We start from the raw sequence: 56,684 nt of genomic DNA, 5'->3' as shown, positions 1-56,684 counted from the left end.
CAACGCAAACGGGCCGGCGATGGAGCCGGCCAGCACGCCCCAGGCGAACCCTTCCGCCCCGAGTTGCGGATAGTGGGCTCCGATCAGACCGCCGATGATGATCCCGGCCGAATAAACCAGCGGAGCCATCGCCGGCAGAGCGTGGAGGTTCTGCGCCTGCAACGCGGCCGACAGCAAGCCTCCGATCACGTGGAAAAACTGAGCCGGCAAGATAATCCGCGTCAGCCGAACGAGGGTATCGACATCGCCGTCACTGCTGAACCCCGGGGCAACCAGAGTTGCCAGCGGACGGGCGAATATCATCAGCAGACCGATGCCAACGGTCCCGACCACGACGATGAAGTTCGCGATCACGCTGAAGAGATTCCCAGCCGCGTTCGTGGTCGCCGCGCTCCAGATGCGCGAGAAAGATCGGGATGAACACGATCGACAGTGCGCCGGCCGCCAGCAGGTAGTTGAGGAAATCGGGCAACGTGAAGCTTGCAAAATAGAGATCGGCCATGCGGCTCGCACCCAGGGTGCGGCCGATGATCTGCTCGCGGACCAGCCCCATCACGCGGCTCAGGAAGATCGAGCTGGCCCAGATGATGGAGGCGATGCCGATGACGCGCGCCTGACCCGCGCGGTCCTGTTGTTCGGCCAAGCGCCAATCTCCTGCAAAAAGCCGACAAAATCCACGATTGCCGCGCTGAGCGAGCGGCCATGCGTTGAAAGCCCACCTTGGGAGAGCCGGTCTGTTCTCCGCTTGACGCAGATCAATGAGGCCTGGTGTCCCGGAGTTACCGTGTTTTTGAAATCCAACTGCCCGGACGACAGAAAGCGACTATGCCGACTTTCCGGCTGACCCTCGTCTCGCCTGAAAGTCTGTTGTTTTCTGATCGAGTCGACCAGGCTGACCTGCCCGGCGTCGAGGGTGATTTTGGTGTGCTTTCCGGCCATGCGGCGATCGTCGCAATGCTCAGACCGGGGATTGTGACCGTGATGGCTGGCAATACCATCAGGAAATTTGTGGCTTTGGGAGGGCTGGCCGAATTTTCCGGAGAGGAGCTCACGATCCTTGCGGAGTCGGCTTCCCCCGTTGAAGAGTTTGACCTGGCCGAATTTCACTCGATGATCGAGGAGTTGCAGCAAAGTCTGGAGAAACAGCCGGTCGGCACTGAACTCGATCGAGCCATTGCGTTGCTCGACCACTACAAGTCTATCCGTACGAGCCTGGCGGCTGCGACCGCCTTCTAACAGCGTGCAAAATCCGGGTGGAATCAAAAATGACAACCTTCGACAAACGCGAACAAGGCTTCGAAGCCAAATTCATCCATGATGAAGAGCTGAGATTCAAGGTTGTTGCGAGGTGCAACAAGATGCTTGGCAACTGGACCGCGGGGCAGCTCGGCCTGACTGGAGATGCTGCGGCCGCCTATGCGAATGAGCTCGTCACGGCCAACCTCGCGAGCCAGACCAGCGACGATACCTTGCGCAAGGTGGCGAACGACCTTGCACCCAAAGGCATTTCAAAGCAGCAAATCGCCGGGAAGATGGACGAGTTTTTTCACTTTGCGCTGGCACAGATCGAATCGGGCAATTGATCGGAGTGCCGTCGTCAGTTTCTGGAGAAGTAAAGCGTCGTCCCAGTCGCCAATTGGCTGGCCCGGTTCGGCTCCCAGGAGATTTGCGTGACGATATCGAACAGGCGGTCATTGTCCATACGTGCGCTGGTGATACGAGGCTTTGACTGGACGGCGATGCCTGGTTCGGAATGATGGCAGGGGCGCGAAATGCCCGAGCGCTCGGCAAACCAAGAGGGGAAGGATGACGAGGGTCACGAGTTTCGTAACCTAGCGAGCGGTCAAGGCAGTCTGGCAGACGTACCAGATCGGCGACGTCCAGGCGCGCTCCTGTACCGTCGCGGGCACGCCCTCGAGCAACGGCAGCTTGGCGCGCACGGCGTCATAGGTGCTCAGCGCGGGGTCGGAATCTGCGGGACACGTGCGTAATACAGCGCGTACTGCGCGGGATCGAACTCGGCGTCCACCCAGCTCCCGGTCAATTGTGGGCTGCCCGCCGAATTTTTGTAGTCGCCGTTTTCAGAGCGACGGTATTCGCGACACGCGGCAGCTTGCCGTCGAGCGGAATCTTTCGATTGCCCGACCATGCGATGTCGACGATCTTCTCCTGTGGCGCGCCGTCTGCGCCGATCCAGCCTTTGATGGTCTGGATAGAAAGCGAAGACTCCGGTTGCAAAAATTGCGAAGCTCACAAAGCGCTCCGAAGGCTCACTCCGCCAAAAGGCCCTCAAGCTTGGAATCCGGCTCGGTCACCAGCGCTAGAAGGCGGCATCATGACGCTCTTCAATAGAGTGTCTTGGGAGCGTCCAACCATCAGGATTGCTTCCATGCGGCCATCGGCGAGATGTTCTGCCACGATGAATTCCGGCAGCTCGGCGATGCCGATGCCATCCAGTGGGTACGCAATGCTGTCGCTTGATAACCAGTCCTGTTGGGCAAGGTGTTTCAGAATGTCGATGGGCATTCCACGGAGGTGCACTCGGAAATCATTGATTGAATCCCCGTCGCAGCGACCCGTGGGCTCGACCTGTGGTCGGACGAACGTCACGTCGATCAACGCTCAACGAACAGAAATAATTGATTTGGTGTCGAGAGGCCCTTGTCAGGTTCCGCAAAACTCGTCTTGATGCAGGTAATCGGATTTATCGATAACTTACGGAAATTTTGGAGCCGGGCAGCGAGAGCGTCGGCCGCCGGCGGAAATATTCAAGTTGCAGAAGCTTTTCGCAATGCGAATTGATGCCGCCGCCGACGGCATACGAATTTCGACGCCGAGGCGCTGACCAGACATGGAATTGGGATCGGGGGACCAACGATGCGGCAAACCATCCTATCCGTTGTGCTGGAAGTGAATCCGGAAAGTGCCGAAAAGCTTTCGCTCATCGTTGAAAAGCTGAAGCAGGAAGAGGAGAATCCCGGCCAGGGCATGGCTCAGTCCTACGATGGCCTGAAGACCGGCGTGCCGCTGCTTCATTTCATGTCGATGTCGGTGTTTCTCAGCGCGGACTACGATCCAATCTTTTTCATTGAGGTGAATTTCGATGGCGAGCGCGGCCCTTTTTGGGCTCAATTTGAAGCCAGGCTAGGCCCGTATCTCCGGCCGATGATACGCTGCTGCAAACGCCCGGGAGACCGCGACGGCGTGCTCTACGACGCCGTTACGGCCGACCAATCGCGATATCCGATCGCCCCTTACCTCGAAAGGCGGACGCTGACGCCGAGCGCTTTTCATCAAGGCAATCGGGGGCTGGGGAGAGACCGGATATTGCGGGAAGGCGAACTCTTCCTGGCTACCCAGGGCTGAGTTCGCAGCGGCCGACGCGGCAGCGGCCAACCCGTACCGCGGGGTTCCCGCGCAGCAAATCCACCAGAAACTGCGCGAAGCGATGCTGTCGCAATTTCCGTGGCTCGGTACGCCCGCTCCGGTGAGGGTCTCCTGGGCCGACTGGATGATGGATATGGCGCGGCTGCTTGTCTTCGTTCTTGTGGCGCTGTTTTGTCTTTCGATTCCGGGATTAGCGTTCGCGCCGATCACACCGCCGCATCGGTTTTATGGCCTGCTCGCAGTCGCGATCGTGGTCGTGGGTGTCTGGCTCTGGCGCATCGCGGCACCGCTGACGGGCAAGGGCGCTCCGGCTCCTTCGGGCGGACTGACACCCGACAGTCTTTCGACTCAAAACAAGGTCACATCGCTGGCCAATCCGGCCGGCTTGGCCTTTTGGGTTCTGGTGACGTTGGTGCTGTATCTTTTTGTCGCAACCTGCGCCTTGTCGCTGTTTGCCGTTGCCGTCACAGGCCTCGACTTCAGCGCGCTCTGGGGGCCGACTTTCGGCGTCGTCAGGCTTGGTCTCGTCAGTGTTGTCTTCACAATGTTGGCGATCGTGCTTTGGCTCCGCCTGCTCGAACGGCACGATTCGTCCCAGGATGCTCCTCCAATCGATCAGCGCGAATTGCGACAGATGACGCATCGCGAGGACTGGATTCCGCAAAATCACATGGGAAGTCTTGTGCTGGTCAAACCCGGCGTGCTCCGCATGGCGCTGTTTCGGGCGGGGCATCTGGGCTTGGGCCTGCTCATCAGGGTGGCGGCGACCGACGGTTATCTCGGCAGCATGCGCACGATTCACTTCGCCCATTGGGCCTTCCTGAACAACGGCAGCCGCCTGCTGTTCTTCAGCAATTTCGATCACGGCTGGGACAGCTATCTAGACGATTTTATCGAGAAGGCGCATGGCGGCCTGAGCCTGTCTTGGGGCAGCGGGGTGGGCTTTCCACCAACCCGCTTTCTGGTGCTCGATGGCGCCAGCCACGGCCGTCACTTCAAAGCCTGGGCGCGGCACTCCATGGCGGTCAGCCGATTCTGGTTCAGCGCCTACAAGGACCTCACGGTCGATCAGATCGAGCGTAATACCCGCATCGCCGACGGCCTGCGGAAAACCTCGTTGAAACTACAAGAGGCAATGGCATGGGCGCTGGATCTGTGACGAATTCGAGCAACACGGCACCGAGCTGGAAGCTCGCATCCCCGCATGACGTGCAGACGCAGGGCATCGTTGTCAGCGGCTTTGGTTCGCTGCCTGCCGCGCAGGCGCTGTTTCTGGAGTTCGGCACGAAGCCAGCTGCCGGCGGCGCAGCTCAGGGGCCAGCCGGCTCCTGGCTGCAGGCGTTGATGGGCATTGCGCCGATCACCGATGCGGACGAGGCCGACAAGCGCGCGGCATGCATCGCATTCACGTGGACGGGCTTGCAAAAGCTGGGACTTCCAGAGGCCGGACTGGCGAGTTTCTCGGCACCGTTCAGCGAGGGTATGTATCAGGAAGACCGGTTACGCCGCCTGGGCGACAAGATTAATGACACCTGGCAAGCGACCGTCATCGATGGCGGGCCATTGTGGAGCGCCAACATTCCAGCGCGGAAGAACCTTGTGGCGCAACCGAAGGGAAGTCCGCTCGGCAATGTCGGTGGCAGCCCCGAGAGCGAAGAGCGCCAGGTAAAAACCGCAACCACAGTGCACGTGTTGTTGCTGCTGTATGATACCGATGAGACCGCCGTCACCGCGTGGGCCAGCGCGGTCGAACAGGCGCTGGCTCCCTGGAGCGTCAGGGTCGTACACCGGCTGTTGCTTGACCTCCGATTAGATCAGGACAATGTCGGCCGGGAGCATTTCGGTTTCGCGGACGGAATATCCCAGCCGCTGCCTTACGAAAAAGTTGGCTCCGGCGACGCAACGGTTCTGGTCGATAGCCGGCCAGCGCCGCAGGACTATTGGAACGGCGTCCCGCTAGGCGACATCCTGATCGGTCACAACGACCTGCATAACGAGAAGAGCCCGGGGCCGGTCATACCTGACAGCGAAGACGGAAAGGGGCGCGCCGCGGGCCTTACGGCCGCAGGGGCGCCAGAGGGACTACTGAATTTCGGCCTCAACGGCAGCTACATGGTGGTCCGCGAGCTTCGACAAAACGTTGCGGCGTTCTGGAAATCCCTCAAGGACGAGGCCGAAAGGATCTCGCGGCAAGATCCGTCCGCAAAGCCTGTCTCTGACTTGTGGCTGGCCGAGCGGGTGATCGGCCGAAGTATCGACGGCCATTTGCTTTGCCCCGACGGCAAGGTCTTGCCGGCGGACCAGTTCAATTTTCCGCGAAACGATTTCCTGTTCAAGAAAACCGATCCGCAAGGGTTTGGCTGCCCGCTCGGCTCGCATGTCCGCCGGGCCAACCCGCGTGACAGCCTGGCAAAGGATATGGCGTCGGTTCAGACCTTGCTCGATGCCGCCAATAATCACCGGATACTCCGGCGCGGTCGCAAATACGGCAGCACGATCCAACAGCGCGACCAGGACGACCATGCAGAGCGCGGGCTGCTGTTCATGTGCCTGAACTCCGACATCGCTCGGCAATTCGAATTCATCCAGCAGCGATGGCTTCTCAATCGTAACTTCTCGACACTATTCGACGAAACCGACCCGTTGATCGGCCCAAAGGGCCCTTTCACTGTCAATGAACAGCCATTGCGGAAGATCGTGGACGTCGAAACCTACATCCAGTGCGCCGGGGGCGACTATTTCTTTTTGCCCAGCATTCCGGCACTCAACTATCTGGCCACGATATGAACACGACAGCCTCCCCGAACGTTCTGCGTCCCGCCGCGACCGGATTGAAGGCCGCGATCGTGGCCTGGATCGTCGAGCAGTTGCCGCTTGTGTTCCGGATCCTGCGTACCGTTCGTCCTATACTGCGGATAGGCAATAACTTTGTCGTCACGCGCTATGACGACGTGCGCGAAACATTCCTCAACGATGCGGCGTTCCGCGTTCCCTATGCGGGGAAGCTCGACGTCATCATGGGGCACCAGCCGTTCTTTCTGAGCATGGACGATACGCCGGAATATCGCCGGGACACCGGCGCGATGCGAAAGGTAGTGCAGGCTGCCGACATTCCGCAGCGTCTCGTTCCCGAGGTGGAGCGGCTCGGTGAAATGATCGTTACCGAATCGAACGGGAGTCTGGAAGTCGTCGACGCGCTGGTCCGGCGCATTACATTCGAACTGTACGCCGCCTATTTCGGCGTGACGGATCCGCCCGGCGGAGACCTGCGCGTCTCGGCGACCCGGCTGTTCGAATTCCAGTTCGCCGATGGAGGCAACGATCCTTCGCTGCGAACAGAGGTCGATGTGATGGCGCCATCGTTGCGCGACCATATCCAGAATCTGATGGACGCGCGGCGGACTTCCGGGATCGGTCAGGACGACGTGCTTGGCCGCTGCTTGGTCATGCAGGCACAAGGCGTCCCCGGTTTCAGCGATGACCAGATTCGCAGTTCGCTGATGGGTTTCATCGTGGGAGGCCCGCCACAGCCGCCGATGGTGGTGCCTCAGGCGCTTGAGCAATTGCTGCGTCGTCCAGACGCGTTGGAGGGGGCACAGCAGGCGGCGCGCGCCGGCGACGACAAACTGCTCGCCGGTTACGTTTTCGAGGCGATGCGCTTTGATCCGCTTGCACCATTCCTGACCCGCACGGCCATCAAGATCGCATCCATCGCGAAGGGGACTTCGCGCTCAACCGATGTGCCCGAAGGCGCCAGCCTGTACATCGCGTTCAGTTCAGCCATGATGGATGAGCGACGGCTGACCGATCCGCAGACATTCAACCCGCGGCGGTTACCCCATGAATACGTCCATTTCGGCTACGGGCTGCATCAATGTTTCGGTATCCACATGAACAACGCGCTGCTGCCGCTGATGCTGAAAGCGCTCCTGAAGCGGAAAAATCTGCGTCGGGCCCAGGGCTCCAGGGGGAAGTTGCGCAAGCGCGGTGCGTTTTCCGATACGCTCTACGTCAACTATGATTGATCGGGGCAATGAGGCGATCCTGCATTGTCGCCGTGGCTCCGCGATGATTACCGCCCCTCACGCATCTCCGCCTGCTCCAGCCAGAACGGCATGTCCATGTCGCGATACATTGTCATCGCGATCGTGAGGTGGTCGTGGGCTTGATCCCGTTTGCCGGTGCGCAGGTTGACGTTGCCGAGACCGAGGTGACAGTGGGCGACGAGGGGGGGCATGCCGAGCCCCTCGGCGATGGCCAGCGCCTGGCGATAGTGAGTCTCGCCGCGCTCGGCATGGAACTGATCGGGGTGGACCGCGACGTCGCCGAGCAGGAGCAGCGCATGCGCCGCGAACCCGGGTTGGGACGAACAGAATTCGAGCGAGCGGTCGCCGAGACGCCTCGCCTCGTCGCGCAGGCCGAGCAGCAGACAGGCGCGCCCCAGCGCGTAATAGAACAAGTTGAGATTCGCCAGCCAGTCCGTTCGCCGCCAGACGATCGAGGAGCGGCTCGCTTTCCCTGATCCGCTTTAATGCTTCGTCCACCTCGCCGAGCTGCGCCAGCGGCCAGGCGGAGTAGGCAATGCCCCAGGCGAGGTGGAAGGAGAAGCTTCCGGTCCGGGCCACCGCGACCCAGCGCTCAATCCGTGAGAGCGCCTGGGCCCAGTCGCCCTTGAGAAGATGGAGCACACCTGCGGTGAAGAGGGCCATGCTGACGGTAAAGGCATGCTTGGTGAGCTCTGCAATACCGATCGCCTCGGCTTCGTACCCGGCCGCTTCGGCAAATCGACCGCGCTCGGCGAGGCTCATGATCAAGCAACCCCGATCCCACACCGAGGGGGGGCCACCAAGTCCGAAAGTCTCGTGGATCCAGTCGGCAGGCAACGCGGCGAGGTTGCCGGTGGCCAGTTCAATCACCCGATCATATTCACCTCGGGCGTAATGCACCTGCACCAGAAGGCTCGTGGCAACGATGCGAGTCCTCAAGGCGCCCAGCGGCCTCCAACGCGCGGGAGCCGGTCGCGCGCGCCTCGTTCAGCTCGCCGCCTAACGAGTGAGCGACCGTCATGAACCCTAAGACTCGGCTACGCCGGCGGTCGTCGTTCAGCCGCTCGGCGAGGGCCTCGGCTTCGCGCAGGCACTCCAACATCCGCTGGCCTCTGCCGAGTTCGAGCAGCACCGGACGCAACTCGAGACGGAGATCGCAACCCTGCTCCAGCGTGAACTGGCTCTCCGGCAGCGCTTCGAGGAGGATCCGCGCTCGCTCAAAGGAGCTGACGGCCTCCCGGTTGGCCGAGCGCGCGCGTGCGAGCCGACCTGCCTTGAGCCAATGGACGATCGCCTCGCTCGCACGCCCGGCCTCGGTGAAATGATGGGCGACGACCTCAGGCAGGGTTTCGGCCAGCGCCGCGAACCGCTCGACCAGCACTTTGGCGATGTTCGCATGCAACTGCCGCCGCCGGCTCTTGAGCATCGTGACATAGGCTGCGTCCTGCACCAGTGCGTGCTTGAACGAGTAGGTCGCCTCCGGCGGCGTTCCACGCCGGGAGATCAGGCCGGAGGCCGTCAACCGCTCCAATGCCGCCTCAAGGCTTTCCGGACTCAAGGACGCCACCGCTTCAATCAGCTCGTGGGAGAACTCCCGTCCGATGGCGGCGCCGATCTGCGCCACATCCCTCACCGAGGCAAGCCGATCGAGACGGGCCACCAGCGAGGCCTGCAACGAGGTCGGAATGGAGAGCGGCGGTAGCGGTCCGTCGTGCACGTAGGCGTCCGTTGTCTCACGCAACAGCCCGCTCTCGAGCAGCGTGCTGGTCAGCTCCTCGATGAATAGCGGCACGCCATCTGTGTGCGAAACGATCTGTTCGACGATCGCGCTAGGCAACGCCTTTTCCTTGGTGATGCTCCGAATGATGCCGGCGCTGTCGCGACGGCCAAGGCGGCTCAAGGGCAGCATCGTGACATGCGGCTGGCCGACCCAGGTCGGCTGGAACTCCGGACGGAACGTGGCGACCAGCAGCACGGCAATGTTAGCGACGCGGGCAACCAATCGGTCGACCAGGTCGAGCGATGTCGGATCGATCCAGTGAACGTCCTCGATCACGATCAGGACTGGGCTCTGGGCGGCCATGCCGTCGAGCTGGTCGAGAATTGAGGTGAGGGTCATCTCTCGCTTCTGTGCCGGACTGACCGCCAACGCTGGGTAGCGCTCGTCTGCCGGCAGCCCCAGCAGCTCGGCAAAGAGCGCAACATCGCGAGCCAGATCTGTCGCCGACCGCTTGAGCAAAACCTTGAGCTTGTCGAGCTTTGCTCCGGCGCCACTGCCGGGCTCGAATCCCGCGGCCTGCTCAAGCTGCGCAATGAACGGGTAGAGCGGGCTGTGCGTATGGTGGGGCGAGCAGAAATAGCGAAGGCGGGCATGCTGCTCGCCCTCAAGTCTGGCCAGCAGGCTTTCAGCGATACGCGACTTGCCGATGCACGGGTTCGCCCGAGAGCAGGACGACCCGACCCTCGCCGACCTTGGCTTGATCCCAACGGCGCTGTAGCAGCTCAATCTCCTCTTGCCGGCCCATGAGCGGGGACAGCGCGCCGGTGCGCCGCGCCTCGAACCGGCTGACGCCGGCCGTTTCGCCGCGCACCTGCCACGCCTCCACCGCTTGCGGCGACCCCTTCACCTCGAGCGCGCGGCAGTCGAACATCCGCCCCACCAGCCGCCGCGTGCTGGCGGCGATCACCACCTCGCCGGGCGGTGCCAGGGCCTGCAGCTGCACCGCCAGATTTGGCGCCTCGCCGATCGCGACGCGCTGCTGAGTGTCGCCGGTCGCTGGCCGCTCGCCGACGACGACGACCCCCGTGGCAATGCCAACGCTCGCCCGAACGTCGAAAGATGCTTTCAGCGCGCCGACCGCATCGAGGGTGGCAAAGCCCGCGCGCACGGCCTGTTCAGCGTCATGCTCGCGAGCAGCGGGGTAGCCGAAATAGACGTGCGCCCCATCGCTCAGATACTGGGCGACATATCCGTCGAATCGCGACACCGCATCGGCGACCGCCTTGTGGAAGACGGCAATCAGATCGTGCATGTCCTCAGGGTCAAGGCGTGCCGAAAGCGACACCGAGCCGACAATATTGCAGACCATGATCGTCAGCTGTCGCCGCTCGGGGCTTCCGGAACGTACTGCTACCGCAGACACTCCCGGATCGCCGTCAGTTGCGGGGTTTTCGGCACTCCGTTCTTCGTGATCTCTCCTCATATCGCCAACGGGCGGCGCCACGATCGACGGCCGGCCGGGTTGCGGCAGCGTGGGCTCGGCGATTTTGACAGGTGGCGATCTGCTCGGCGGCTCCGTCGCCCGAAGCTTGGCGGCGAGCGACCTGGTTGCCGAATCCGGTTCCGCATTCAGCTCATGCTTGAGCAGTGCAACGAGGTCCTGGTAGTGCTTGAGCGCTTCGGCATTGCGTCCCGTGGCGGCCAGTGCCTGTACGATCAACCGATGGGCGTCCTCGCGCATGTTGTTGAGCGCGACGGCACGCTGACCGGCTTTCAGCGCGAGTTCGGCGCGGCCGGCGGCCAGCTCCTGCTCACCGAGCCCCATGATGGCGCCAAGGGCAAGCTCCAGTAGCCTCTCGCGTTCACCAGTGAGCCATTCGTTCCAGCCCTCCTCACTCACGGTAACGTCGTCGATGAGCCGGCCCCGGTAGAGATCGGCTGCCGCACTTAGCGCATCGCGGCTGCCCTCACCGACGAGTATCTCGAACCGGCTGACATCGCATAGGACGGCTGCCGCATTGAGCCACACGACCTCGCCGTCGCTCCGTAGGGCGTCTTCGCCGAGCACTTTGCGCAGCCGGAAGAGGGCCTGGCGCAGGTTCTGCTTGGCCTGCGCGTCGAAGTGGGACCCCCAAAACATGGCCGACAGCTTCTCACGCGACTGCGGCCGGGGCGCGGTGCAGGCCAGGTAGGCCAACAAGCCCGCAAGTTTCTTGCTCGGCAGGTCGACAACGCCGTCTGGTCCGGTCAGCTCGAAGCCTCCCAGCAACGAAAGACCAAACTTCGCGGACGGCGCGCCGTCCATTGGCGCACGTGGGATCTGCACGGTGATGGTCCTCCGGGAGGGGCATCCTACGCATTATCACGGTCCGCCAAAGAAATATAACGCCGCTGTCACGGCGGACTGACGCTGGCGACGACGGTGACAGGCTTCAATTGGTGTCACGCAACGATGTGCCGGGACATCCCGGCCGCAAAATCGGAGTACCACCATGCGCGCCTATACACAGCTTGAATCGGGCGGCGATCATCTGCGCCTCGGTGCGATCTTCAGCCTGCCTGCTACGTGGTGGCAGCGAGCCTGTTTCAGGGCAGAGTTGCGCGCGGATCTCAGAGACAAGCCCGATTTTCTCCGCGATATCGGCATCGGCCTGCGCGAAGCGCAAGCCGAAACGTCGCGGTTTTTCTGGGAACCTTCGCTACTGAAGCACCCGATAGTCCGAGATCGCAAACTGATTGCCGCGGCGGACGTGGGCTCGACCAGGAGCGTTAGTATCGATGTCTCCGAGATACAGCATAAGACCAAAAATCATCGGGCGGAGCATTTTCGTCCTTCCGATGCCGGTTGATCGGACGAACCACCCCGATCGCGAACGTGCATCTTTCAAGATTTCTCACACTCAGAGGAAACTAATGTCCGCCACTACCACCCACACCGTGAAACCGCGCCGCGACACGTCACAGCACATCACGCCGGACTTCATCGGATTCTACAAGAAGCGCGCCCACGAATTGCGCGCGGAATATTATCGCGACATGTGGCGGGCGATATGGGTGTCGCTGACCAGGATCGGTCGGCGGCGGTCGCCCGCCTAACCCTGCGCGCTGCCAACCTTGGAGGTTATCATGCTGGCTCCTGCTACCGCTGCCATCGCAAGCGTCTTCGCCCGCGTATTTCCCGCCTCACCAATCCGGACGGAAGCTCTCATACGCGGCATCGCGTTTCGGTTTCGAAGATGGCGCGAAGATCGGCAGACCTGGGCAGCGCTCGGGCATCTCGATGACGATCAATTGAAGGAATTCGGAATTTATCCGCGGCCGCCGGAGCTTACTAAACGAAGATTTCCCTGACCGCTCGATGACCGCACGGTGCAGCAGTGGAGGAATTTGCGGCTGAGCGCCTTTGAGACATTTGCGGCACCAAACCACAAATACGAGGAGCGAGCGTGTATCATCAACAGCGCGATTTCATTCGACCGGACGAGAGTCCGACCGAACCTCCGCTCGCTATAAATTATCGTCCCGCAGCAAGACATAAAGCCATTTTTTCGGCCTTCCTGAATGCTCTTCACGAATCAAGGCGCCTTCAGGCTCGTCGAACGTGCACCAATATGAACACTTGATTGCGCACACCAAAGAACGGATCCCGCGCGCATTGAACCGGAACTCCAGAGGACGGGAAAAGCTCGTCCATGGCAGTCCGGCTCAAGCAAAGTTGGGCCGGCTTCCTGCTCCATCTGAGACGGGCTGGCTCGTGGCCGTAGCCGTGGGATTTATTATAGTGCACATCGTCGCCGGAACGATCTGGCTGCGTGCTTCCGCGAATGAGACCGCAGCTTCGCGACGCGAACCAACATCCTCGCTGTACGATTAGCGAAGTACGAAAATCCAACCGCTTGCACAATATGGCAAGCAACCTGCTGTTCATTCTCTACGGGATGCTTGGGCATACTTATCCCATGTTCTTTCTGCACCTGCCGCTCCTTCCGATCAAGCTAGTCGAGCTGAATCGAACTCGACGTCGTTTTGCTACAACTGATCGGTCGCGAAAGGCGTCCAATTCCCTGCCTGATTATTGTCACCCAGTGACTCGCCGGCCGGACGTCAAAATGAAAAGCAGCGACTCTTCCAGCAACGCTTCGACGATTGTCCTTCTGCGAGCCACGCTGGACGAGGTGTTCAGCGACCATCGGTTCTTTGTCCGCAAATCATTGTCCCCTTGCCAGATTGCCCAATATATCTTGACCCGAATCCTGCAAGGTGAGCGCGACGTCGGTCGGCTCAAGACTGTGACTCTTGAGAAATGCAATCGTGATTACCGCGTTCACGAACATCCAACAGCGCGCGGGAAGTGTGGGACCGTTAATGCGGATTTGGCACTCGATCCCAGCGATTTAACGTTACCGCCAGCTGCTTGGGGCACGTTCAATTAATAATATCATTCTGCTGTTCGTCTGCCTCCTTCTCGGCATGGGTCTTCGCATCGCTTGACGGCTGCCGGAATTGTCTCGATCGCGTCGACAGCAGCGATCTTGGGATCGAATTTATGACGGAATTCAATCTGAGGAATTCTGACAAGCGCTCAGTGTCAATTGATCCGAAGGGAACGGAGGGAGGGGGCCGCATTTCATGCGTCTGGTCGCACAGGCGGACATCCTACTTGAGGGTTTTCGTCTCGGCGTCGCGGAACAGCTTGGCATTGGCCCTGAAGACTGAGCGCCAACCGAGTTGCCAGGCTATCGGCATTCGGCGACGGATTTTCCTCCGGATTGCTTGCTCGCTCGAATGAGGCAGAGCTGGAGTCTTAGTTCGGGTGCACATATCTCGCTGTAAAAAAGGAAAGCTGGCGCATACGATTCGAACGTGTGACCTTTGGCCTTGGGAGGGCAGGGCTTCACGCGTCGCCTGAAAATCTGCGCTGATCAATAGGGACATTTGACCTGCCGGGGGCAGACTGCATATTTCGTTTGAAGAAGGGATCTGCCGGAACGGCCAGAGGTCGGCATCAACCACCGTCGGTTGGATGCAAGGGCTGACTTCGGCGAGTTGATCGGCCCCGCGACTTCTGCAGCGGCGTGGCGTCGCCTCACGCGCACGTCACCGCCCGCGGCCGGGCCACCTGCGATCGGCGTTCTAGGCAGATCGAATGAGAAGCGTGCAGGTTCGTTGCGCGACATGCCCGCTTCGCGGCCGGTTGAGAAGGCCGCGCGTTTATCAAGCATTGCACGTGCCTTAGGCGGTTTGGTTCGCCGGGCGGCGGATTTTTGCGCAGCGCTGGACCGGGGGGAGAGGGCCTCGCCGAACAATCGGTCAAAAACCACAAATTTTAGTTCCAAATTCGGCTGACTTTAATCTGGCACGCCTTCTGCATGACCGTTTTGACCGATTCGCCGGCTGTTCCAAGAGAAGGGGAATATCGATGCATCCGAAATTTGACCGCCGCCACTTTCTAAAGAGTACGGCGGCAGCCGCGGTTGCTGCAGGTTACACGCAGATCAATCCTGATTTCTTTATCTCCGCGGCTCATGCGCAGGCCGGCAAGATCATGACCTTTCTGTCGGCCGAGAACATCACCGGCAACTGGGATCCGACCGCTCACACGACGCTTTCGCAGAAGAACATCGAAGGTTTCGTGATGGGCTTTCTCACCCGCACACCGATGAAGCTCGATAACCCGGGCGAGGTCGTCTACGAGCTCGCAACCGACATCAAGCTGCTCGATCCCAATCGCCTACAGATCAAGCTGCGCCAGGGCATCGTGTTTCACGATGGCAAGCCGTTCAAGGCGGAGGACGTCAAGGCCACCTTCGAATACGGATCCAAGTCGGATCGCCCGGCGCAATGGTATCCCGGCCCCAGCGAAACACTGAAGATCGAGACGCCCGACGACTATACTGTCGTCGTCGACACGTCGAAGGGCGGTTATCCGGCGCACCTTTTCATGTTCCTCGCGGCTTTCCTGCCGATCATGTCGGCGAAGGATATCGCGGGTGGGCCCGGCGGCGTGCTATCGCAGCGGCTCAACGGCACGGGTCCGTTCAAGTTCGTTGAGCAGCGCGGCAACGATACTGTGATGCAGGCCTTCGATGGCTACTTCAAGGGCAAGCCGGCCATCGCGGGGATCAACTTCACCTTCACCGGCGACTCCACGACCCGCATGCTCTCGCTGATGAACGGTCAGGCCTCGATAGTCGAGCGGCTGGAGCCCGAGCAGGTCGATACCGTGAAGGGAAATCCGAACATCCACATCAACCGAGTCGTGTCGGTCGAGAACAAGTATCTCTGGTTCCGCTGCTCAAAGCCGCCCTTCAACGATCCCCGCATCCGGCTTGCCGCCTGCCATGCCATCAATCGGGATCTCATCCTCGAAGTGCTGGGTTCGGCCGGCCACACGTCCTCGAATTTTGTCTCTCCGGTGAAGTTCGGTTATATCGATCTCGACAACTATCCGAAGTTCGATCCGCAGAAGTGCCAGGCCTTGCTCGCCGAGGCGGGCTTTCCGAACGGCAAGGGATTGCCGCCGCTCGAATATATCACATCGGTGGGCTTCTATCCCAAAACCAAGGAATACGGCGAAATCATCACCGCGATGCTCAACGAGCAGGGCTTCAATGTCAGCCTGACCGTGCTCGAGCCCGCGGCCTGGAATGAGCGGCTGTACCATCGTCCGGGCGGTGGTCCCGGCCACATGGTGGATTGCGGATGGTCGACCGGTTCGCCCGAGCCCGATCTGATCCTGCGCACGCATTTTCACTCCTCCTCGCATCGCATTTGCGGCATCGAAGATCCCGCCATCGATGCGAGCCTCGACAAGGAGCGCAGCGCTGCCACGCTCGAGGAGCGGAAGAAGATCCTCCAGACCGAGACGATGCCGTTGCTGGCCTCGAAGATGCCGGCCCTGGCGCTCTTCACCTCCGTGATGATTCACGCGATGCAGAAGGACTTCGAAGGCCTCTATATCTATCCGGATGGATCGATGGACGCTTCCAAGCCAGTCGCCTGACCATTGATGGCCGCCGCGTGCCGCGCTCGGGCGGCCCGCGGTTCGCTGCGCTTCCTAGGGAGCTCTGAGCATGTTCGTGCTGAATTTCCTGATGCGTCGTCTGGCTCAGGGCGTCCTGATCATATTTCTCGTCTCGCTGCTGATCTTCACGCTCCTGAGGATCGTGCCGGGCGATCCCGTGCGCTTGATGGCGGGCGGAATGGCACCCGAAGCGCTGATCGAGAAGATCGCGACCGATATGGGCTTGCGCGATCCGATCGTCGTTCAATTCGGGCGGTATATAGGGGGCGTCGTGCGCGGCGATCTCGGCCAGTCCTTTGTGCGACCCGCCAACGGAGCCGCGACGGGGGGCTCGAATTTCAACGACACCACGCGCGGCGAACGGGCGAAGGTCCTCAGCCTGATCCTGGAAGCCCTGCCCATGACGCTGCAGCTCGCAGCGGTGACGCTTGTGATCGCGCTGGCCTTCTCCGCGGTCGTCGGAATTGCCGGCGGCCTCGCGGTCGGACGCTGGCCGGACAAGCTCGCGTTCTACATCTCCTCGATCTTCATCTCGCTGCCCAACTTCTGGCTGGGGATCGTTCTCGCTCTGTTGTTCTCGGTCAAGCTCGGTTGGCTGCCGGCGATCGGCTACAACGGATTTGCGTACACGATACTCCCGGCGATCGTGCTCGCAGTCGAGCTGTCGCCGGTTCTGATACGGACGCTCGTCAGCTCCGTGTCGGCGCAGATGACGGAACCTTACGTCGCGGTGGGACATGTGCGGGGCCTTGGCCGCGGACGCATCATCGCCAACCATGCGCTCCGCAATGCCTCGGTGCCGCTGCTCAATCTGCTCGGAATTCAGTTCTCGAGCCTGCTCGGCGGAGTGATCATTGTCGAATACATCTTCGACTATCCGGGGCTTGGCCTCTTGACCATCAATGCGGTGCTCCAGCGCGACTTTCCGCTGATCCAGGGGATCGCCATCGTCACCAGCGCCATTTTCGTGCTGATCAACATCGCCGTCGATCTCGTCGCCACCACCATGGATCCAAGGCTCGAATATTAAGGCTCGAATATTGATGTCCGTCGCTACCGCCGCCGGTGCGCCGATCGCGCGCAAACCGGCCCAACGCTCCGTCGCCCGGCGCATCTTCGACCGGGCGGCTTCCACGCCGGGGTTTCGCGTCGGCCTCGGAATCTTCATCGTGCTCGCGCTTGCGACCGCGTGCTATCCGGAATTGAGCGGCCTTGATCCGACCAAGATGGATGTCAAGGCCCGCCTTCTGCCGCCACTCTTTCTGGGCAGCAACTGGAGCTGGGTCCATCCACTCGGCACCGATCAGATCGGCCGCGATATGCTGGTGCGCTCACTGGTCGGTCTGCGCTACTCGGTTCTGATCGGCGTTGCCTCCGTCATCGTCATGCTGGCGATCGGGTGTGCGCTCGGCACGATTGCAGGCTATTTCGGCGGGCGTACGGACGCCGTCATCATGCGGCTGACCGATGCCCAGCTCTCGATCCCGATGATCATTCTCGCGATTTCCGTCCTGGGCGTCTCCAGGCCCACAATTCCAGCGATCATCCTGGTGCTTGGGATTTCCAACTGGCCGGTCTATGCGCGCATCATGCGCAGCATCGTGATGACGGAGCGACAGCGCGAATATGTACGCGCTGCAAAGATCGGCGGTTCGACCGACCTTCGGATCATCCTGACCCTGCTGCTTCCCTTGCTACTGCCGCCGGTCCTGTTCACATCGGTCCTGGATGTGGCGCGCATGATGATCTTCGAGTCGACGCTCGGCTTTCTCGGGCTCGGGGTGCAGCCGCCGACGCCGACATTCGGCAACATCATCGCGGATGGACGCAAATACCTCCTCAACGCCTGGTGGATCGCCACCATGCCGGGTTTGTTCCTAGGTCTAACGCTGACCAGCATCAACCTGATCGGCGCATCGCTGGAGCGAGCGCGCAATGCAGTCCATGGAGGACTGGAAGGATGACGCGACCGCTTCTTTCACTCACGAATGTCACGGTCGCGGCCGGTCGCGCTGCGACGGCAAAGCCCGTGCTGGATGCCGTTTCACTGAGCCTGGCGCCGCGCGAGATTGTCGGTGTGGTCGGTGCCAGCGGCTCCGGCAAGACCGTCCTGTCCAAGGCCGTGGTCAATTGGCTGGAGCCGCCGCTGACGATGCGGTCCGGCGAGGTGCTATTCGAGGGGCGCGACATCTATGCGCTGCGCGGCGCGGACATGCGCATTCTGCGCCAGCGCATATCCTATGTCGGCGCCAATCCGATGGGGGCGCTCGATCCCACTTTGCCGGTCGGCGCCCAGATTGTCGAGAAGATGCGAGCGGTCGTGCCGGGCACATCGCGGCGGACGGCCGAACGCCGCATCATCGAGCTGCTGGATGCCGTGCGCATTCCTTCCGCGCGAAATCGCTTTCATGATTATCCCGCACAGTTCTCGGGCGGCATGATGCAGCGCGCGCTGATCGTCGATGCCCTCGTGACCAACCCCGTGCTCCTGGTCGCCGACAACGTCACCCAGCCGCTGGACGTCACCGTGGCGGCGCAGGTAATCCGGCTGATGAAGGAATTGACAACGACTTTCGACACCGCCGTCCTGTTCGTCTCATCCTCGCTGCCGGTTGCGCGCGAAGCCTGCTCGCGGATCCTCGTGATGGACGAGGGTCGCATCGTCGAGGAGCAGTCAACCGATGATCTGGTTGAGCGGCCTGTCTATCCCTATACGCGCGAGCTGATACGGCAGACTCCGAAGATATGGGGCGAAACCGTCTCGACGTCTCGTCATGACGACCAGCGCGAAGTGGTTCTCAGCCTGCGCGACGCTTCGCAGAGCTACAAGGTCAGAAAGAAGACCGGGTTTGGCGGCGTCAATCTCGTTCGCGCCGTTCGCAACGTCGCCTTCGATATCCGCCGCGGTGACAGCTTCGCGATCGTGGGTGAGTCCGGTTGCGGAAAATCGACCTTGATGCGGCTTCTGTGCAGGCTCGAGCTGCCGAGCTCGGGGCAGATTCTCTGCGCTGGCCGGGATATCGCGACACTCAAGGGCCGCTCGCTACTCGAGTTCCGCGGCAAGCTCCAGATGGTCCTGCAGGATCCCTTCGGTTCGCTGCCGCCGCGGACCGCGGTCGGAAAGATGCTGGAGGGGCCGCTGCGGACGCACGGGTGGCGCGACGAGGCCAGGATCCGCGAGCGCGTTCTGAAGGTGATGGGAGAAGTGGGCCTGCCGACCGAACTTTACGAGCAGCTTCCACTGGGGTTGAGCGCGGGACAACGGCAGCGCATCAATGTCGCCCGCGCGCTGGTGCTCGAGCCGGAAATCCTGATCATGGACGAAACGCTGTCGGCCCTCGACCAGGCCGAGCAGTTCAAGCTGCTCGATCTGTTCGAGAAGCTCCAGAAGGAATACGACCTGACCTACATCTTCATCTCGCATGATCTCGCGATGGTCAGGAAGGCCTGCAATCGGGTCGCCGTGATGTATCTCGGCGAAGTCTTCGAGCTCGCCGACAATGAGCGTCTGTTCTTCGACCCCGGCCATCCCTATACCAAGGCGCTTTTGAGTGCGATGCCGACGCTGGAGCCGCGTCGCTACCGGCCGGAGGAATGTCTGCTTGAGGGCGAGCCGCCGAGTCCGCTGGACATCCCCGCCGGCTGCAGCTTCCGCTCGCGCTGCCCGCAGGCCGTGGACAAGTGCAGTCGCCTTCAACCGAGCCTGACGGTGCGTGAGCGGCAGGATTTCGCCGCCTGTCATCTCGTCTTGCCGCCGACAGCGTCCGGAGGCATCGGTGGAGTGGGCACCACTGTCCCATGAGGCGAATCGTGAGAATGAATACGCGCCAGGAAACGGCCGCCAGTGCCGTGACAAGCGGGGAACGTCCATGAGCTTTACGGAGCATCGGCTCGAGCTGATCCGCGATTTGTTGCGGCAGAAGCAGCGGGTCCAGGTCAAGGATCTCGTCGACCAGCTCAAGGTCAGCCAGGAATCGATACGGCGCGACCTCAGGGAGCTTGAGACGCAGGGGTTTGCCCGGCGCGTCTATGGCGGGGCCGTGCTCGACCGGCAGGAGAGCGATCAGCCGTTCGCGGAGCGCCTGCGTGTCGGCGCGAGGGAGAAGGCGCGGATCGGCGAGGCGGCGGCAGCCCTGGTCAAGGACGGCATGAAGATATTCATCGACGAGGGAACAACGGCCCTTGCATGCCTGAAGCATCTCGAGATGCGCAAGGACCTCACGATCGTGAGCAATTCGCTGGCGGTCGCCGCCCACTTTTATTACGCGCCGACGCCGAGCGTTCGCGTGCTGGGCGGGCGGCTGCGACCCGATTATCAGGCGACGTTCGGTCCCGAGACGGTGGCGGCGATGAAGGAGCATTTCTTCGATCTGGCCCTTATCGCGATCAGCGCGGTTCATGCCGAGCGCGGCTTCATGGACTATGGCGAGGACGAGGCGATCATTCGCCGCCTCGCGCGTACGCAGGCAAGACGTTCGGTCATCCTCGCGGACAGCTCCAAGTTCGGCCGCCTCGGCTCGATCCACACGTTTGGCCTGCAAGACGTGCATGGCGTGGTCACGGGAGGCAGCTTGACCAAGGACTTTTCCGAGCAATTCCTCAAGTCTCACGTGGAAATCATCTATGCCTGACATCAACTCCGCGCGCGCTCCCATCAATCCATCCCGCCTTCAGGCGATGATGGACGAGCTTTCGTCGTTCGGCGGCGGCCCCGACGGATCCATGACGCGCTTGGCCCTCTCGAAGGAGGACGGTGCGGCTCGCGATTGGCTCGGCCGGTGGTTTGCCCGGAACGGATTCGCCCAGGCGGTCGATGGCATCGGCAATCAGTTCGGGAGCCTGTCACTCGCCGGCGCCAACGCGCCGGTGGTCATGGTCGGATCTCACATCGACAGCCAACCCAATGGCGGTCGCTTCGACGGCGCGCTCGGCGTCGTCTCGGCCTGCGAGGCGGTGCTTGCCGTGTCGGAAAGGCTGAAAGCCGAGAACAAGCTGCCGCTCTGCAACTTTCAGGTGGTGAACTGGACCAATGAGGAGGGCGCACGTTTCCAGCCGAGCTTGTTGGGAAGTTGCGTGTTCGCCGGGGCTCTCGAGCTCGAATGGGCACTCGACCGCAAAGATGGCGATGGCGTGAGCGTGCGCGAAGCCCTGTCGCGGATCGGTTATGCCGGCAAGGACAGCGTGGCGAGGCCGAGCGCACTGATCGAGCTTCACATCGAAGGCGACAAGGCGCTGTACGAAGCCAATGAGAAGTTCGGAATCTTCACCCGTTTCTGGGGCGCGACCAAATATCGTCTCGCCTTCCTCGGCCGGCAGGCCCATACGGGGCCGACCCCGATGGCGGAGCGCAAGGACGCACTGCTCGGTGCTGCCTATCTCATTGCGGATCTGAAACAGATCTCCGGCGAGCACGGTCTCGATCTGCATACGTCGGTCGGCCGCTTGGAGGTGTTTCCAAATTCACCCAACACGGTTCCGTCCGAGGCCGTTCTCTTCATCGAGTTGCGTTCGGGGTCACCCGAGATCCTCGCGGCGGCCGAACGGAAGATGAAGTTGGGAATTGAGGCTGTGGCGGAGAAGGCCGGAGTGACATTCGAGGTGCGGGCAATCGATCGTCGCAAGGCCGGCCGATTTGCGAAGGCGCTGATCTCGCTTGCGGAACGCACGGCCGGAAATTTCGGCGAAACGGCGCGACATCTCGATACGATCGGCGGCCATGACGCCGTGGCGCTGTCCGCCGTCTGTCCCTCGATCGTCCTGGCGGTCCGTTCCCGTGACGGCGTCATTCATCACCCGACCGAGTTCACGAGTGCAGCGGACCAGGCCTTGGGGACGCAGGTTCTGGCCGACATGCTTTACGCGATGGCCTGCGAGGGACTGCCAGCAAACGAGGTTGGGGCATGAAGAGGCTTGGTCGTCCGGGGACGGCGGCGGAGAAGCGCGCCGAGCGCGCAATCGGCAACATGCCGATCATCGACGCGAACAGGGCGCTGTATGAATTGTCCGCGTTCCCGGTGGCGTCGCCGTCCTACCACGCGGTCGAATCCACCACATTCAACATCGCGCTCGGCGGCAATGGCGCAAGTCTCCTTCTTCGGCTTGCGAACGACGAGGTCGCCGGACTGGTCGATGACGAGGTGGCCTTTGTGGCGGCACAACGCCTTCACGGCTTGGGCCTGTCGCCCGCCCCCGGTCGCGCGTGCCCCGGCCGAGAGGGCCGTGCTGTTTTCGCGTCTCGGCGATGGCTGGCGTACGGCGAAGATCGATGATCTGATGCAGGGAGCTGCGGTCGTCCGGCTCGTCGACATGCAGAAGACGATCGCCGCAGGAGAACCTCTAGGACGGTCCTGGTCGGTTTTCGACGGCATTGATCGGCTTTGGCCGCTGGTCGCGACGTCAAGCGCCGTGCTTCCCGGAGACGTGGACTGGATGTTGGCCTGGATGACCTCCATCCGGGAAGCGATTTCTGCCGCCGGTGTCGAGCTGAAACCGGCGCATGGCGACCCGCAGTGCTCCAACGTGATGCTCGGTCCGAACGATGCGATGATGCTGGTCGATTTCGACATGGCCGGCGACATCGACCCCTATTATCAACTGGGTGTTCAGATGAACGAGCTTTATCAGTTCGAGAGCCAGATGAAGCCGCTTCTGGAAATGCACGATGGCCAGTTCAGCGAAAAGGCTTTCACAGCCGATGCCGGCTCTATGCGGCCGCCGACGATCTGTACTGGGCGCTCCGCAGCCTGCTGCAGGATGTACGTTCGCCCCTCCAGGGCGTGGAATTCCTGAAATATGCATCGTGGCGCTTCCTGCGTTGCCGGATGTTGCTGGGGCATCCCAGTTTCGAAGAACGCGTACGATCTCTCTAGCGTAGGTGGGACAGTGTGATGATGGAGCTGGGAGCAGGCCGGTCCGATGCCGAGCGGGCGCTGGAGGCGGCTATCGTTCAGGTCGAGGCCTGGAAGGGATTTCGCCTGACTTACACGCCAGTAGCGGGCGGCATCAGCAATACCAATTTTCGTGTCGCGGTCGAAGGCGACCCGGTCGGATACTTCGTCAAGATACCCGGACGTGGCACCGAGATGTTCATAGATCGTCGCGCGGCGCGGGCCGCAAGCAAGCAGGCGGAGATCATGGCGGTTGGGCCCCGGACCTTCGACTATCTCGGTCACCTGGACATCGAAGTATCCGAGTTCCTGGATGATCGCAGAGCTTCGACCCATCGCGATTTCGTCGATCCGCTGTTTCGGACCAACGTCGTCAGCATGTACCGCCGCTTTCACGACGGAGAGCCGCTTCCGCTGACGAAGACCGTGTTCGACATGATCGACGAGCACTATGACCAGGTGAGACAGGTCGGCGGCCACTGGCCGGAAGACCACGTCTGGCTGCACCGTCAGTACGCGCAGGCCCGCGCGGCACTTGAAGCGGCCGGACTCGATCTTGTGCCCTGCTTCAACGATCCCATGCCCGGGAATTTCCTCGTTGGACAAGACAGCTCGATCAAGCTGATCGATTTCGAATATGCATCGAACAATGAGAGGCTTTACGATCTCGCGATCTGGAGCGGCGAGCACTTCTTCTCCGAGGATATCGAACAGGAAATCATCGAGGAGTATTTCGGCTCCTATAGCAAGCAGCGACATGCGCGATTCATCGTCCACAAGGCGCTCGCCGATATCAAGTGGAGCGCCTGGGCGATGGTGCAGAACCGCATCTCGACGCTGGATTTCGACTTCTACAAATACGGCATATGGAAGCACATGCGGGCCCGTTCCATCATCAATGATCCGCGTTGGCCGCTGTTCTTGAAGGCGCTATGATGGGTTACTCCGCCGTCGCGGCCGATGATGCCGATGCCTATCTGTCCTTTGCGGCCGAGCTCGCGGATTTGGTCAGGCCGGTCGTGCTGTCTTATTTTCGTACGCCGCTGGATGTCGTTTCCAAATCCGATGACAGCCCGGTGACGATTGCCGATCGTACTGTCGAGCTGCGTCTCAGGGAGCGGATCGAGGAGCGTTTTCCGGAACATGGTATCATCGGTGAGGAGATCGGGGGCAAGCCGGGCGGCGCCTTCACCTGGATCGTCGATCCCATCGACGGCACCAAGAGCTTCATCACCGGCTTTCCGCTCTTCGGTACGCTGATCGCGCTGACCTATGAGGAGCAGCCGTTCTGCGGCCTGATCGACGTTCCCTTCACAGGGGAGCGGTGGACAGGGAAGCCGGGTCTGGCGCTGTTCGGCAGTAGATTGGCGCGCACCAGCACGTGCGAGCGCATTGCGGATGCGCGCTTCTACACGACGTCGCCCGATATGTTCACGGGCGCAGACGCAGAGGCGTTCGAGCGGATTTCGAAAGCCGCTAGATTGCGCCGTTTTGGTGGAGATTGTTACGTCTACGGTCTGCTCGCGTCGGGACACTGCGACATCGTTCTCGAGACCGGACTCCAGGCGCACGACTACATGGCGCTGATTCCGATCGTGGAGGGCGCCGGAGGCTGCATGACGGATTGGGCGGGACGTCCACTCACGATTCGTTCGGAAGGACATGTGCTGGCAGCTGCCACGCCGAAGCTTCATGCTGAAGCGCTGGCTCTGATCCGCGGGTAGAGATCATGCCGTACAAGATGACTATCGACGGGACGGTCCATGGTTTCGCCGACCTCAGAGATCTCCTGGCCAAGGCCACGCCCGAGCGGTCCGGTGATCAGCTTGCCGGGATCGCGGCGAACGGTCCGGTCGAGCGGCTCGCCGCGCAGATGGCGCTTGCAGACCTCCCGCTCAAGACCTTTGTAGGGGAGGAAGTCATCCCCTCCGAGACGGACGAGGTCACGCGCCTCATCATGCAAAGCCATGATCCCGCGGCCTTCGCGATCGTCTCATCGCTGACCGTCGGCGAATTACGCGAGTGGCTGCTCAAGCCTGAGACGACTCAGCGGCAGCTCGAGGCCGTGACGCCCGGTTTGACGCCAGAGATGGTGGCCGGGGTCTCGAAGATCATGCGGCTGCAGGACCTGATTTCAGTGGCGTCCAAGCGCGAGGTGGTAACGCGCTTCCGGTCGACGATCGGGCTCAAGGGACGGCTATCGACCCGCAATCAGCCCAACCATCCGACGGATGATTCCTATGGCATCGTCGCCTCGGCAATCGATGGCCTCCTCATGGGATCGGGCGACGCCGTGATCGGTGGTCAATCCGGCGACCGATAGTGTGGAAGACTATCTCCGTATCGTTTCGCTGCTGGATGAACTGCGCGCGTGCCTCTCCATTCCGACACAAACATGTTGCCTGGGCCACGTGACAACGGCGCTGAAGGCCATCGCGGCCAATGCGCCCGTGGATCTCGTGTTTCAGTCGATTGCGGGGTCGCAGAAGGCAAATGAGGGATTCGGCGTTAGTCTATCGATCCTGAGGGAAGCCCATGAGGCCGTGCGGGGCCTCGGTCGCAGCGCAGCCGACGCCAACCTGATGTATTTCGAGACCGGGCAGGGGGCAGCTCTTTCGGCCGACGCGAATTTCGGCGTCGATCAGCAGACCATGGAAGCCCGTGCCTATGCAGTTGCGCGCGAGTTCAGCCCGCTGCTCGTCAACACCGTTGTCGGCTTCATTGGTCCGGAGTATCTGTTCAATGGCAAGCAGATCATCCGCGCCGGCCTCGAGGATCATTTCTGCGGCAAACTGCTCGGCTTACCGATGGGGGTGGACGTCTGCTACACCAACCATGCTGATGCCGACCAGGAGGACATGGACGCGCTACTAACGCTACTCTGTGCGGCCAACGTCAATTTCGTCATCACTGTTCCCGGCGCCGACGACGTGATGCTGAACTACCAGTCGCTCGCGCATCACGACGCGGTCTATTGTCGCGAAATCCTCAAACGACCGCCGGCGCCGGAGTTCGAGCGATGGCTCTTCGACATCGGGCTGACCGACAGCGGCGGCCGGCTTCTGGAGGCGCCCCCGCGGCTCGTGAACCATATGGCGAATGCCCGGCTGCTCGGAGCATGACATGAGGAACGAACTCGATCGAAAGCCGGCAGCGGCGCTCGATCTCCGGAAGATGACCCAGGCCCGGGTACGTCTCGGCCGGTTCGGTGCGGGGCTGCCGACACGCGCGGCGCAGACTTTCCTCCTCGATCATGCGCGGGCACGGCAGGCCGTCTGGTCCGACGTCAATTGGCTCCCGGTCCGGGGCCGGCCTGGCCGATCTGGAGCTGGGAATTGTCGAGGTCGAAAGCCAGGCTCCAGACCGCGCCACCTACGTCCGTCGTCCGGACCTCGGCCGAAAACTCTCGTTGCAGGCGGCGGAGCGCCTCGCCGCCATCCGTTCGAACCATGACATCCTCATCGTTATTGCGGACGGATTGTCCGCCAGCGCGATCGATACAAACGCGCGGCCGTTGACGCGGGCCGTCGTCGAGCGTCTTTCGGCACGGCAGCTTTCCATTGCTCCTCTGGTTCTGGCGTCGCAGGCGCGGGTCGCGCTCGCCGATCCCATCGCCGAGATCGTCGGTGCGAGGATCTCGATCGTGATTATCGGCGAACGGCCCGGCCTTTCGGCGGCCGACAGCCTCGGGGTCTATATGACCTGCTCGCCTCGGCCGGGCACGCCCGATTCAAGACGAAACTGCATATCCAACGTCCGCATCGGCGGGCTTGCCATCGACTGCGCAGCTGATGGCGTGGCGTCGCTTGTCTCGAATATGCTGAGAACAGGTGTCAGCGGAGTTGGGTTGAAGGACGCCATGGCGGCACTGCCGCGCGACTGACGTTCGGGCAGCCGTTCGTCTACGGCCAGGGTTTGGTTTAGAGCCGCTCCGTACGGCAGCCTAAACCCCGGCAGAGGCTCCACTTATTGATGCGGAGATTCTGTTCAGACAATCGGGACCGGCTCAATGGATTGGATTGAGAGTTCGGGCTTTTCAATTGCTTAGAAGGCGGCGTGTGCATGACGTGTGCACCGGGAGATCAAGAAAAATCTCACCACGGCCAACGCGAGCACGCTTATGGCGCATGAGCAGGAACAGCATTTTCGAAGGTAGGAGCCCGGCGAATGCCAATAGGGCGCGCAAATCGGATATCTGTGCGATCGGGGTGGTTGCTATCTTGAAGCGCGTTGACAGAACTCAATCCCGCGATCCTATGAAGGTTACGCCACCAACGGCCGCATTTGCTCTTCGAACATCGGGCGCCTGCATCGTCAACGGTGTGAAACGCATCAACCAGCCAGTCTACGAAGTAATAAATGGATTGCCTTTGCGCGATTGAGTGGGAGTAGTGCGGCCGGCTGCTATCGCGCAGTTTGGCGTAGCTGGGTGAAGTGTTCTCGCACCGAGGACGTCGATCGGCGCCGCGAGCCTTGCTTATCCCGATCGAGGTCGGCATTCCACCACGTTTTCGCTATTGGAGCATTGTAGCGCGATTAATCGTAGAGAAGGCGATGGTCCATGGCTCAGTGTGGAGCGGCAGCCCTTAAGGAGAAGATGCCGACGTATCGCCGACAAGACCAAATAGACAAGAGCATCATTGTGCTCGATCTTCGGTAAATTGAATGGACATCCAAATAAATTCGGTGATCTAGTGCGGCTGCGGCAACATGACAGGGAGAACGCTGCTTGCAGAAAGCGGAGAAGCGGGCGCGCGGACGGCCGGTGGGGTCGTCGGACCAGGGGGTGAAACGGCAGGAATTCGTCGTCGCCGTGATGAAGGCGATTGCCGAACGTGGCTACAAGGATGTGACTGTTGCGACGATCTGCGAGGCGGCCGGTTTCTCGCGCGGCCTGATTGCGCACTATTTCCCCGGCAAGGACGCGTTGCTTCTGCATGCCGTGGGTGAGGTGGCCAAGGAATTCGAGCAAGCCACCCGAGCTGCGGCCGACGCGGCCGGTCCAGATCCACTCGACCGCCTGCGCGCTATCGTCACTGCAAGCTTTCGCGCGCCGGTATTCACGCCGGAACGGGTCCTCGTCTGGGTCGCTCTTGCGAGTACCTCGCGCTGGTCCCCCGAGCTCGCCGAGATCTACCGAAAGCTTTATCGGCCCTACCGTCGTGGACTGTCCCATCTCATGCAGCGCGCGGCGGATGCCCGCGGCGCAAAGATCAATCCTGACCGCCTCGCGATAACCCTCACTCAGCTCACAGAAGGATTGTGGTCCGGTTGGGCGGCCGATCCGAAGACGGTCTCGGCCGCAGAGGGGGAGGCCGCATGCCACGATCTGCTCGACGCATTCTTTCCATCACGACGGGCGGCGCCTTAGCGCCAGTCCCGCGCGTTGGATGAAGCAGAGGATCGCCGCGCTATTTGCGCTTCTTCATCGCGCGCAAATCGATCGCGCCGACAATGGTTCGAGGGTCTAGCCCGGGTGCAAAAATCTGCGCCTTGTTGATCTTTTCAGTCGCCGTCACAGGCATCCGATCCAGAAAGAGCATCCACCCAGGTGCCTTGTAGTAGGCGAGTTGGTGATTGCAATAGTCAACGATGCCTCGCGCGAGCTGAAGATCGGCCGTGTGACCCGGAGCCGGCACCACGCAGGCAAAGACCTCTTCTCCCGCCTTTTCGTCAGGAACGGCAAGGATCGCGATCTGACGAACGGCAGGATGTCGGCACAGCACGGTTTCCACTTCGGTGGCGGCAATGTTCTCCCCGGATCGGCGGATCATATTCTTGCGTCGGTCGACAAAATAGATGGTCCCGGTTACGTCCTGGCGGACAATGTCGCCCGAGTGCCACCAGCCGCCGCGCCAACCCGCTTCGGTCGCAGTCGCGTCGTCGAGATAACCCGCAAAGAAGCCTCGTCGCGGATCCTCGCCCGCCAATCGCGCGACAAGCTCACCTTCGGTGCCGGAGGCCACCTCGCGGTCGCGATCGTCGACCACTTTCGTCTCCAGGGGGGCGACCGGACGTCCGATCGCACGGACGCCAATCGGACGCGGCTCTTGATCGTTCGCCGTCCAGCGCCCAACTTCGGTCATGCCCCATACCTCAAGGTGCGGGATTCCAAAGCGTTCCTCGAATTCGCGGTGAATGGCCGGCTCCATTCCTGCTCCGAAGCCAAATCTCACACTGTGCGCGCGCTCATCCGAGGATTTGTCCAGCGCGACCAGGGCCTGCGGCACGGCTCCGATGTAATGGATGATCGTTGCGCGGGTGGTCGAGACCTCGCGCCACCATCGCTTTGCCGAAAAATGCTCGGGGCGGATCACGCACCCCTGCGACAGCAGCATCGGCATCAGCGCGACCACGCCGGCGTGGACATGGAATACCGGCATCGGGTTGAACAGCCGATCCCTGCCAGGCTCGATCGAGAAACGGCCACTACTCTTCGACAGTGTGAAGAACCATTCTCCGGCCGATAGCCAGTAATCGTTTGTTACCAGGCAGCCCTTTGGGCGTCCGGTCGTACCAGAGGTGTAGAAAACACCAGCCTCGGTGTTGCGATCGAGAGGTTCCGGTGCAGCACGCCGGGCAGGTGGTGGCAACTGTTCCATATCGTCGGTTGCAATCACAACGAACTGGTTTGCCAGCTCGGCTGCGACCGCAGTCAGCCGGTCGACGTGATGCCGAAGGGCGACCGCGAGCACGGCGCCACTGTGCCTCATCTGATAGAGCAGCTCGGCGTGGCGATGGTCGGGATTGACGGGCACCACGCTTGAGCCGACCGCGTTGAGCGCGAGGAGGTGAAGGAAATAGTCCGGCCTGTTCTCAACGAGGAGGGCGACGCGATGCCCAGGTCCATATCTCGCCCGTCTGTAGCGCTCGACGAGGGCTGAGACGCGCTGCATCGCCTCGAGATAGGTCCATTCAAGACCATCGGGCGCATAGGATGTTCCCTCCGGTACGCAGACGAACGGGTTGTGCGGCGCCGCGGCAGCGCTCGCCCGAAATGCTTCGAAAATCGTATCGGCCACCTGTCGTCGTTCTCCTGCATTCGTCGCGGTGGCGATCAGACGGGGCGCCTGAGGCCCGTTCGAACTACGCACGCGACCGCCGTCTTGTCATTGGTCAGGCACCCGGCTTGTGCGCGCCCACCAATTCATGGGCAGGCCCCCGTTGATGGCCAACCTCGTTTTTCCGGCGTCGGGTTCGATCCTAGAGCGGGGACGCAAGAAGGCAACAATAATTTTGTTGAACGTCCGACAAATTATGCCATAATGGCGGCAGCAAAAAAGACAGAACGAGCCTGGGAGGTGTGAGCATGCTGTGGAGGTTGATGGGAGCTGCGGTGACATCGCTGGTTGTTGTGGGCTCTGGCTTGGCTCCGGCGGCTCGAGCGGCGTCAGACACCCCGGTCAAGGTCGGCGTTCTGGGCGATCAGTCTTCGGTCTACTCGGCCGCGGGCGGGCGCGGCAGCGTCGAGGCAGCAAAGCTCGCTGCGGAAGATGCCGGACAGGTGCTTGGAAAGCCCGTCGAGATCGTCTCGGCGGATTTCCAGTTGAAGGTCGATGTTGGCGTGGCAATTGCCAGAAAGTGGTACGACGAAGACAACGTCGATGCGATCATCGACGTACCGTTTTCGGGCCTTGCGCTGGCCATCGCCGATATGACCAGAACAAAGAAGAAGCTCGCGCTCTTCAACGCCGCGGCGAGCTCCGAGCTGACCGGAGCGAAATGCTCGCCCTATGTGGCGCAATGGACCTACGACACCTATTCGCTCGGCCACGGCCCAACCAGCGGGCTCGTCAGCCGCGGTGAAAACAGCTGGTTCTTCCTGACCAACGACACCGTGTTCGGCGCCAGCCTCGAAGGCGATGCCTCCGCTGCGGTCAAGGCCGAGGGCGGGACGGTGGTCGGATCGGTTCGCACGCCGACCGCATCGACGGATTTCTCGTCGTTTCTGCTGCAGGCGCAGGCTTCCAAGGCGAAAGTGATCGGCCTCGTCGAGGCCGGAGCTGATCTCGCGACCGTTCTCAAGCAGGGCGAAGAATTCGGTGTGAAGGCGCGTGGGCAACGCTTCGCGGCATTGATGGCCACGATCGACGCGATCCATGGCGTCGGCCTCAAGGATGCGCAGGGCATCATCGTTGCCGAGGCGTTCTACTGGGACCAGAACGACGAGACGCGGGCCTTCGCAAGGCGGTTCTACCAGCGGATGGGGGCCATGCCGACGCAGGTCCAGGCCGGCGCCTACAGCGTCGTTAATCATTATTTGAAGGCGCTCAAGGCGGTGGGCTCGAAGGACCCCGACAAGGTCATGGCCAAGATGCGGGAAATGCCGATCAACGACTTCATGTCGCATAATGCCAGGCTGCGAGCCGATGGCCGCGTGATGAGGAATCTGTATCTGTTCGAGGTCAAGTCGCCCAAGGAATCGAAGGGCGAGTGGGACTATTACAAGCAGATTGCCGTCATCCCGGCGGACAAGGCGGTCCGGCCACTCGATCAGGGCGGCTGCCCTCTGATCAGTCAATGATCGCGGACTAGACCTGTGCCCGCATCGTTCGACACCGGTGAACTCGACCTGTTCCGCGCGACCGTTCGCCGTTTCCTGGCGGACGAGGTCGTCCCGAACGCCGACCTTTGGCGGACAAGGGGATACATCGACCGCGAGCTGTGGCGGAAAGCAGGTGCGCTCGGGCTGCTCTGCGCCAGCAGTCCGGAAGAATACGGCGGCGGGGGAGGTAACTTCCGGCATGAAGCTGTTATCATCGAGGAATTGGCGCGGATCGCGTTTCCGGATTTCAGCGTACCCCTGCAGAACGTGATTCTGGCGCCGTACTTCGCGCAGTACGGCACCGAAGAGCAAAAGCGGCGCTGGCTGCCGCGCATGGCGCGCGGTGATCTGGTCGCAGCACTTGCGATGAGCGAACCGGGTGCAGGTTCCGATGTGAGGGCAATTCGGACTCGCGCGCGCCGCGAGGGCAACGAGTACGTCGTCAATGGGCAGAAGACCTTTATCACTCATGGCCACACGGCCGATCTGATCTGCCTGGCTGTCAAGACCGATACGAGCGAGGACAATGGCGTCCGCGGGTTCAGCCTGCTGCTGATTGAAGCCGACGAGACCCCAGGGTTCAAGCGTGGTCGCAGACTGGACAAGGTCGGGCTCAAGGCACAGGACACTGCGGAGCTATTTTTTGAAGATGCGCGCGTTCCCGTCTCCAATCTGCTGGGAGGTATCGAGGGCCGTGGCTTCTATCAGTTGATGGAGCAGCTTGCCAAGGAGCGCATCAACATCGCGATGCAGGCGCTGGCGCTAGGCGAAGCAGCGCTAACCGAAACCGTGGCGTATGTGAAGCAGCGCGAGGTATTCGGCAAACGCCTGATCGATTTCCAGAACACGCGGATGGTGCTGGCCGAGGCCAAGACCGCGATGGTCGTGACGCGCACTTTCGTCGAAAGCTGCATCGACCAACTGATCGCCGGAACGCTGGATCCCGAGACCGCCGCAATGGCGAAGTGGTGGGCAACCGAAAAGCAGTGCGAGGTCATCGACAATTTTGTCCAGTTGCACGGTGGCTACGGCTACATGCTCGACTATCCCATCGCCAGGATGTGGAGCGACGGTCGCATTCAAAAGATCTGGGGCGGTTCCAATGAGGTCATGAAGGAGCTGATCGCGCGTGCCTTGTGACGGACGGATCCAGCTGCGGCCGTTTAACGATTGGCCGGCGCAGGCTGTTGGCGACACCAGAATGCGGCGAACAGGTTGATTGGTGCCACGCGGGCACAAAACGAGAAGAAGTACACAGTCCGGAGAACAAGATGAGCCAGTATGCCCAATATGAATGCCTGAAGGTCGAGGTTGCCGACAAGATCGCGACCGTGACCTTGAACCGCCCCCAGGCACGCAATGCGATCAATCAGAAACTGATCCGGGAACTACGCACGATCTGGGACGACCTGGCTGACGATCACGCTGTCAATGTCGTGGTGCTGACCGGTTCCGGCGACTTCTTCAGCGTTGGTGGCGATGTGAAGGCCATGTCGGAGCGGCCAGGCGGGGACGTACTCGAAGAGGGTGAGGTGCACGATCCGATGGTCAGCAGGCGCGGCGTCACCCGTCAGCTCGAGCTCGACAAGCCGATCATTGCAGCAATCAACGGCGACGCCATTGGCCTTGCGGCGACCCATGCGCTGCTCTGCGACATCACTGTCATGGCTGAGGATGCACGGATCGGTGACACCCATGTCTCGCGCGTTGGTCTGGTTGCGGGCGACGGCGGCACGGTAATCTGGCCGCTATTGATCGGCATCAACAAGGCAAAGGAGTTCCTGATCCGCGGGACGCTGCTGAAGGGACATGAGGCGGAACGGATAGGGCTGGTCAATCATGTCGTTCCGCGTGCGGAGGTGCTAGCAAAGGCCCGCGAAATCGCCCTCGAGCTCGCTAACGGTCCGAGCTGGGCCATTCGCTGGACCAAGCTGTCGATCAACCAGATCGTCAAGGACCGCGTCAACATGCTTCTCGAAGCCTCGATGGCGCTGGAGCAGGTGACGTTCGAGACGGCCGACCACAAGGAGGCGACGATATCATTCAAGGAAAAGCGCAAGCCGAGATTCGGTCAACCCTGATTTTGTTTTCAACTTGAAGATTGGAATGCCATGCGCAATCGCATCACTGACATGTTCGGGATCGAGGTCCCGATATTCGGCTTCACCCACAAGCCGGAAGTCGCGATCGAGGTGACAAATGCCGGCGGCATGGGGGCCTTGGCGGCGAGCTACTATCAACCGGACGAGCTTGAGCGGATTCTCACTGACATGGATGAGAAGACCGGCGGGCGTCCATATTGCATTGATGTCCTCTTCGCCAACAAAGTCGGGGAGGTGGTGCCGTTATCCGAGCGTCTCAAGGCTCTGCCGAGGGGGCACATCGACTTCGTCGAGAAAGTTCTGGACGATGCCGGGATCCCCGCGTTGCCTCCCGACGTCGAGGGGCAGATGCTGCGCGAAAAGCCGCCGGGCCACGGCCACACGGAAGAAGGCGTTCTTGAAGTCCTGGAGATCGTCGTCAAGCATCCGCAGGCCCGGTTTGTGCTCAGCGCAATGGGGGCGCCTCCGGCCTATGTCGTCGACAAGCTGCACGGCCATGGCATCAAGGTCGGCGCCATGGCCGGGAGTGCGGAACATGCGCTCAAGCACGTCCACGCGGGCGTCGACCTGATTGTCGCGCAAGGAAGCGAGGCCGGAGGGCACACCGGTACCATCTCCTCCATGGTGCTGTGGCCGGAGGTGGTCGATGCCGTCTCTCCGATCCCGGTCCTCGCTGCAGGCGGTGTCGGCAGCGGGCGCCATATTGCGGCTGCGCTCGCGCTCGGCGCCGAGGGTGTGTGGTGCGGCACCATTTGGCTCGGGTCCTTCGAAAGCGAGTTGTCCCCTGACATGCGCAAGCGATTTATTGCCGCGCGCTCGCAGGATGCGATCCAGAGGAAATACGACACCGGCAAGCCGCTGCGGGGTCTACGCAGCAAGTGGACGGATGCGTGGGATGCGCCGGGAGCGCCGCAACCCCTGCCACTTGCGGCTCAAAAGCTGCTTGTTGCTCCGGCGCTGAAGCGGCTCGAGCTTGCGAATGCCGCCGACTACATGGGCTATATGGCGGGGCAGATCGTTGGCAGGATCAAGGATGAACGCTCGATCCATGACATCATGGACAATATGAAGTCCGAATGCCTCGCCGTCCTGAAGGACCTCAGCGCCAATGCCTAGAGCCGGGCGTAGCGTGGCTTGCAGCCGAGCCGCCCGACACGTTATGGTGCAAGAAGGTGGCTCGGTGTCTCATGTTGCGAGGCCGGCAGGGATTTGCTCCGGCGAGACTTCATTCTCGATGTGCGCAACCTTGCGGTCGAGCGCCGAGCGGATCTCCGGGACGCTCATTCCGATCGAACGGAGCACTTCCGCGGTATGCTCGCCCAGGAACGGGCTTCGGGTCAGAACTGCGCCGGGCGTCAGCGTCATCTTGACCGGCACACCTGCGATCCTGGCCGGTTCACCACCAGGATGCTCGACCTCGACGATCATGTCGCGGGCTTTGAAGTGCGGATCCGAAACGATGTCCAGAACGTTCATCACAGGACCAAACGGCATGCGTCCTCCCAGCCTGGCGGTCAGCTCAGCCTTGGTGAACTTCCGGGTGTGCTGCCCGATCAGAGGGATCAGCAGCCTCCGATTGTCCGCGCGCTTGCCTTTCGACGAGAAGCGAACATCCCGCGCAAGCGCCTGCAGATCAAGCTCACGACAGAGCACGTCGAAGAAGCCTTGATCGTGTGCTGCGAGCGCAACGTGTCCGTCGGCCGCGGGGAATATCCCGAACGGACAAAGGAAGGGATGATGGTTTCCTTCCGGACCGGGCACCAGTCCCTCGGCGGTATGTTGCCAGACGGCGCGTTCGCAGATCGAAAGAATGGCATCGACCATCGAAACATCCACAAACTGCCCAAGGCCAGTGCGCCTGGCGTTATGTATCGCCGCCAGGACGCCGAACGCCAGCATCAAACCCGGAATTGTATCACCGACGCCAGGTCCGACCTTGGTGGGCATTCCACCGGGCTCAGCGCCGGTGATTGCCATCATTCCACCCATGGCCTGAGCAACGACATCGAACGCCGGCCAGTTCACATACGGCGAAGGGCCGGTGCGCCGATCGCCGAATCCCCGGAGTGAGCCGTAAACGAGCCGGGGATTGATTTCGGAGAGGACCTCATAGCTCAAGCCGAGCCGGTCCATCACGCCGGCACGAAAGTTCTCAATGACGGCGTCCGCCTCCTTGCAAAGCGTCTTGAATATCTCGCGACCTTGTTCGGACTTGAGATCCAGGCACACTGACCGCTTGTTGCGGTTTATGCTTTGAAAATACGTGCTGAGAGGTTCGGAGTCGCCGACATGCCGGCCGCCCCGGGTAACGTCTCCGGCTGGAGGCTCGATCTTTATGACCTCGGCACCCTGATCTGCGAGAACCATGGTCGCATACGGACCGGCCAGCATCTGCGTGAGATCCAGGATGCGGATGTCCGACAGAGCACCAAAAGATTTTTGCATGCCGACTCTCCCTGCGCCAAGGTGACATGCAAACCACTATTGCGCCCCTTGCGCGTGCGCCAGCGATCAAGGTCCTTCAGCGATCGATATTACAAATGCATTTTGATCGGCGATTTCGTCCGCAGCAGCGATTACGGATGCAATATGAGGTGAAGCCCGTGTCCTTCGGCTGTCAGCTCGTGCATTATTGCGGTTGAAGAAGGGCGGGTGTGTCGAACGGGAAGGATGAAATGTCGAAGGATTTTCGTGCACGTGCGAAGCTCAGACCGAGGGGACACCTCTACGAGGACTTCTCCGTCGGTCAGGAATTCGTCCACCATTGGGGACGAACAATCACGGAGAGCGACACAATCGCTTTCTCGACATTGACGCTCAGCTTCAATCCTCTCTACTTCAACGCGGAGTACGCAAGGGCGCATGGTCACGACAGTATCGTGGTGAACCCGCTTCTGGTCTTCAACGTGGTCCTGGGCCTGAGCGTCGAGGACTGCAGCGAGATCGGCGGTCCGTTCGTCGGATTGGGCAAGCTCACCTATCATAAGCCGGTATTTCCCGGTGATACCCTTTACGCGCGTAGCAAGACCGTCGCCCGTCGGCTGTCAGCAAGCAATTCGGCCAATGGCATCGTTACCTGGCACACCGAAGGGCGCAATCAACACTACGATCTGGTGCTTGACTTCGAGCGGTCAAATCTGGTTCGCCTTCGTGCACCGAGAGGATGACTAATGAAGCCGCTGGGCAGGGAGTGGTGGCGCCTCACGTCACCGGATAACTACTTCGAGGACTTCGAGGTAGGGCAGGTCATTCGTCATGCGCGCGGAAAGACGATCGAGCCTCTCGAAAATGTTCTGATCACCAATCTGGTCATGAACACTGCTCAGGGGCACTTCAACGAGCACGCAATGTCGGTCTCGCCGTTCAAACAGCGCATCAGCTACGGAGGAGTGAACTTCTCGGTCATCATGGGGCTCGCGAGCCAGGACACCTGCGAGAATGTACTTGCCGAGCTAGGATTGGACAACATCCGATTGATGGCGCCCGTGTTTCACGGCGACACGCTGTATGCGTACTCGGAAGTGCTGAGCAAAGAGGATGGCCCGCAGGCAGATGTCGGCATCATCGTGTTTCGGCACTACGGTGTCAATCAGGAGGATCGCCAGGTCTTTGAAGGCGATCGCCGCGTTCTAATCAAGCGACGACATCATTGGGGAAAAGAAGCTGACGGCTAGGGCAGCCTGCCGCGGGACGTCGTGTGCGAGCCGTGAACGTTCATGTGAACCGATTACTGAACCATGAAGGCAAGGTCGAAAGTTGTGGACCGCCGGCGGCTATTGGCGCGCCTTCGACGTCGACACTCGCTTCAGCCACAGGCCGATCCGCATCGGTCAGCGGTTGCCTTGTGGCGATCAGGGAAGCCGCATGGCGAAGACCGAGTACAATTGTGTCGCGCTTTTGGGCGATGCGCTCGACGCGAGCGCCGGCGCCGATCGCAAGGGGAGTGCCTCCAAGTGGTGAAGGAACCGCTACGGCTATTGCGCCAAATCCGGGTGAGATGTCTCCAGCGGTTTCGGCATATCCCTTGCTCCGATCGGCCGCTATGAGATCGAGATATGCAGCCTCTCTTACGCGAAACCTGGGGTCGGTTGCTTCAGCATTGCAGCGGCGAATCAAACGATGAAGTTCCTCTTCGCCGGTCATGCTCAGAAGTATTCTGCCCATCGCGGAGCAGGTTAGTGACCGGTGCATCCCGGAGGTTATCAGGAGGCTGTCACGGTTCTTCGGTGTCATCACAAGGATGTACTGGGCGGTCGACTTGTTCTGCATCCCGATGAAAACAGTTTCCTGGAGCTCGAGAAGCAGAGACTTGAGGATTGGGACAAACTTCGCTGTGCCTTCGTATCGATCAAGCAGCCAGCTGTTGAGCAGCATTACTCTCAGCGTGGGGGCGTACCGCCTCTGCGGGGCATCGTATTCAAGGTAACCCATGTTGGTCAGGTTCTTTAGCAGCATGCTGACGCTTGGTTGCGGTATGCCCAGGCTCTTGCTGACGTCGCCGACTGTCAGCATCTCCTGGCGAACCGAGAACAGCTCGAATATCGCAAGGGTCCGCTCCGCCGATTTGATTGAGCGATCGCTCATGGCCTTGTCCTTAAGCTTGCAGCGTTCTGCGCGTCGATCACGATCGTCATACTATCGAGCTTCGAGCCACTCATTCAAGTATCACGCTGATCGCCGCCATCGGCGCTTGTGCTGCGTTGCACCCGCGTACCTGACGATTGCTCGTTCGCTATCGCCCAGGCGAGTGACCTTCTGACCTGTGCTGCTTTGGAGAACATGACCATGAACGATCAAGCATCTGCGCGCGGTGCACGGAGATCTGATGCGCCCTCGGCACTCGAAGGTATCCGGGTCGCCGACTTTTCTCATTTCATTGCCGGTCCGATGTGCACGCGGTTTCTGGCTGATATGGGCGCTGACGTGATCAAGATCGAGAACGCAGCGTCCGGTGACGATCTTAGGCGGTTCGAGCCGAGACTTGCCGGCCAGAGTGTGCCGTTCCTGTGGGCCAACCGTAACAAGCGCGGAATAGCGCTCGATCTCTCCCGCCACGACGCCCGGCAGATCGCAATGGATCTGGTGCGGTCGTCCGACATTCTCGTCGAGAACTTTTCAACCGGGGTGATGGAGCGCTTTGGGCTGGGTTATGATGCGCTCAAGGAACTCAATCCGCAGCTGATCTATTGCAGTGTGTCTGCTTACGGCCGGGAGGGCGAGCTTGCGGACCGCCTTGGATTTGACTCCGTGGTACAGGCCGAAACCGGCTTCATGTCCCTGAACGGATTCCCTGACGGACCCGGCCTGCGAACTGGACCGGCCGTGATGGATATCGCAACCGGGCTTTCGGCGACGATCGCGGCCCTCGGCGCACTTGCCGCCAGATCCAGGACAGGGGTCGGGCAGAAGGTCGAGACGTCATTGTTCGATGTTGGCACCTTGATGCTCGGATTTCAGGCGCTGGGCTATCTCGCCACGGGAAAGAACCCCAACCGCGTCGGCAACGATGGGACCGATACCATGCCGACCGGAGTATTTGGGACGGCAGACGGGACACTCTACATCATTTGCGCCAACGACAGGACCTATGGCCGGCTGGTTCGGGACGTGCTCAGCCGTCCGGATCTGGTCGACGATCCACGCTTTCGCACCAATCGCGACCGGATGGAAAATCGTGATCAGTTGAGGGCGCTCCTCGAGCGGGCGCTGGCCGCGGACGGAAGCGAAGCATGGGCGCAGCGGATGCGGCTGCATAAGGTCCCCGCGGGCGTCATTCGAACCGTAGAGCAAGCCTTTCAATCGGGTGAAATGATCGCACGGGGCATTGCGAGCACGATCGCCCACCCAACCGCTGGTACCATCCCGGACATCGCCTGTCCGATACGGCTCGCGGCAACTCCAGTTGTCGCTGCGGTGGCCGCACCGACGCTCGGACAGCACACGCGGGATGTCCTGGACATGCTGGGGTACGCTCCGGATCGAATTGCCGAACTGTCGGCGGCGGGTGCATTCGGGGCTCAGGCCTAGACCCATGGCTCGGGTCATGTCGGCCTATTAGGTGCTTTAATGAGGCGTCAGCAGGGCGCCCCCGCTTGCGGAAATGCACTCTCCAGTGACGTAGCGAGACAGGTCGGTGGCCAGAAACTCGATGACGCCGGCGCAGTCCTCGGCTTCTCCAAAGCGGCGCATCGGAATGCCTTTCAGCTCGGAGTCCACGCCGATCCCGCGCGCTTGCGACTGAGCCTTCACCCGCGGTGTCATGATGATCCCCGGCGCGATACAGTTCACACGGATGCCGTGCGGTCCAACCTCGGCAGCCAGATTTCGCGTGTAGTGGGTGACGGCTGCCTTTGTGGCTCCATAGAGCGCGAGCCGCCCATTTGGCGCCACGGAATGAGCAGCTACGGACGACGTGTTGATGATGGAGCCGGACGATTGGGATTTCATGATCGGCACTGCCGCCTGGCAGCAGAAGATGGTGCTCCAGAGGTTCGCGGCAAACAGTTTGAAAACGTCTTCCTCAGGGCAATTGGAGGGGGAGCTTCGTTCAACTGGCGTAATGGCGCCCCCGGCATTGTTGACAAGGATATCGATGCGCCCGAATGCCGCCATGACGGCATCAATCGCGGCCCTTGCGGTCGTGTGTTCGCTGAGGTCGCCCTCGAAGGACACGCATCTCCGTCCTTTGGACTGAACTTCGTCGGCGATCGTTCGGGCCGAGGTTCGGAAACCGCTGACCGCATCGTCGAAGCTCAGATCGACCGCGCCGATGTCGGCGCCAAGTGACGCCAATCGATTGACATAGGCTCTGCCTAACCCGCCGGCTGCGCCGGTTACGATCGCTACTTTGCCTTCGAGTTTCAATTTGGCCTCTCCCCAGAGATAATGCGTCCACCACGCTGTCGACGTACAAGCCGCGCAAGACCACGGATTTCAGAGACACGGCACGTCGCGACGCGGCACGGACCATATCATTCGGGCGGACCGGCGACATTGATTCTCCCTTCACCCCTGAAACATCACAGACGTAATCATCGCACCGACGCGCCCCGGAATGCTTGCGATCGAACGGGAGAATATGCGCACTTGTGGATCGTGGCAGCCGCGATCGGCGAGCCTTCTGCTTTTTCGATATGGAGATCCAGATGACGACGCGTATTCGACGAGCCCGGCGCTGCCAGTTGTCGGTACCTGGCAGCAATGAAGCGATGCTGAGAAAGGGGGCCGCGTCGGATGCCGACCATGTGTTCTGCGATCTCGAGGACGCCGTTGCGCCCAGCGCGAAGATCGAGGCTCGCGGCAAGATTGCTTGGGCGCTCAATAATCTTGATTGGGGCAACAAGACCCGCTGCGTTCGCATCAACGACGTAACCACCGAGTGGTGTCATGGAGACGTGATTTCGATTGTCGAGAGCGCCGGTCAGAACCTCGATACGATTATGTTGACGAAGCCGTATTCGGCGGCCGACGTCATCTTCCTGGATCGTTTGCTGACCCAGGTCGAGAAGAAGATGAAGCTTGCGCGTCGCATCGGTATCGAAGTTCTGATCGAGGAGGTTCAAGCCCTGCAGAACGTCGAGGAGATCGGGAAGTGCTCCGATCGGCTCGAATGCCTTATTTTCGGGATGGGGGACTATTCTGGGTCGCAGGGCATCGATACGCGCGAAATTGGCGGCAATGGCGGTTATCCGGGTGACATTTTCCATTTTGCCCGCTTCCGGATCACAATGGCCGCGCGGGCGGCAGGCATCGATGCGGTCGACGGGCCATATTCCAACTTCAAGAATGAGGAGGGGTATCGCGCTGAGGCCAACAAGGCCCGTGCGCTCGGCATGGTCGGAAAGTGGGCCATCCATCCTTCGCAGATTGCGCCTGCGCAGGCTGTGTTCTCACCGAAATCGGAGGAGATCGTGCGCGCGAGACGGATGGCTGCGGCCTATCGTGAGGCCGAGGCGAGAGGATTGGGAGCCGCGCAGGTTGATGGCGTCATGATCGATGTGGCCGTCCTTCGGCTCGTTCAGAATACCTTGGATAAGGCCGATCTCTACGGCTTGTAGGGGGCACGTCATCGCGCGTAGCGTCTAACCGGTGGCCGTGGCCAGCCGAAAGCCGAGGAGGCGGGACACATCGGCGGCACAGCGCATTGTGGCGGCCGTCAGCTTTTCCAGGTGCGCTCCGCTGACGCGGTGCGCTGAGCCGCCCGCCGAGATCGTCGCGACCACCTGTCCGCGATGATCATAGATTGGCGCCGCCACGTGTCGTAATCCCTGGATGAGCTCCTCGTCGTCGAGAGCGAATCCGGCCTTTCGGACCCGGGCCAACTCGGCCATGAAGGCGTCAGCCGACGTGATCGTCCTGGAAGTGAAGGCATCCATTCCGTTCTCGGCAAGCATCTGGCGGACATAACGAGCGTCCTGCCAGGCGGCCAGAACCTTTCCTGGCGCGCTGCCATGGACCGGGACGACCGACACCATGGTGATGTCTCGCCGCAGGGTCTCAAGCGTGCGCCCACGCATGATGACGACCTTCCACCTATGCAGCCGGCTGAGGCTAATATACTCCTTGAACTCGGCGGACAGTTCGGCCATGGCGGGAAGCGCGAAGAGGTCAAGCTCCCGTCGTCCCAGGGCCGAATTTCCGAGCAACGCCAATCCCAGGCCGAGGTAGCACCGGCCGGTCTCCGCTTCTTGCTCGACCAGACCTGCCGCGGCAAGCGTGCTGACCATACGGGAGACGGTGCTTGATGAGGTGTCGAGCAATTCAGCGAGGTCGACGATGCGGAGCGGACGGCCGGCCTGATAGAGTTCCTGAAGGACCGCGATAGCCTTCCCGACCGACTTTATCAGGCTCAAGTCCAGCACTTCCGCCGCGCCCGGTGCTGGCTTCTTCCGCTTCGGGGGCTTGGCGGCCACATCGTTCTCCCAGGCTTAGTGGACTAAGTGGTGGCTGGATGCGCACTCCGCGATCGGTGAGGCGAGTGCAGGATAGCTGCCTGCATGCTTGGCTGCTATCCCTTTGTTCATCTGGCCACAGCTCTGAACTAGAATGCTTGTCCCGCGGCAGATGGTTGTTCCGGGACGTCGTCCTGCCGCGGTGGCTCGAAATGCATGCCTTCGAGCCGGTCGTTTGCCCGCCACGACTCAAGCATGGCGTAGAATGGCATTGGACCATCGCCATATCGGCCGCCCTGGAAGATGTCCTCGCTCTTCGCAGCCTTGCCTTCGGCGTTATAGTACCCTGGCGTACACTGCTGATAAAACGCGACCTGGGCGATGTTCTTCGGCGACACGCGAATTTCGTGCACATAGTTGTCGACTGCTTCGGAGGTTGGTTCGACGAAGTCCTTCGACAGTGCTTTGAGCCTGCGCAAGGTGTAGGCCACATGGATCGCCTGTTCGTCCAGCAACTGGACCGCGTTCGTGGCCGCTGCCGTCTGCTGATTTCCACCCATGAAGAAGCAGTTGGGAAACCAGTCGGTGGTCATTCCGTGGAACGTTCGAACCCCTGCGCGCCAGTGCTCGCTTAGTGCAAGTCCGTTCCGTCCGAACAATTCGAACCCGGTCAGTCGGGTGTAGGAAATTCCTGCCTCAAAGCCGGTCGCAAACACGATGCAATCGACGGGATACTCGGACCCATCAGCCACGATGCCCCTTCTCGTAACTTGCTCCACTCCGCGTCCGTGAGTATCAACCAGGATGACGTTGGGGCGGTTGAAGGTCTCCAGATAGTCATCATGGAAACACGGCCGTTTGCATAGCCAGCGATACCATGGCTTCAACGCTTCCGCGGTGGCTCGATCCTTGACGACCTCCTCGACGCGTCCGCGGATCTTGTTCATGACCTGATAGTCGAATACCTCGCCGAGCAGGGCGCGTTCTTCCTTCGTTGGTTTCCGACCAAGCCGCTCTTCGATTTCGATTGGTCTCAGCGGATTGAGAGATCCCGCAATCTCTGTCCATCCGTCATTGACGTAATTCACATCCTGCTTGAGACCGGACATAAGGCGCTGGAAATTATCACGCCGTCTCTTCTGCCACCCAGGCGTTCGCTCGCCGACCCAATCTGGCCCGGTTTGCTGGTTGGCCCGGACGCCCACGGACGACGGGGTTCGTTGGAAGACAACAAGCTGCTTGGCCCATTTTCCGAGCTCCGGAACGATCTGAATCGCAGTCGCTCCGGTGCCGACGACGGCAACCCGCTTGTCGACAAGGCGGGTGAGGGCGAAGTTTTGCTCGCTCCCCCCCGTATAATCGTAGTCCCAACGGCTCGAGTGGAAGGCATGCCCCTCGAATTCCTGGATGCCCGCGATGCCCGGAAGCTTGGGAAGGCTTTGCCTGCCGCAGGCGAGCACCAGGTAGTCTGCGGTCAGTCGATCTCCTCGGTTTGTCTGGATGAGCCAATGCCGCTTTGCGTCGATCCAGCGAGCCTCCGTGATGGTCGTTTGAAAGCAGGCCTTTCGGTACAGATCATAGTGGCGGCCGATATTGCGGCTGAGCTCGAGCATCTCGGCTGCATAGGCATATCGATGCTTCGGCGCATAATTGAGTTCTTCGATCAGCGGTAGATAGATATGAGCCTCGATGTCGCACATCGCGCCAGGGTATCGGTTCCAATACCAGGTCCCACCGAAGTCTCCCGCTTCATCGACGATGCGGATATCGCGAAAGCCTGCTTCTCTCAGACGCGCGCCGGCGAGAAGGCCGCCAAAACCGGCGCCAGCCACGATGACTTCGGTGTGCTCGATGATCGACGCTCTGGTGAAGCCTGGCGCCGTCCAGGGATCGCGGTCGAAATGCGCGAACTTTCCCGTCGTCGGAACATACTGCGCGTTGCCCTGCTCAAGGACCCTCTTGTCACGTTCGCCGTCGTACTTTGATCTGAGTTCATCGCAGTCGAAGGCAAGTGTTCCCAATACCTTTTTGATGACCTCTTGTGTGTCTCGTTGCATGCGACTGTCCCCGATCGTGCTGTGCGGCGGTTGCGCATCGGCCAAGCGGCAGTCGGACAGCAAAATCCAATCTGCATGGCCAATGCATAATACGCAATCCTATTGCATATCGTTTTTTGTGCAATCCCGGGGTTCTGCCGGATCTGCCGCGTAAGATATTGAAATGACGTCGTTAAAATAGACGACCCGTTTATTACAAGTGTGATCGTCATTGCCACCTTGGTCCTGCATGTTGATCGGCGTGTCACATGTCTTCGCGGGCTTGGTCGATGTCGACGATCGTGCCGCCTGACCCGCGCGGAGGACCATGTGATCGAACCGGTCGAACGGAGTTGATCGGTGTCCGTGCTGGCGATCCCGCCCAGCCAGCGAATGCTTCCGCGGAGAGAAGGTACGTTGAAGGCAAGCCTTCGCCCACGTCCGGTTGCGCTGCCGGACGGCGGATTTTCCTGACTTGCTTTTGCGGGAGCAGAAGCGCGGCATCGTATCACTACGGCAGCATCGGCGGCGCCCAACGCTCGCGCTACTCGTACGGCATCCGCCAGGCCCTGATCACACTCGTAATATGCGACGGCCGTGACCTCCGCCTTGTTGACCGTTCCCCGTCTTCGTCAGAAGTTCAAGATAACGCGCGTCCAGAGAGATGCGAACGATGGTTCAGGGAGGCACGGTGTGATCAGAGCGACTATTCTTGCGCTGACGATTGCGGTGAGTTGTGCGTATGCCTTCGCCCAATCGGGCGATAAGAAATACGGCCCCGGTGTTACAGACCAGGAGATCAAGCTCGGGCAGACTGAGCCCTATAGTGGCCCTGTTTCGTCGAGCTCGGCGCTTGGCCGCGGGGCAGCCGCCTACTTCGAAAAAATCAATCGCGAAAAGGGCGGCATCAATGGCCGAAAGGTCAAGCTGATATCGCTTGACGATGGGTATAGCCCGCCCAAGGCTTTCGAGCAGGTGCGCAAACTGGTCGAAGAGGAGGGTGTGCTTGCAATTGTCGGGTCAAACGGCTCGCCGACCGGTGTGGCGTCGCAGGCCTACCTCAACAAGGCCGGAGTACCGCAGCTGTTTCAAATCTCGGGCAGCAGGAAATTCAACGACCCGAAGCATGCGCCCTGGTCGACCGGGTTCTTCATCCCGTTCTACACGGAGGGACAGATCTTCGGCAGGTTGATCCTGAAGTCTTGGCCGAACTCCAGGATCGCCGTCCTGTATCCGAACGACGAGCTCGGCCGGGAGTATATCGCAGGTCTGCGCGCGGGCCTTGGCGACAAGGCTGACGCGATGATTGTGAGGGTGGCAAACTACGAGTCCACATCACCAACGATCGATTCCCAGGTTGCCCAACTCGCTTCGTCCGGTGCCGATCTGTTCTTCAACGCGGCGTTGACCAAGTTCGCCTCGCAGTCGATCCGCCGTGCGCGAGAGATGGGGTGGAATGCGAGAATGATCGTGCCGTCGATCTCCGGTTCGATCGGTGCAATTCTTCGGCCTGCGGGACTGGAAAATGCAAAGGGTTTGATAAGTTCGCAATGGCAGAAGGATCCCACGGATCCGAGATGGGCTGACGACAAGGACGTTCGTGACTACCTCGACTTCGTCAAGACATACCTTCCCGGTGTGAATCCGGAAGAGACCGCCTATGCGACGGGCTACATGGTCGGGAATTTGATGGAGACGATTCTGAAGAGCTGTGGAGATGAGCTCTCACGCGAGAGAATGTCATGAAGCACGCAACAAATCTGAAGAGCGTGTCCCTGGTGTTGGGGCTTCCCGGTGTCTCCTATGAGAACTCTCCCGAAGACTACAACATCATCCGCAATCTGCAGTTCGTCGAATTCGACGGGACCAAGTGGACCCCGTTTGCCGCGCAGGTCGGAAATTAACTCGAAACTGGTGGAATTGACATGGCAAGTCCTGAATTCGCGGCGTTTCTAAACACCTTGCGGTCCAGGCCTACGCCCACCGGCCTCTCAATTGCCGAGTTGCGCCAGCGGTTTTCAACATTGGCAGCTCAGTTTGTGCCGGATCCCGACTTGCAGTTCGTGCCGGTCGATGCGGACGGCGTAGCTGCGGAGTGGTGCGTTCCGCCGGACGTTCAGTCGCATGGAGTGCTGTTCTTTCTCCACGGCGGCGGTTATTGCATCGCGTCGGTTCGCGACTATCGGGAATTTGTAGGCAGACTTGCCAAGGCGACGCGCTGCAGGGGTGTTAAGCGTCGAGTATCGGCTGGCTCCCGAGCACCCGTTTCCAGCGGCGCTTAATGATGCCATTCGAGCCTACCGGTGGCTGCGGGCGTCGGAGCATCGCCGGAGTATCGTAGTCGGTGGCGACTCGGCCGGTGGGGGTCTTTCCATGGCCCTGCTCATTAGCCTTAGGGACGCGGAAGAGCCGCCTCCCTGCGGGGCGTTTCTGATCTCGCCCTCTACCGACCTGGCAAAGGAAGGCGCGTCAATGCAAAGCCGGGCGGCGGTGGATCCGATCATTACGCCTGAGACGACCCTCCGGTATGCGAAGGCTTATGCGGGTGAGCGAAGCGTTCGAGAGCCGCTCATCTCGCCGCTTTACGCTGATCTCCGAAGTCTGCCGCCGTTGTTCATCCTGGTCGGCGATTCCGAGCGGCTGTTGGACGATTCAAGGCGTCTGGCGGACAGGGCGCGCGGGGCGGGCACCCAGGTGACAATCGAGGTCTGGGACGAGATGATACATTATCTGGCCTTTCTTTGCGTCCTTGCTGCCCGAGGGGCGGGCCGCGATCCGGCGAGTGGCAGAATTCGTCGGTGACCGACTTGAGGCCGCGCGGAACTGACACGGCTTGGCAATGGCTTGCTACAGCTATGCCAGCTCTGAAGAGCAGCGGCACGTGAACGGGACGTTGACCCCTCACAACGGGCAACGTCGTCCGCCGCTGGGAGGCACGTCCGTGACGATCGCGGTCGATGCCTCCGGGGCTCAGGTTGCGAGGCTTGACGCTCGGGAGCGCCGACATGTTCGGCACGGTAACGCACTCGACGAGTGGGCATAGGACGAAATGGGGATGCCAACAACAATGACGGATGGTACGTCTTCTGGCTGGATGACTGAAGAGCGCCTCGCGATGCAACGCGTAGCGCGTGATTTCACTCTCAAAGAGATCGTTCCCGTCGCCAATAAGCTCGATCCGATCAAGGGTGACATACCGCGCGAGCTGATCGAACGTATGGGCGATCTCGGTTTCTTTGGGATTGTCATTCCCGAGAAGTTCGGTGGACTTGGGCTCGGAGCGTTCGAATATTGTTTGGTTGCCGAAGAACTTGCGCGCGGCTGGATGAGTGTCGCGAGCATCATAGCGCGCGGCAACAAATTCTATTCCGCTGTGCCGGGGGCGCCTGACGAGCGTCGAAGGAAGATCGCACTCATGGCCCAGGGCCGCTATCTCGGCGCTGCGGCACTCTCGGAGCCCCAAACCGGGTCCGACTTGTCGAGCGTTGCGTGCGGCGCGCGGCGCGACGGCGAGACCTGGATCGTGAACGGCAACAAGTACTGGTGCACGTTCGCGGACGGGGCGGATTTCATCCGCGTGCTATGCCGGCTACACGGTCCAGATGGCCCGATGGACAGGACGGTAAGCGTTTCAGTGGAGAAGCCCAAAGGCGAATTGCCCAAGGGAGTCACGGGCTCACCGATTCCGAAGATCGGTTACTTCGGCTGGAAGACGTGGGAGCTGCATTTTCGACAACGTCCGTGTTCCTGCCGTGCGGAACGACGGAGAAGAGGAGGGGCGTGCATTCCAGGCCGCAGCCGCCGGCCTGGAGCTGGCGCGGGCGCATACCGCGGCGCGCTCGATCGGTCTGGCGCAGGCCGCGCTCGATCACGCTATGGCCTATGCGAAAGAACGCGTGCAGTTCGGCGAACCAATTGCGAATTTTCAGGCAATCCGCTTCAAGATCGCAACCATGGCGACCGAGATCGAGGCGGCCCGGCAATTGATGTACCACACCTGCTGTGAAATCGATGCTGATCGGCCGGCCGGCATGCTGACATCCATGGTCAAGTTTTTCGCCTCGGAGATGGCTGAGCGCGTCACCAGCGAGGCGTTGCAGATCCTCGGCGGCGCTGGATACACCACGCTGCATCCCGTCGAACGCTATTGGCGAGATGCACGCCTCACCAAGATCTTCGAGGGTACGTCCGAAATCCAGCAGAGGATCATTTCAGACAAGTTGCTTGGACAAGCCAGTCAAAATGAGATGACCATCGAACGATGTCGGCACCGAACGCCGAGGGGCGAGCCTAGATTCGGTTGTGTCCGGCCTCCTCGCTGTAGATCAAGATTTCGCCTCGCAGGGATCATTCGCGGTGATCTACTACCGCACTTAAATAGCCAAGGCGGGTGCAAGACACCGGTAATGAGCAACGGCTCAAGCAGAGGATCAAAATCAGCTTCGCGCCAAAAAGGTTGTTATGGCGCAAAGCGGACCATTCTACCGAGAATTCACAACGATTGACGGTATGGGAAGGACAGGGCTGCGAAGCGGCGGCGGCGTTGCACCTAAGCACACGCGTTCACCTTTTCGATTGTCCCCGATAGTTGGAAAGGGAGCCCTTTGTCAGGGCCACGCAAATTTGACTGTGAATTCAAGACCGAAAAGTTGGGACGGACGTACCATCGGGATTTGTCCGTCAGCTTTGAGACATTGTGTCGGTAAGTCAACGCGATAGGGTGCTCCTAAATGATTGAGTGAGAGTGGTGCAGCCGGCTGGTATCGCGCAGTTTTGCGTAGTCTGGTGGAGTTGTTCTCGCTTCCTTTCGTATTGAGGACGCCGACCGAAGTAGTGAGCTGGCTTATCCCGGTTGAGGCCGGTAATCCAACGCGTTTTCGCTAAAGGAGCATTGCAGCGTACTTGATCGTACAGAGGGGCGGGGCGTCCAAAGCTCCAGCTTCGAGCACCGCCAGGTTTTGGCGGCAAGAGGACATTCGGCCGAAGCCGCTCGTCTCAGAAGGGTCCAGATGAGGGCCGCTTGTGGTGGCGCAAAGCGGACACGCGTCACATGGCCGATCGCTCGTATTCTCGTCAGTTTTCTGTTTGCGCCTTGGCTCGCCAGGTGCATCAGACCGTCGGGCACAAACAGTTTGATTGCCGCAGAATCTTCCGCAGCACTCCTTCGGCATTTTTGGAACGCACAATCGCCGGCGAGGTGGGACTTTCGCCGGCGATGCCTCGCCATCAGCAGGGCGCCACCCTTATTGCCGCGTCAGGCGAACCACGTCCTGCCTCAGCAGGTAGAACGAGACGGCGAGCAGGACGACGTCCTTCATTAGGAACGGTACGTTGCCCGTCATCGCAGGGAAGCCTCCGGCAGCGACGTCCCAGCCCTCCGGCATGAAGGGAATGATGGTGACGGTCGCGATGAAGGTGCCGGTCGAGCCCAGTGCCCCAAGAACGCCGAGCCGCTTGTCCCAAAAGCCTGCAAGCAGCAGGGTCCCGAACGTCCACTCCGATGCGCCCAGGAAGTAGCTGGCGCCGGCGTGGCCGAAGACCGGGTAGAGCCACCAGATCAGCGGCCCGTTGCTGATGAACGGGACCAGTCGTTCGAATTCGTACGGAAACCACTTCTGATAGCCGAAGAAGGCGAACATGATCACCATCGAGGCTCGGACGACGTGGTAGTCGAGGTCCTCCGCCAACAGGCCGGACCTGTGTAGCGCACGGACGATCGGGTTTTGAGCAGTAATGGAAAGCGTAGTCATGGTCGTGATCCTTTCGTGTTTGAGACCTGACGGATCACTCGATCGCTTCACGCGACGGCGGGGAAGTCGATCTCGGTGTCGTTGATGCGGTTGAAAACGTTGGTGAAGACGGTGGTCGCGAAGGCCAGGCTGATCTCGACGAGCTGAGCGTCGCTGTAACCGGCGGCCTTGATCGCCGCGAACTCCTCGTCGCTGACGGTGCCGCTGGACTGCGCAAGCTTGCGGACGAAGCGGGCGAGCGCATCGCGCTTGGCGTCGCCTGTGGGCTTGTCGTCGCGGATGTTCTTCAGTTCGTCGGACTTCAATCCCGCGAGCTTGCCGAGCAGGCTGTGCGCGGCCACACAGTAATCGCAGCCGACGACACCGCTAATGATCAGCTTGATGGTTTCCTGGTCGCGCTTGCTGAGCGAGCCGGACGCGAGCACCGTATCTGCGGCGAGGACGGACTTGAGCGCCGCGGGACCATGGGCGGCGATGGCCGCAAAAGTGTTCGGCACGCTGCCGATGGCCTTCTTGATCTGGGCATAGACCTGGCCGGACGGACCGGCGTCGGTTTCGAGGTTCGGAACAGAAAGACGGGACATAGTGGCGCTCCTTTGTTGGGGTGAACGATTGCGGAGTGACAGTATGATCGTTGAATGAGACTTTGAATGTCGCGTTGGCGCAAATATATGCTCCAACGTCTCACATTTAGTCCGTTCAGGAGGTGGCCATGGACTGTGATGCCGGTGCGCGGGCGGCTCGATCTGCGCTGCTCCTACGGCGCGCCATGGCGGATCGATCAGGGTCCGGGCGAGGCGAATGAGATTCCCTATCACGCGGTCGTCGGCGGCTCGGCGGTGCTGGAAGACCCGGCTGGCGGCAAGCCGCTGCGGCTGGAGACCGGGGACATCCTGCTGCTGCCGGGCAATCCGCGTCACGTCATGCACGACGGCAGTGGCGCTCGGCCCAGGCCGGCGCGAAATCGCCAGGAGCTCAATCTCATTATCAGCGAGAACGCCGGCAAAGGAGAGCGCCTCGATCTCCTTTGCGGGCATTTCGCGATCGCGTCTCCGCACGACCGCCTGCTACGCACCTATCTGCCGCCTCGCCTCGTCGTGCATGCCCGCGGTCCGGACGAAGGAGACAACGCCGCACAGCTCGCCGGTCTGGTCGCCCTGATGCGCGGCGAGTCGGCGGACGATCATCTCGGTGGCCGTGCGATGCTGAATGCGCTGTCGACCGCAATGTTTGCGCTGGTGCTGCGGCTCGCAAGCGAGACCGAGGATGCACCACGTGGTCTCCTCGCGCTTGCCGGTCATCCGCGCCTGGCGCCGGCCGTGGCGGCTCTCTTCAACGAGCCTGCGCGCGCATGGTCGCTGCCCGACCTCGCGCGCCTGTGCAACATGTCGCGCGCCACGCTCGTCCGGCAATTCCAGGAGAAGCTCGGGCGCTCGGCCTCCGATCTTCTGACTGACATCCGGATGACGCTCGCGGCGAACGAGTTGAGGAGGTCGTCTCTTTCGACGGGCGCCGTGGCGGAGGCGGTTGGCTACCAATCCGAAGCCGCTTTCCAACGCGCCTTCAAGAGCCACATGGGCGTCACTCCGGCGCAGTGGCGCAAGATGCAGGAGCCGTCGGGTCAGGACATCTTCGCAAGGCCGGCAACTCCTGCCGATGCGAATCCGGCGAAGGTCATCGAAGCCGATGAGGTTGACGAGCGTAGGCCAGCGAAGGGCGGCGATGCACCCTCGCTGGCCGAGAGATGACAGACGCGAGCAGGGTTCAGGCTGCTGCCGCCGCCTCTGCGGTCGGGTAGTCGGTGTAGCCGCGCGCGTCGCCGCCGTAAAAGGTCGACCGGTCGTAACGGGTGAGCGGCAAGCCCTGGCGGATCCGCTCCGGCAGATCCGGATTCGAGATGAAATGGCGACCGAAGGCGACGAGGTCGGCGTCGCCGAAGGTGACGATGGCTTCCGCGGAAGCCGGGGTGAAGCCGCCAGCCGCGATCAAAGTTCGCGAGAACTTCGGCCGCAGATGCTGAGCGGCGATCGGCGCCCGGCCACGCGAGAGCTCCTCGGTGCCCTTGATGCGCGGTTCGACGACATGGAGGTAGGCGATGCCCAGACGGTCAAGCTGCGTCGTCACGTAGCCGAAGGTCGCTGCCGGATCGCTGTCCGACATGGATCCGTAGGTGCCACTCGGTGCAATGCGCACGCCGACGCGATCGGCTCCCCAGACCGAGATGGCGGCCTGCGTCACCTCCAGCATGAAGCGGGCGCGGTTTTCGATGGGGCCGCCGTATTCGTCAGTCCTCTTGTTCGTTCCGTCCTGCAGGAACTGGTCGGGCAGGTAGCCGTTCGCGCCATGGATTTCGACGCCGTCGAAGCCCGCCCGCAGCGCCCGCTCGGCGCCCGACCGAAACTCCTCGATGATGGCGGGGATCTCATGCAGCGCGAGGGCGCGCGGCATGGAGAACGGGACCTCGCCGCGTTTGGAGTACGCGTAGCCCTCGGCCGCGATGGCGGAGGGCGCGACCGGCGCGTCCCCGTTCGGCTGCAGGTCGACATGCGACTGCCGGCCGACGTGCCACAACTGCTGGAAGATGCGGCCGCCACTGGCGTGGACCGCCTCGGTGACGCGCTGCCATCCCGCGATCTGAGTGTCCGAGTAGATGCCGGGCGCACCGGCATAACCGTTGCCGCGGATCGAGACCGGCGACGCTTCGGAGATGATCAGGCCGCCCTTGGTCGTGCGCTGCTTGTAGTATTCGACCATCAGCTCGCTCGGGATGTCGCCGGGGTCGGAGCGCATCCGCGTCAACGGCGCCATGGCGACGCGATGGGACAAACGATAGGGGCCGACCTGGGTCGGGGTGAAGAGCTTGGACACGGGTACATTCCTTTCGGGTGCTTGAGTGGAAGGACAGCGGCCGGTGGTCATTGCGCCCCACCGGCCGCCTCATGTGCCGTCACACCTTGACGGCCGCCGCCCGCTGGAGGACCGGGACCATGTCTTCAGGCTCCGGCCGGCGGGTGTAGTCAGGGTTCACTTCGGAATAGAGGATGACGCCGTCCCGACCGATGACGTAGCGGGCCGGCATCGGCAGCGTCCAACTCGGGTCGTCGTTGAACGTCGGCAGATCGTTCTTGAGCTGCTTGTAGAGCTCGACCAGATAGTCGGGCAGGTTGAAGCGCAGGCCGAACGCGGCGCCGACCTTGCCCTTCGCGTCCGACAGGATTGGAAAGGACAGCTTGTTCTGACGCACCGACTTGCGGCTGTTCGGACCGGTCTGTGGCGAGATCGCGACGAGCGAAGCGCCGTACTTGTCGAACTCCGGCTTGGCGGCTTCGAGCGCCTGCAGCTCCATGTTGCAGTAGGGGCACCAAACGCCGCGGTAGAAGCTGAGCACCAGCGGACCGCGCTTCTGCAGGTCGGCCGAACTCACGACATTGCCCTCCGGATCCTTGAGCGAGAAGGTTGGAGCGAGGTCGCCCGCCTTCTTGGCGCGCTTGGCCGCGCCCGATTCAATCAGTTCTGCGGTGGCGCGGTGCATCGTCTCGATGACGGAGCGAGGAACGCTGTAGGGCGGATTTCCAGCCTCGAAATCGGCTTTAAAGGCATCGAGCTTGGCTTGGAGCGACATGACGGTTCTCCTATGACGTCGGCGTGGAGGACGGCGGCGCCGCCCGCTTGGTTGAACTCACGTGCAGAAAGCTAAAGGAGGCCGCCGTATAAGGTAGCGGGCACGACGGACTAGGTGGTGTGGACTCTAAGGATTCCCTTTTAGGCGCAAATCAGATTCAAGACTGCTTTTGGGGAGGCAGTCTTGGGTGTGATGGACCGTTTGGTATTGAGCGACGCGGCTTGGGAGCGGATGGCGCCGCTGATCATAGGTCGCCCCGACCAGAAGGGCTCCACTGGGCGCGACAATCGGATGTTCGTGGAAGGTGTACTTTGGATTGTTCGCACGGGCTCTCCCTGGCGTGATCTCCCGGAGGCGTTCGGGGATTGGAACAGCGTGTTCCGGCGCTTCAGTCGGTGGAGCATCAAGGGCGTCTGGTGGCGGATCTTCGAGGCGATGTCCGATGATCCGGACTTCGAATATTTGATCGTCGATTCCACCATCGTCCGGGCGCATCAGCACGCCGCCGGGGCCAAAAAAGGGGGTCTGAAGATCAGGCGATCGGCCGCTCGCGCGGTGGCCTGAGCACCAAGATACATATGGCCGTTCGTGGCTTGGGATGTCCCGTACGGTTCGCGCTGACCGCAGGCCAGAAGGGCGATGCACCGCAAGCTGCCGCATTGATCGAGGGACTACCTGCCGAGGTCGTCATGGCCGATACGGCCTATGACGCCGATCATTTGCGCCAAGCCATCGCCGCCAAGGGCGCGCTCGCCGTCATCCCCAACAACCCGTCACGCGCACTCAAATACCCGCTGGACAAGCACCTCTATGCCCAGCGTCACCTCGTCGAATGCTGCTTCTCAAAGCTCAAGCAGTTCCGACGCGTCGCAACCCGCTTCGAAAAGACCGCCCGAAATTACCTAGCCGTCGTCACTCTCGCAGCCATCGTCCTTTGGATGCGGTAAGTGTCCACACCACCTAGCGCTTATTCCGGCCCGGAATGAGAACCGCCCAATCTCAGCAGCCACGACAGATGATCAGCTTGCGGTCCAACTCCTGTTCGACCTGCTGTTGCTGGCGTTCCCATGTTGAGACGGCTTCATGACGGGGGACGTCTGCCTGGCGGGGCTGCCGATGGCCGACCGGAGCAAGCCAGGGCAAGCGTGAGGTCAATACGATCGGCGCACGATTCGTGGCGGCCCTGATCGACACATCAGGGTAAACAGCAGCCGTATCTTGCCGGTCGGTTGCGTTCGCCGGCGACAGCAGAGCGGCAAAGACGGCCACGGCAGCGGCTGCGCTGAGTGAGCGCTTCAAGGTCGAGTTGCGGGACATGATGACACTCCTTTCGCAGGAGGCTCGGGATGAGCAACTCCCATGCGTGTCACCGTACTCATCCGCTTGAGACGTTGAATGTCAGTGGGGCTCGAAGACATGCTTGTTCGTCTCACGAACTCCCGAGTGCGCCCCATGGCTGCGGTCGCACGCTGCGCGGTCGCCCAACGCTTGCGGTCGTCCGACATGATGGAGACGGCTAGATCGCGCTCTCGTCGGAGAGAACGGTCGTATGGGCACCTCCGAGATCTTGCCCGACGAAGCCTCCGTGGTTGACAAGGATCTCCGCCTCATGCCCCGCCAGCAGCGACGAGCACCATTCCGGCGACCGCCGAGACCAAACCGCCTCGCGAGCGGCAGTAAGGTCCGATCTTCTCCGAACTTAGGCGTTGAACGAACGTTCGAAGAACCCGACGAAGGCTCGCGCCTTGGCTGTCGCCGCACGGCCGGTCGGAAGCACCGCCCAGAGGTCGAGCGGCGGGAGGCTCCATTCGGACAGGACGGTGCGAACGGCGCCCGATTGCAGTTCGGGACTGAACATCCACTCCGAAGCGATGGTTAGTCCTGCATGAGAGAGCACCGCGGCTCTTACGCCTTCCGCGGCGGTTACCCGCAATCTGCTTTGAACGCTAACGGACAATTCCGTGCTTTCGCGCCTGAAGGACCACACACTGCCTTCTCCCTGCAGATAGACCACGGCCTGGTGCTTGCTCAGCTCGCTCGGAGTAGAGGGTACGCCCGCCCGATCGAAGTAGGTGGGCGTCCCGAGGACGAGCCGCTTGCACCTTGCGACGCGGCGAACGGTCAGCGTCGAGTCCATCATCTTTCCCATCCGGAGCGCCACATCGATGCCCTCCTGGACGAGGTCGATCTGACGGTCGTCCAGGACCACCTCGAGATCCAATTCGGGATGCTGAGCCATGAACTGCGGCAACATCGGAATGAGATGGATGCGTGCGAACGTGACGGCGGCGCAGACGCGCAATCGTCCTTTGAGACCTGCTCCGGCTCCGCGTGCGGCGAGCTCGGCCTCGGCCGCTTCCTCGAGAGCCCGCCTGGCGCGCTCCAGATAACCGAGCCCGGCTTCCGTCGGAGTGAGGCCGCGCGTCGAACGCGTCAGCAGCTTGACCCCGAGGTATTCCTCCAGTTGGGCGACCGATTTGGAGACGGCTGGTTGCCCCACCCGAAGCTGTCGGGCCGCTCCGGAGAAGGAACCCGTTTCAACGACCCGCACGAACGTCTCCATTGAAGCTAGACGATCCATCCTATTCTCCGCGGGAATGAGCGATATCGCTCCGTCCTGTCTGCCATGACTGAGAAGAATTGGCCACTTTCCACGCAAAGGAGAGACGCAATG

Annotated in this window: 54 protein-coding genes and 5 pseudogenes (2 of these 59 cut by a window edge); 40 read left to right on the top strand and 19 right to left on the bottom strand. The window is 61.2% G+C overall.

The annotated features are described in order from the left end of the window. Positions 1–333, bottom strand: a pseudogene (locus ACVWW1_RS16015) (lipid II flippase MurJ); its annotated part reaches 135 nt to the left of the window's first position; the annotation flags it as partial. Further along, on the bottom strand, positions 251–643 hold the full coding sequence (locus ACVWW1_RS16010; protein ID WP_456656493.1) for a lipid II flippase MurJ: 393 nt from the start codon (positions 641–643) through the stop codon (positions 251–253). The pseudogene ACVWW1_RS16015 and the gene ACVWW1_RS16010, both read right to left, overlap by 83 nt. 182 nt (positions 644–825) lie before the next feature. Here ACVWW1_RS16010 and ACVWW1_RS16005 point away from each other — a divergent pair, with 182 nt between their 5' ends. Then, positions 826–1,236, top strand: a complete 411-nt coding sequence (locus ACVWW1_RS16005) for a F0F1 ATP synthase subunit epsilon (protein WP_456656688.1) — start codon at positions 826–828, stop codon at positions 1,234–1,236. Positions 1,237–1,265: 29 nt separating this feature from the next. Then, on the top strand, positions 1,266–1,583 hold the full coding sequence (locus ACVWW1_RS16000; RefSeq protein WP_456656492.1) for a DUF1476 domain-containing protein: 318 nt from the start codon (positions 1,266–1,268) through the stop codon (positions 1,581–1,583). A gap of 249 nt (positions 1,584–1,832) precedes the next feature. Here the strand turns inward: ACVWW1_RS16000 and ACVWW1_RS15995 are convergent. Together ACVWW1_RS15995 and ACVWW1_RS15990 are read right to left on the bottom strand one after the other, a co-directional pair. After that, a pseudogene (locus ACVWW1_RS15995) lies at positions 1,833–2,238 on the bottom strand (DUF3604 domain-containing protein). Positions 2,239–2,289: 51 nt separating this feature from the next. After that, positions 2,290–2,526, bottom strand: a complete 237-nt coding sequence (locus tag ACVWW1_RS15990; protein WP_456656491.1) for a hypothetical protein — start codon at positions 2,524–2,526, stop codon at positions 2,290–2,292. A gap of 351 nt (positions 2,527–2,877) precedes the next feature. On the opposite strand from ACVWW1_RS15990, the gene ACVWW1_RS15985 reads away from it, so the two are divergent. The 4 genes from ACVWW1_RS15985 to ACVWW1_RS15970 all read left to right on the top strand — a co-directional run bounded on the left by ACVWW1_RS15985 (position 2,878) and on the right by ACVWW1_RS15970 (position 7,412). Next, complete coding sequence (locus ACVWW1_RS15985; RefSeq protein ID WP_456656490.1) at positions 2,878–3,366, top strand: hypothetical protein; 489 nt, start codon at positions 2,878–2,880, stop codon at positions 3,364–3,366. 82 nt (positions 3,367–3,448) lie between these two features. After that, complete coding sequence (locus ACVWW1_RS15980; RefSeq protein WP_456656489.1) at positions 3,449–4,546, top strand: hypothetical protein; 1,098 nt, start codon at positions 3,449–3,451, stop codon at positions 4,544–4,546. Further along, entirely contained in the window at positions 4,528–6,174 is a 1,647-nt protein-coding gene (locus ACVWW1_RS15975) for a Dyp-type peroxidase (RefSeq protein ID WP_456656488.1), read from the top strand. The genes ACVWW1_RS15980 and ACVWW1_RS15975 overlap by 19 nt, the downstream gene beginning before the upstream one ends. Next, complete coding sequence (locus ACVWW1_RS15970) at positions 6,171–7,412, top strand: cytochrome P450 (protein ID WP_456656487.1); 1,242 nt, start codon at positions 6,171–6,173, stop codon at positions 7,410–7,412. The genes ACVWW1_RS15975 and ACVWW1_RS15970 overlap by 4 nt, the downstream gene beginning before the upstream one ends. A 47-nt stretch (positions 7,413–7,459) precedes the next feature. Here ACVWW1_RS15970 and ACVWW1_RS15965 read toward each other — a convergent pair whose 3' ends face one another. The 3 genes from ACVWW1_RS15965 to ACVWW1_RS15955 form a co-directional block, all read right to left on the bottom strand. Continuing rightward, positions 7,460–7,846 (bottom strand): hypothetical protein, encoded by a 387-nt coding sequence (locus ACVWW1_RS15965; RefSeq protein ID WP_456656486.1) that lies wholly within the window; start codon positions 7,844–7,846, stop codon positions 7,460–7,462. A gap of 467 nt (positions 7,847–8,313) precedes the next feature. After that, on the bottom strand, positions 8,314–9,939 hold the full coding sequence (locus tag ACVWW1_RS15960; protein WP_456656485.1) for an AAA family ATPase: 1,626 nt from the start codon (positions 9,937–9,939) through the stop codon (positions 8,314–8,316). Next, the gene (locus tag ACVWW1_RS15955) at positions 9,839–11,479 is read right to left on the bottom strand and encodes a BTAD domain-containing putative transcriptional regulator (RefSeq protein ID WP_456656484.1); all 1,641 of its coding nucleotides are present in this window, start codon (positions 11,477–11,479) and stop codon (positions 9,839–9,841) included. The genes ACVWW1_RS15960 and ACVWW1_RS15955 overlap by 101 nt, the downstream gene beginning before the upstream one ends. Positions 11,480–11,645: 166 nt before the next feature. Here ACVWW1_RS15955 and ACVWW1_RS15950 point away from each other — a divergent pair, with 166 nt between their 5' ends. The 18 genes and pseudogenes from ACVWW1_RS15950 to ACVWW1_RS15865 all read left to right on the top strand — a co-directional run bounded on the left by ACVWW1_RS15950 (position 11,646) and on the right by ACVWW1_RS15865 (position 28,435). Continuing rightward, on the top strand, positions 11,646–12,002 hold the full coding sequence (locus tag ACVWW1_RS15950) for a hypothetical protein (protein ID WP_456656483.1): 357 nt from the start codon (positions 11,646–11,648) through the stop codon (positions 12,000–12,002). Between the two features lie 64 nt (positions 12,003–12,066). Further along, entirely contained in the window at positions 12,067–12,249 is a 183-nt protein-coding gene (locus tag ACVWW1_RS15945; RefSeq protein WP_456656482.1) for a hypothetical protein, read from the top strand. 30 nt (positions 12,250–12,279) lie between these two features. Next, the gene (locus tag ACVWW1_RS15940) at positions 12,280–12,504 is read left to right on the top strand and encodes a DUF1127 domain-containing protein (protein WP_456656687.1); all 225 of its coding nucleotides are present in this window, start codon (positions 12,280–12,282) and stop codon (positions 12,502–12,504) included. A gap of 554 nt (positions 12,505–13,058) precedes the next feature. Further along, entirely contained in the window at positions 13,059–13,586 is a 528-nt protein-coding gene (locus tag ACVWW1_RS15935; RefSeq protein WP_456656481.1) for a hypothetical protein, read from the top strand. Between the two features lie 986 nt (positions 13,587–14,572). Continuing rightward, a complete protein-coding gene (locus ACVWW1_RS15930) occupies positions 14,573–16,156 on the top strand; it encodes an ABC transporter substrate-binding protein (protein WP_456656480.1) in 1,584 nt (527 codons plus the stop codon). Positions 16,157–16,226: 70 nt separating this feature from the next. After that, a complete protein-coding gene (locus ACVWW1_RS15925; protein ID WP_456656479.1) occupies positions 16,227–17,207 on the top strand; it encodes an ABC transporter permease in 981 nt (326 codons plus the stop codon). Between the two features lie 13 nt (positions 17,208–17,220). Then, positions 17,221–18,141 (top strand): ABC transporter permease, encoded by a 921-nt coding sequence (locus tag ACVWW1_RS15920; protein ID WP_456656478.1) that lies wholly within the window; start codon positions 17,221–17,223, stop codon positions 18,139–18,141. After that, the gene (locus tag ACVWW1_RS15915) at positions 18,138–19,979 is read left to right on the top strand and encodes an ABC transporter ATP-binding protein (protein WP_456656477.1); all 1,842 of its coding nucleotides are present in this window, start codon (positions 18,138–18,140) and stop codon (positions 19,977–19,979) included. Before ACVWW1_RS15920 ends, ACVWW1_RS15915 begins: the two co-directional genes overlap by 4 nt. A gap of 67 nt (positions 19,980–20,046) precedes the next feature. Beyond that, positions 20,047–20,808, top strand: a complete 762-nt coding sequence (locus ACVWW1_RS15910) for a DeoR/GlpR family DNA-binding transcription regulator (RefSeq protein ID WP_456656476.1) — start codon at positions 20,047–20,049, stop codon at positions 20,806–20,808. Beyond that, positions 20,801–22,081: an allantoate amidohydrolase gene (locus ACVWW1_RS15905; RefSeq protein WP_456656475.1), complete on the top strand. Its 1,281-nt coding sequence runs from the start codon at positions 20,801–20,803 to the stop codon at positions 22,079–22,081. Before ACVWW1_RS15910 ends, ACVWW1_RS15905 begins: the two co-directional genes overlap by 8 nt. A 59-nt stretch (positions 22,082–22,140) precedes the next feature. Beyond that, positions 22,141–22,446 (top strand): hypothetical protein, encoded by a 306-nt coding sequence (locus tag ACVWW1_RS15900; protein WP_456656474.1) that lies wholly within the window; start codon positions 22,141–22,143, stop codon positions 22,444–22,446. Between the two features lie 37 nt (positions 22,447–22,483). Next, a complete protein-coding gene (locus ACVWW1_RS15895; RefSeq protein WP_456656473.1) occupies positions 22,484–22,966 on the top strand; it encodes a phosphotransferase family protein in 483 nt (160 codons plus the stop codon). Between the two features lie 98 nt (positions 22,967–23,064). Beyond that, positions 23,065–24,000 carry a phosphotransferase gene (locus tag ACVWW1_RS15890; protein WP_456656472.1) on the top strand — a complete coding sequence of 312 codons (936 nt, stop codon included), beginning with the start codon at positions 23,065–23,067 and terminating at the stop codon, positions 23,998–24,000. After that, a complete protein-coding gene (gene hisN, locus ACVWW1_RS15885; protein WP_456656471.1) occupies positions 24,000–24,788 on the top strand; it encodes a histidinol-phosphatase in 789 nt (262 codons plus the stop codon). The genes ACVWW1_RS15890 and hisN overlap by 1 nt, the downstream gene beginning before the upstream one ends. Positions 24,789–24,793: 5 nt before the next feature. Continuing rightward, positions 24,794–26,186, top strand: a pseudogene (locus ACVWW1_RS15880) (ethanolamine ammonia-lyase subunit EutB). Then, positions 26,164–26,295: pseudogene (locus ACVWW1_RS15875) on the top strand (hypothetical protein); the annotation flags it as partial. The pseudogenes ACVWW1_RS15880 and ACVWW1_RS15875, both read left to right, overlap by 23 nt. 22 nt (positions 26,296–26,317) lie before the next feature. Next, positions 26,318–26,947, top strand: coding sequence for an ethanolamine ammonia-lyase light chain EutC (locus ACVWW1_RS15870; protein WP_456656470.1), 630 nt, complete (start codon positions 26,318–26,320; stop codon positions 26,945–26,947). Positions 26,948–27,793: 846 nt separating this feature from the next. Further along, positions 27,794–28,435: a TetR family transcriptional regulator C-terminal domain-containing protein gene (locus ACVWW1_RS15865; RefSeq protein ID WP_456656469.1), complete on the top strand. Its 642-nt coding sequence runs from the start codon at positions 27,794–27,796 to the stop codon at positions 28,433–28,435. 40 nt (positions 28,436–28,475) lie between these two features. On the opposite strand, the gene ACVWW1_RS15860 is transcribed toward ACVWW1_RS15865, so the two are convergent. Next, positions 28,476–30,086 carry an AMP-binding protein gene (locus tag ACVWW1_RS15860; RefSeq protein ID WP_456656468.1) on the bottom strand — a complete coding sequence of 537 codons (1,611 nt, stop codon included), beginning with the start codon at positions 30,084–30,086 and terminating at the stop codon, positions 28,476–28,478. A gap of 287 nt (positions 30,087–30,373) precedes the next feature. Here ACVWW1_RS15860 and ACVWW1_RS15855 point away from each other — a divergent pair, with 287 nt between their 5' ends. The 4 genes from ACVWW1_RS15855 (at position 30,374) to ACVWW1_RS15840 (ending at position 34,827) form a co-directional block, all read left to right on the top strand. Beyond that, the gene (locus ACVWW1_RS15855) at positions 30,374–31,588 is read left to right on the top strand and encodes an ABC transporter substrate-binding protein (protein WP_456656467.1); all 1,215 of its coding nucleotides are present in this window, start codon (positions 30,374–30,376) and stop codon (positions 31,586–31,588) included. A 15-nt stretch (positions 31,589–31,603) separates the two neighbouring features. Then, positions 31,604–32,749, top strand: a complete 1,146-nt coding sequence (locus tag ACVWW1_RS15850; RefSeq protein ID WP_456656466.1) for an acyl-CoA dehydrogenase family protein — start codon at positions 31,604–31,606, stop codon at positions 32,747–32,749. 131 nt (positions 32,750–32,880) lie between these two features. Continuing rightward, positions 32,881–33,690, top strand: a complete 810-nt coding sequence (locus ACVWW1_RS15845; protein WP_456656465.1) for an enoyl-CoA hydratase/isomerase family protein — start codon at positions 32,881–32,883, stop codon at positions 33,688–33,690. Positions 33,691–33,720: 30 nt separating this feature from the next. Continuing rightward, complete coding sequence (locus ACVWW1_RS15840; protein ID WP_456656464.1) at positions 33,721–34,827, top strand: NAD(P)H-dependent flavin oxidoreductase; 1,107 nt, start codon at positions 33,721–33,723, stop codon at positions 34,825–34,827. Between the two features lie 69 nt (positions 34,828–34,896). On the opposite strand, the gene ACVWW1_RS15835 is transcribed toward ACVWW1_RS15840, so the two are convergent. Next, on the bottom strand, positions 34,897–36,156 hold the full coding sequence (locus ACVWW1_RS15835; RefSeq protein ID WP_456656463.1) for a CaiB/BaiF CoA transferase family protein: 1,260 nt from the start codon (positions 36,154–36,156) through the stop codon (positions 34,897–34,899). 230 nt (positions 36,157–36,386) lie between these two features. Between ACVWW1_RS15835 and ACVWW1_RS15830 the strand changes: the two genes are divergently transcribed. Then, positions 36,387–36,878: a MaoC family dehydratase gene (locus tag ACVWW1_RS15830; protein WP_456656462.1), complete on the top strand. Its 492-nt coding sequence runs from the start codon at positions 36,387–36,389 to the stop codon at positions 36,876–36,878. A 3-nt stretch (positions 36,879–36,881) separates the two neighbouring features. Continuing rightward, positions 36,882–37,385 (top strand): MaoC family dehydratase, encoded by a 504-nt coding sequence (locus ACVWW1_RS15825; RefSeq protein ID WP_456656461.1) that lies wholly within the window; start codon positions 36,882–36,884, stop codon positions 37,383–37,385. 40 nt (positions 37,386–37,425) lie between these two features. Here ACVWW1_RS15825 and ACVWW1_RS15820 read toward each other — a convergent pair whose 3' ends face one another. Next, positions 37,426–38,295: an IclR family transcriptional regulator gene (locus ACVWW1_RS15820; RefSeq protein ID WP_456656460.1), complete on the bottom strand. Its 870-nt coding sequence runs from the start codon at positions 38,293–38,295 to the stop codon at positions 37,426–37,428. 201 nt (positions 38,296–38,496) lie between these two features. On the opposite strand from ACVWW1_RS15820, the gene ACVWW1_RS15815 reads away from it, so the two are divergent. Next, positions 38,497–39,738 (top strand): CaiB/BaiF CoA transferase family protein, encoded by a 1,242-nt coding sequence (locus ACVWW1_RS15815; protein WP_456656459.1) that lies wholly within the window; start codon positions 38,497–38,499, stop codon positions 39,736–39,738. A 36-nt stretch (positions 39,739–39,774) separates the two neighbouring features. On the opposite strand, the gene ACVWW1_RS15810 is transcribed toward ACVWW1_RS15815, so the two are convergent. Continuing rightward, on the bottom strand, positions 39,775–40,575 hold the full coding sequence (locus ACVWW1_RS15810) for an SDR family NAD(P)-dependent oxidoreductase (protein ID WP_456656458.1): 801 nt from the start codon (positions 40,573–40,575) through the stop codon (positions 39,775–39,777). A gap of 281 nt (positions 40,576–40,856) precedes the next feature. Between ACVWW1_RS15810 and ACVWW1_RS15805 the strand changes: the two genes are divergently transcribed. Then, entirely contained in the window at positions 40,857–41,768 is a 912-nt protein-coding gene (locus tag ACVWW1_RS15805) for an HpcH/HpaI aldolase/citrate lyase family protein (RefSeq protein WP_456656457.1), read from the top strand. 24 nt (positions 41,769–41,792) lie between these two features. Here the strand turns inward: ACVWW1_RS15805 and ACVWW1_RS15800 are convergent, their stop codons facing one another. After that, the gene (locus ACVWW1_RS15800; RefSeq protein ID WP_456656456.1) at positions 41,793–42,623 is read right to left on the bottom strand and encodes an IclR family transcriptional regulator; all 831 of its coding nucleotides are present in this window, start codon (positions 42,621–42,623) and stop codon (positions 41,793–41,795) included. 128 nt (positions 42,624–42,751) lie between these two features. Then, positions 42,752–44,659: a flavin-containing monooxygenase gene (locus ACVWW1_RS15795; protein ID WP_456656455.1), complete on the bottom strand. Its 1,908-nt coding sequence runs from the start codon at positions 44,657–44,659 to the stop codon at positions 42,752–42,754. Positions 44,660–45,331: 672 nt separating this feature from the next. Here ACVWW1_RS15795 and ACVWW1_RS15790 point away from each other — a divergent pair. The 5 genes and pseudogenes from ACVWW1_RS15790 (at position 45,332) to ACVWW1_RS15770 (ending at position 49,143) form a co-directional block, all read left to right on the top strand. Continuing rightward, complete coding sequence (locus tag ACVWW1_RS15790) at positions 45,332–46,384, top strand: ABC transporter substrate-binding protein (protein WP_456656454.1); 1,053 nt, start codon at positions 45,332–45,334, stop codon at positions 46,382–46,384. Then, positions 46,381–46,542: a hypothetical protein gene (locus ACVWW1_RS15785; RefSeq protein ID WP_456656453.1), complete on the top strand. Its 162-nt coding sequence runs from the start codon at positions 46,381–46,383 to the stop codon at positions 46,540–46,542. The genes ACVWW1_RS15790 and ACVWW1_RS15785 overlap by 4 nt, the downstream gene beginning before the upstream one ends. A 322-nt stretch (positions 46,543–46,864) precedes the next feature. Continuing rightward, entirely contained in the window at positions 46,865–47,440 is a 576-nt protein-coding gene (locus ACVWW1_RS15780) for an alpha/beta hydrolase (protein ID WP_456656452.1), read from the top strand. Positions 47,441–47,687: 247 nt separating this feature from the next. Beyond that, positions 47,688–48,311 (top strand): annotated as a pseudogene (locus tag ACVWW1_RS15775) (acyl-CoA dehydrogenase family protein); the annotation flags it as partial. A 79-nt stretch (positions 48,312–48,390) separates the two neighbouring features. Then, on the top strand, positions 48,391–49,143 hold the full coding sequence (locus tag ACVWW1_RS15770; protein WP_456656451.1) for an acyl-CoA dehydrogenase family protein: 753 nt from the start codon (positions 48,391–48,393) through the stop codon (positions 49,141–49,143). Positions 49,144–49,881: 738 nt separating this feature from the next. On the opposite strand, the gene ACVWW1_RS15765 is transcribed toward ACVWW1_RS15770, so the two are convergent. Both ACVWW1_RS15765 and ACVWW1_RS15760 read right to left on the bottom strand, forming a co-directional pair. Beyond that, complete coding sequence (locus ACVWW1_RS15765; RefSeq protein ID WP_165123260.1) at positions 49,882–50,388, bottom strand: YkgB family protein; 507 nt, start codon at positions 50,386–50,388, stop codon at positions 49,882–49,884. 47 nt (positions 50,389–50,435) lie between these two features. Then, positions 50,436–50,972, bottom strand: a complete 537-nt coding sequence (locus tag ACVWW1_RS15760) for a carboxymuconolactone decarboxylase family protein (protein WP_456656450.1) — start codon at positions 50,970–50,972, stop codon at positions 50,436–50,438. Between the two features lie 138 nt (positions 50,973–51,110). Here ACVWW1_RS15760 and ACVWW1_RS15755 point away from each other — a divergent pair, with 138 nt between their 5' ends. Further along, on the top strand, positions 51,111–52,136 hold the full coding sequence (locus ACVWW1_RS15755) for an AraC family transcriptional regulator (RefSeq protein ID WP_456656449.1): 1,026 nt from the start codon (positions 51,111–51,113) through the stop codon (positions 52,134–52,136). Between the two features lie 16 nt (positions 52,137–52,152). Here the strand turns inward: ACVWW1_RS15755 and ACVWW1_RS15750 are convergent, their stop codons facing one another. Next, positions 52,153–53,307 carry an alkene reductase gene (locus ACVWW1_RS15750; protein WP_456656448.1) on the bottom strand — a complete coding sequence of 385 codons (1,155 nt, stop codon included), beginning with the start codon at positions 53,305–53,307 and terminating at the stop codon, positions 52,153–52,155. A gap of 28 nt (positions 53,308–53,335) precedes the next feature. Continuing rightward, positions 53,336–54,010: a peroxiredoxin-like family protein gene (locus tag ACVWW1_RS15745; protein ID WP_456656447.1), complete on the bottom strand. Its 675-nt coding sequence runs from the start codon at positions 54,008–54,010 to the stop codon at positions 53,336–53,338. 183 nt (positions 54,011–54,193) lie between these two features. Here ACVWW1_RS15745 and ACVWW1_RS15740 point away from each other — a divergent pair. Next, positions 54,194–54,957, top strand: a protein-coding gene (locus ACVWW1_RS15740) for an IS5 family transposase (protein ID WP_207832802.1) whose coding sequence is annotated in 2 segments (ribosomal slippage) — positions 54,194–54,529 and positions 54,532–54,957 — 762 coding nt in all. Because the reading frame shifts where the segments join, the coding sequence is not laid out codon by codon here. A 52-nt stretch (positions 54,958–55,009) separates the two neighbouring features. On the opposite strand, the gene ACVWW1_RS15735 is transcribed toward ACVWW1_RS15740, so the two are convergent. Both ACVWW1_RS15735 and ACVWW1_RS15730 read right to left on the bottom strand, forming a co-directional pair. Further along, positions 55,010–55,327 (bottom strand): hypothetical protein, encoded by a 318-nt coding sequence (locus ACVWW1_RS15735; RefSeq protein WP_456656446.1) that lies wholly within the window; start codon positions 55,325–55,327, stop codon positions 55,010–55,012. Between the two features lie 382 nt (positions 55,328–55,709). Beyond that, entirely contained in the window at positions 55,710–56,591 is an 882-nt protein-coding gene (locus ACVWW1_RS15730) for a LysR family transcriptional regulator (RefSeq protein WP_456656445.1), read from the bottom strand. Between the two features lie 90 nt (positions 56,592–56,681). Between ACVWW1_RS15730 and ACVWW1_RS15725 the strand changes: the two genes are divergently transcribed. After that, on the top strand, positions 56,682–56,684 hold the beginning of the coding sequence (locus tag ACVWW1_RS15725) for a hypothetical protein (RefSeq protein WP_456656444.1). It continues 231 nt past the right edge of the window; the window shows 3 of its 234 coding nt (coding positions 1–3); it begins with the start codon at positions 56,682–56,684; its stop codon lies off the right edge, out of view.

It is taken from the genome of Bradyrhizobium sp. JR3.5, assembly GCF_054057015.1.
The sequence above is the reverse complement of the archived record's forward strand: the minus strand, read 5'-3'. Positions and strand labels throughout refer to the sequence as shown.

Bases quoted from the DNA above. Each gene is read 5' to 3' on its own strand.
- ACVWW1_RS15890 (WP_456656472.1), top strand. From the start codon at position 23,065: ATGATGGAGCTGGGAGCAGGCCGGTCCGATGCCGAGCGGGCGCTGGAG.
- ACVWW1_RS15985 (WP_456656490.1), top strand. From the start codon at position 2,878: ATGCGGCAAACCATCCTATCCGTTGTGCTGGAAGTGAATCCGGAAAGT.
- ACVWW1_RS15830 (WP_456656462.1), top strand. From the start codon at position 36,387: ATGTCGAAGGATTTTCGTGCACGTGCGAAGCTCAGACCGAGGGGACAC.
- ACVWW1_RS15970 (WP_456656487.1), top strand. From the start codon at position 6,171: ATGAACACGACAGCCTCCCCGAACGTTCTGCGTCCCGCCGCGACCGGA.
- ACVWW1_RS15795 (WP_456656455.1), bottom strand. From the start codon at position 44,659: ATGCAACGAGACACACAAGAGGTCATCAAAAAGGTATTGGGAACACTT.
- ACVWW1_RS15825 (WP_456656461.1), top strand. From the start codon at position 36,882: ATGAAGCCGCTGGGCAGGGAGTGGTGGCGCCTCACGTCACCGGATAAC.
- ACVWW1_RS15990 (WP_456656491.1), bottom strand. From the start codon at position 2,526: ATGCCCATCGACATTCTGAAACACCTTGCCCAACAGGACTGGTTATCA.
- ACVWW1_RS15930 (WP_456656480.1), top strand. From the start codon at position 14,573: ATGCATCCGAAATTTGACCGCCGCCACTTTCTAAAGAGTACGGCGGCA.
- hisN (WP_456656471.1), top strand. From the start codon at position 24,000: ATGGGTTACTCCGCCGTCGCGGCCGATGATGCCGATGCCTATCTGTCC.
- ACVWW1_RS15805 (WP_456656457.1), top strand. From the start codon at position 40,857: ATGACGACGCGTATTCGACGAGCCCGGCGCTGCCAGTTGTCGGTACCT.
- ACVWW1_RS15755 (WP_456656449.1), top strand. From the start codon at position 51,111: ATGCCGGTGCGCGGGCGGCTCGATCTGCGCTGCTCCTACGGCGCGCCA.
- ACVWW1_RS15945 (WP_456656482.1), top strand. From the start codon at position 12,067: ATGTCCGCCACTACCACCCACACCGTGAAACCGCGCCGCGACACGTCA.
- ACVWW1_RS15915 (WP_456656477.1), top strand. From the start codon at position 18,138: ATGACGCGACCGCTTCTTTCACTCACGAATGTCACGGTCGCGGCCGGT.
- ACVWW1_RS15895 (WP_456656473.1), top strand. From the start codon at position 22,484: ATGCAGAAGACGATCGCCGCAGGAGAACCTCTAGGACGGTCCTGGTCG.
- ACVWW1_RS15730 (WP_456656445.1), bottom strand. From the start codon at position 56,591: ATGGATCGTCTAGCTTCAATGGAGACGTTCGTGCGGGTCGTTGAAACG.
- ACVWW1_RS15815 (WP_456656459.1), top strand. From the start codon at position 38,497: ATGAACGATCAAGCATCTGCGCGCGGTGCACGGAGATCTGATGCGCCC.
- ACVWW1_RS15765 (WP_165123260.1), bottom strand. From the start codon at position 50,388: ATGACTACGCTTTCCATTACTGCTCAAAACCCGATCGTCCGTGCGCTA.
- ACVWW1_RS15950 (WP_456656483.1), top strand. From the start codon at position 11,646: ATGCGCGCCTATACACAGCTTGAATCGGGCGGCGATCATCTGCGCCTC.
- ACVWW1_RS15750 (WP_456656448.1), bottom strand. From the start codon at position 53,307: ATGACCACCGGCCGCTGTCCTTCCACTCAAGCACCCGAAAGGAATGTA.
- ACVWW1_RS15840 (WP_456656464.1), top strand. From the start codon at position 33,721: ATGCGCAATCGCATCACTGACATGTTCGGGATCGAGGTCCCGATATTC.
- ACVWW1_RS16000 (WP_456656492.1), top strand. From the start codon at position 1,266: ATGACAACCTTCGACAAACGCGAACAAGGCTTCGAAGCCAAATTCATC.
- ACVWW1_RS15835 (WP_456656463.1), bottom strand. From the start codon at position 36,156: ATGCAAAAATCTTTTGGTGCTCTGTCGGACATCCGCATCCTGGATCTC.
- ACVWW1_RS15760 (WP_456656450.1), bottom strand. From the start codon at position 50,972: ATGTCCCGTCTTTCTGTTCCGAACCTCGAAACCGACGCCGGTCCGTCC.
- ACVWW1_RS15925 (WP_456656479.1), top strand. From the start codon at position 16,227: ATGTTCGTGCTGAATTTCCTGATGCGTCGTCTGGCTCAGGGCGTCCTG.
- ACVWW1_RS15870 (WP_456656470.1), top strand. From the start codon at position 26,318: ATGCGCGGGCACGGCAGGCCGTCTGGTCCGACGTCAATTGGCTCCCGG.
- ACVWW1_RS15820 (WP_456656460.1), bottom strand. From the start codon at position 38,295: ATGAGCGATCGCTCAATCAAATCGGCGGAGCGGACCCTTGCGATATTC.
- ACVWW1_RS15920 (WP_456656478.1), top strand. From the start codon at position 17,221: ATGTCCGTCGCTACCGCCGCCGGTGCGCCGATCGCGCGCAAACCGGCC.
- ACVWW1_RS15785 (WP_456656453.1), top strand. From the start codon at position 46,381: ATGAAGCACGCAACAAATCTGAAGAGCGTGTCCCTGGTGTTGGGGCTT.
- ACVWW1_RS15745 (WP_456656447.1), bottom strand. From the start codon at position 54,010: ATGTCGCTCCAAGCCAAGCTCGATGCCTTTAAAGCCGATTTCGAGGCT.
- ACVWW1_RS16005 (WP_456656688.1), top strand. From the start codon at position 826: ATGCCGACTTTCCGGCTGACCCTCGTCTCGCCTGAAAGTCTGTTGTTT.
- ACVWW1_RS15910 (WP_456656476.1), top strand. From the start codon at position 20,047: ATGAGCTTTACGGAGCATCGGCTCGAGCTGATCCGCGATTTGTTGCGG.
- ACVWW1_RS15845 (WP_456656465.1), top strand. From the start codon at position 32,881: ATGAGCCAGTATGCCCAATATGAATGCCTGAAGGTCGAGGTTGCCGAC.
- ACVWW1_RS15900 (WP_456656474.1), top strand. From the start codon at position 22,141: ATGCCGATCATCGACGCGAACAGGGCGCTGTATGAATTGTCCGCGTTC.
- ACVWW1_RS15975 (WP_456656488.1), top strand. From the start codon at position 4,528: ATGGGCGCTGGATCTGTGACGAATTCGAGCAACACGGCACCGAGCTGG.
- ACVWW1_RS15980 (WP_456656489.1), top strand. From the start codon at position 3,449: ATGCTGTCGCAATTTCCGTGGCTCGGTACGCCCGCTCCGGTGAGGGTC.
- ACVWW1_RS15735 (WP_456656446.1), bottom strand. From the start codon at position 55,327: ATGTCCCGCAACTCGACCTTGAAGCGCTCACTCAGCGCAGCCGCTGCC.
- ACVWW1_RS15855 (WP_456656467.1), top strand. From the start codon at position 30,374: ATGCTGTGGAGGTTGATGGGAGCTGCGGTGACATCGCTGGTTGTTGTG.
- ACVWW1_RS15905 (WP_456656475.1), top strand. From the start codon at position 20,801: ATGCCTGACATCAACTCCGCGCGCGCTCCCATCAATCCATCCCGCCTT.
- ACVWW1_RS15940 (WP_456656687.1), top strand. From the start codon at position 12,280: ATGCTGGCTCCTGCTACCGCTGCCATCGCAAGCGTCTTCGCCCGCGTA.
- ACVWW1_RS15935 (WP_456656481.1), top strand. From the start codon at position 13,059: ATGGCAAGCAACCTGCTGTTCATTCTCTACGGGATGCTTGGGCATACT.